This window comes from Shewanella indica (assembly GCF_002836975.1).
GTDB lineage: Bacteria > Pseudomonadota > Gammaproteobacteria > Enterobacterales > Shewanellaceae > Shewanella > Shewanella indica.
On the sequence record NZ_NIJK01000004.1, the window covers coordinates 1 to 56,826 of the forward strand.

Here is a 56,826-nt window from a genome sequence, read left to right on the forward strand (position 1 = left end):
CAGTACAGTTGAGATAGCAGCAGTCAGAGTGGTTTTACCATGGTCAACGTGACCAATGGTGCCCACGTTAACGTGGGGCTTACTACGTTCAAATTTAGCTTTAGACATGGTATTGCCTCAATCTAAGATTTTCTGGTGGTGAAACCATATATAGTGAAAAAGTCCGATGCAAATGAATGTCATCGAACAGATTATAAAGGTAAAAGTAGAATTTAAGAGAGGCTGGTGCTGATAGGCAGATTCGAACTGCCGACCTCATCCTTACCAAGGATGCGCTCTACCACCTGAGCCATATCAGCATGCAAATTTGGAGCGGGCAGCGGGAATCGAACCCGCGTTATCAGCTTGGAAGGCTGGAGTAATACCATTATACGATGCCCGCGCAACCTACTTAAGGCTACCTACTTACCTTGAAAATGGTGGAGGGAGAAGGATTCGAACCTTCGAAGGCGGAGCCGTCAGATTTACAGTCTGATCCCTTTGGCCACTCGGGAACCCCTCCAATAAAATTGGTGCCGGCACCAAGAGTCGAACTCGGGACCTACTGATTACAAGTCAGTTGCTCTACCAACTGAGCTATGCCGGCACTTCATTTCNATAAAATTGGTGCCGGCACCAAGAGTCGAACTCGGGACCTACTGATTACAAGTCAGTTGCTCTACCAACTGAGCTATGCCGGCACTTCATTTCGGTAGCGGATATTAGGTAAATGTTGGGTCGAGTGCAATAGTAAATTGGTTTTTTTTCGCAAAAAAGCCCTGAATGGTGTTTTTTTACGCTGGCACTGCGTAGCGATTAGACTTCCCCCTAACCCTTTGTACACGGGATAAACAATTCGGTCTGGCATAGGGATTTTTTATTGTTCACGAATAATTCATGGTGTACTGTGCCTTGCCTGAGCAGAGGAAATCAGATGACAACAGCCAACTCAATTCAACAGGCATTGTATATGCCTTTTCACCGCCAGCAATGGGCCGAACTTCGTGAGTCTGTGCCTTTGACCTTGAGCGAAACCGAATTGAAGAAGCTGCGGGGGATTAACGAAAAAGTTTCCCTCACAGAAGTTACCGACATCTATCTGCCCCTCAGCCGTCTGCTTAACTTGATCGTTGGCGCCAAGCAGCAAAGAGGTTTGGTGTTAAATGAGTTTTTGGGGCAAACCCCAGCGAAGAGCCCATACATTATCAGTATTGCCGGCAGTGTCGCCGTAGGGAAAAGCACTACAGCCCGTATCCTGCAGGCACTGTTGAGCCATTGGCCCGAACACCCTAAAGTCGATCTGATTACCACTGATGGTTTTCTCTACCCGCTGGCCGAGCTGAAACAAAAAGGGTTGTTGCAGCGTAAGGGCTTTCCGGAAAGCTATGACATGAAGCTATTGGTGGAGTTTATCGCCGCCATTAAGTCAGGCGCCGAGTTGGTCGAGGCTCCGCTATATTCCCACATCAGTTACGACCGGCTTCCCAAAGTGCAGCAGGTCAGACAGCCGGACATTTTGATCCTGGAAGGCTTGAATGTACTGCAGACAGAGCTGGATTCTCCTGTGAGTATCAAGCGGCCTTTTGTCTCTGATTTCGTAGACTTCTCTATCTATGTAGATGCCGATGAATCACTGCTGAAACATTGGTATATAGATAGGTTCCTGCAGTTCCGGCATACGGCGTTTGCCAATGAGCGCTCCTATTTTCACCACTACGCCAAGCTGAGCGATGCCGAAGCTGAACATATAGCCGCCAATATCTGGGACACCATCAACGGCCCGAACCTGAATCTGAATATTGAGCCCACCCGCGAGCGGGCACATCTTATTCTGAAAAAGGGTCAGGACCACTTGATGGATCAAGTGCTGCTGCGAAAATAATCAAGCGCCGCGTAAACTGATTTCCCCACCAACAAAATGCTGTGTGCCTGTATCTGTTTGCAGGATAACACCGCCTTGCTCATCCACTCCAAGGTAGTGGCCGTTAATCTGTTGCTCACCCAGTAGCAGTTTGACCTGTTGACCGGCAAAGATATCGGCACTCTGCCACCTGCTGCTGAATGCTGCCAATCCTTGAGTTTCAAACAGCTTGAGATCTTTCAATAACTGTTGGTGAAGCTTGATAGCCAACTCAGTCTTATTCGGCATAGATTCAAGCCCACTGAGATCGCTCCAGGGTTGATCCAGTTGTTCACCCAGTTCAGCAGGCATAGCCATATTCAAGCCTATCCCGATCACCAGATCGCATTCACTGTCGGCAGTCCCGGTCATTTCAATCAGTACACCTGCAAGTTTACGCCCATCGAGATAAATATCGTTGGGCCACTTCACTCCCAAACCGGCAATACCGAAAGACTCCAACACACTAACCAGTGAACAGGCAACCACCAGACTTAAGCCCATCGCCTGGGAAAGACCTTGAGAGAACTGCCAGTACATAGAGAAATAGAGGTGACTGCCGTAGGGCGACAACCACTGGCGTCCTCTACGTCCTCGTCCAGCCGATTGATACTCGGCAATACAGAGATCGCCATTACTCAATTCATCGACATGGTTGAGCAGAAAGGTGTTGGTACCAGCCAACTCATCAAAGTAAAAACAGCGGTTATCTATAGCGGAGAGTAAGCGCGGCTTGTCGATAAGATGCAAACTTCTAGCTAACTTATAACCTTTACCTTTCACGCTGAAGATATCGATCCCAAAGGCGGCCAAGGCGCTAATATGCTTGCTGACGGCGGTACGGCTGATACCGAGCTGTTCGGCCAGTATCTCGCCGGAGACAAACTCACCCTGCTGCAACAGCTGTAATATTTCCCGCTTGCGCTTCCACTGTTCGCTCATCGTCAGAGACTCCTCTCTCCTGTTGCCGCAAAAATTCGCGGCTCGGGTAGTAATTCAACACCGAAAAGCGCTTGCACTTGCCGGATAATTTCCCGCGCCAAATTGGCCACATCTTCACCGCTGGCGCCGCCTTTATTCACCAGAACCAAGGCTTGCTTATCATGAACTGCGGCTGCTCCCATCTGGAAACCTTTCAAACCTGCCTTATCGATAAGCCAGCCTGCGGCCAGCTTAACCCTTCCATCTTGCTGAGCATAACCCACCAGATCAGGAAAGCGTTCGGCCAACTTAAGATAGTCGGCAGCAGTAACCACAGGATTCTTGAAAAAGCTACCGGCATTGCCAAGCACTGCAGGATCCGGCAGTTTTTCCTGACGAACCTGACATACCTGCTCAAAAATCATAGGCGCGGTCACCTCTGTCTCTTCAGCAAGTGATTGCAACGGCCCATAACTCAGTTTGGGCTGCCAATCTTTAGGCAGTTTCAAACCGACAGAGGTGATCACAGCCCTGCCCTTGAGTTCACTTTTGAAAATTGACTCTCGATAGCCAAAACCACAATCAGCAGCCTCAAGACAAGTTAGCGCACCGGTTTGCAGATCCAGATACTCAACCCAGTCACATACCTGGCACAGTTCAACCCCATAGGCACCTATGTTTTGAATAGGCGCTGCGCCAACTGTCCCCGGGATCAGAGCCATATTCTCAAGTCCCGGCATCCCCAGCTTAAGTGTTTCGCAAACCAAATCGTGCCAGTTTTCACCGGCGGCAACCTTTAAATAGAAATGTGTTTGGTCCTCACTGACCTCGATTCCCTTGGTAACGACTTGAATCACGCTCCCTTGATAATCCTCAAGCAATAATAGATTACTGCCGCCACCGAGGATCAGCATTGGGACATCATCATCCTTGTGCTGCATACAAGCCCGGACAAGCTCAACGGTAGAGCTCACTCTGATGAGTTCCCGACAATAACAATCGATTCCAAATGTGTTCAAGGATTTAAGGGAGTGGACTAGGGCTGGCATCTAAAGCTTTCACTGCAAATAAAAACAGCATTGTAACGGGATTAACCGACTATTTCAGCCTTCAGCGGTTAAACATACTCAAACAAGTCAATCGTCTACCCAATAGGACTGATATCGCACTTTAGCGTTCAACAGGAAATTGATTAGGGGGGCTATGATGTAGCGACCATAGTGGTAAAAAGCTTCCGGTGTTATGACAGGCAATTGCAGATTAACTTTACCGGGAATGTGTCTGAATCACTATGCTCCAAGCAAGACAGTCAAACAACAAGAGAGCGTTGTTTGACTGCCATGAAAGGGTTAACCGCCGAAACCGACATCCTTGATATCGACCCGGGTCACTTCACCATACTTGGCTGCTATCGGGGCTATCTTGTCGCCGCTGCCAATCAGCACCATCTGCAACTTATCCTTGGGGAAGTAGTTGTCGACCAACTGCTTGGTCTGCGCCAGAGTCAGTCCATCCACCCGTTGCTGGAATTGATTGATATAGGACTCATCAAAACCGTACAGGTACATGTCTGACAGCAGACCTGCCAACTGGCCACTGGTTTCAAATTTGGGCGGGAACTGGCCTTTGACGTAGGCCTTGGCCGAATCCAGAGTCTGCTGATCTATCCCTTTCTGCCACAGGCGACTGTAGGTCTTGAGTGCCAAGTCAATGGCTTCCTCTGTCGTAGCCGACTTGGTGAAAGTACTGATCATAAACACCCCTGAGTCACGATAGGGGACGAAACCCGAGCGCGCGCCATAGGTTAAACCGGCATTCACCCTCAGCTCATCGTTGAGCCAGGAGGTAAAACGGCCACCGAGTATGGTGTTGACCACAGTCAGGCCCACATAATCAGGGTTATCCTGAGTCACACCCAGGCCACCTATGGTGAAGGTGGTCTCTATCGCGTCCGACTTATCCACCAGCAAGACTCGGCTGGCAGACAGAGTCGGCAGCCCCTGCTTGAGGTCGACGGCACGCAGCGATTCGCTGTTGCTCCATTGACCGAATGCCGCCTGCAGCTTGGCCTTCATCTGCGCCGGGTCGAAATCACCCACCACGCTGATAGCGGTATTGGCCGGTTGATAGTAGCCCTTGTGGAAGGCTCTCAGCTGGTTGACCGTCAACTGGGACACAGACTCACTGGTTCCCGAAGTGGCATTGCCATAAGGATGCTGACCGAAAACCAACTTGTTGAAGTAGCGCCCAATCACGGACTTGGGACTCTCTTTCTCCTGCGCCAGCTCGGCGACTCTGCGACTCTTGAGTTTATCAAACTCGCTGGTCTCAAAGTCGGGACGGGTCAGCACATCGGCAAACAATCCCAGCATGGTATCGACATCTTTGGCCATAAAATCGGCACTGAGGTAACTGCCCTCACGGCCGGCATCAGCATTCAGACTGGCACCGAGAAAGTCCACCTCCTGCTCTATGCTGGCCTTGGTGCGACCGGCGGCGCCGAGCAACAAGCCCTGAGCCGTGACCGCTGCCACACCGGCTGTGGTGTCATTGACGCTGCCGACTTTCACCACGGCGTTCAGGGTGATCAGCGGCACCTCTTTCTGCGGCATCAGCATCAGCGTCAGGCCGTTATCCAGAGTGACTCTTTCATATGTTGGCAGTACAAAGTGGCCGGTATCCTGGCTCACCTTCACCTGGGTAGACTGACAACCTGAAACCATCAAGGCTGCGGCAATGGCCACGGTGCCCAGAGAGGCCTTGAGAGAAAAAACCTTGCTCATTGATCCGCCTCCTCTTGTGCAGCCAGTACCCCCACAGTGCGGTTGGCACGGCGCAGGTATGTTTCTGCCACCCTTTGAATGTCGGCCACTGTGACCTGGTTATAGGCATCCGGCGCCTGGAACAGCTTGTCGAAACTACCGAAATAAAGTTCGTAGGTACCCAGGGTATTGGCCTTGCCATTGATGGTTTCCATACTGCGATAGAAATCCATCAGCTTGATATTTTTTGCTTTTTCCAACTCTTCAACCTTAATGCCGTCACGGGCAATACGGTTGACCTCTTCGATCAATGCCTGCTCCAGAGTGGTGGCGCTGACACCTGGGGCCGCCACCCCAAGGATGTACAACAGGTTGGGGTCAAAAGACATAGGCATATAAGTCTCGGCGGCAATCGCCAACTGCTTGTCCACCAAAGCCTTGTAGAGGCGCGAGCTGTTACCTTCACTCAGAATCGAGGTCAGCAGATCCAGCGCGTAATAGTCTTTATTGGTGGTGGCCGGTACGTGGTAGGCCAGCATGATATTGGGCGTGCTGACAGACTCTTTCTTGACGAAGACCCGTCGTTCCCCTTTTTGCAGCGGCTCGACTGTCTTCACCGCCTTGGGTGGCTCTTGCGCCGGGATAGGGCCAAAGTAACGCTGGGCCAGACGCTTGACCTCGGCCAGCTTAACGTCACCGGCAATCACCACCACCGCATTGTTGGGGGCATAGTAGGTCTTGTGATACTGCACCAGATCTTCCAAGGTCCAGGCCGCAATATCAGATTCATGGCCAATCACAGACCAGCTATAGGGATGCGCCCTGAAGGCCACACCTTTTACCTCTTCCTGCAGGGTACGCCAGTTGGAGTTTTCCAGCCCTGTGGTACGCTCGGAGGCAACTACGCCGCGCTCACTCTCTACCATCTCGGCATTGATATCCAGCGCCGCAATCCGATCGGCTTCCAGATCAAAAATGGTTTCCAGAGCATTGGAAGGGAACCAGTCGGTATAAACGGTCACATTTTCAGTAGTGTAGGCGTTATTGGCGCCACCGGCCGCTTCCATGGTGCGGTCAAACATCTTGGGGCCGTATTTCTTGGAGCCATTGAACATCATATGCTCGAAGAAGTGGGAGATCCCTGTGATCCCGGGCACCTCGTTGCGTGAACCCACCTTCCAAAACAGATACATGTTGGCATTGGGAATGGATGAGTCTTCCAATACCATGATTTTCATGCCGTTATTCAGGGTAAAACTCTGAATATCTTCGGCCGTGGTCGCCTGTGTTGTCGCCGCCCCAAGAAGGCTGGCTGACATCAGCAGGGCGGTCAGCGTACGCTTCATTGGGTCGCTCCTTGGCTGATTGCTGATTTCAAAAGATCCAATATCGGGTAAAAAAGCACTGTAAATCAAGTAACAAGTGATACGGAATTGTCAGATTTTGTAAGCAAAATGCTTTATCCCGTACGGTTTATTTGCCGCTTAAGCTGGAGAGTGCCAGTGTGGTCAACGCCTCTACCCCCTTCTTGAACGCTGCTTCATCGGCATAGAAATAGGGAGAGTGATTGCTGGCCGCCGTTGCCGGGTCAGTCCCCTCAGGAGTTACCCCAAGAAAGAAGAAAACCCCCGGGGTTTCTTGCGCGTAGAAAGCAAAGTCCTCAGCCCCTGTGATAAGCCCGGGTTCAACCAGCCTCCCCTTGCCCGCCACTTGCTCCAGCAAAGGCCTGACTTCGGTCACCAATTCAGGACTGTTCACCGACACAGGATAATCCTGGGCTATCTCCGTTTTCGCTTCAGTGCCGTTGGCTTACGCTATCATTTTGGCGGCCTTGCTCAGTGTTGTTTAATATTGGCCCGACCCGGCTAGAGGTTTTGATAGTAAATTGAGCGTCAGCCACTATTGAAAGTCTAATTAAACAACAAGCTAACTTGGAGGCTGAAGTACAGATCCAGCTTAAGGCTCTATTTTCTTCAGTTTCAGCTTCTTCATCTTGGGCTCGTCGATTTTACGCTCTTTGGCCGCAGCCTCTTTGGCTTGCTGCAGGTATTTCTGTTCCCGCTGCGCCCTCTCATCAAACTGTTTACTGGCTTTTAACCTTTGCTCCTCCTGCCAATCTCCGGATTGCTGGCGTTTGAGCACTTTCTGTTCCCGCTCGGCGGTTTCCTTGGCGGCGGCTCTGGCCTTTTCCAGCTGTTCCTGCTCCAGACGCCGGGCATCTTCACTGGCCCGTTCACTCAGTTGAGTCAAATCAGCCGCACTCACGCCAAAGGCCAGCAGCCAGCTCAATAACAGTATTAATCTCGCCATCATTCACTCCTGCTTAAAGAGAACAAAAATCCATCTTCCAAGGACTATCACACATTTTTTCACCAGTTTGACCGATAATGAAGGTTTTTAGCAACAAAACGAAATTTTGATTGAGCCAAAGAGTAGATCTGTTTAGTTTTAAAACTAACGGATTGAAATGCTGTTCCACATAACCGGTTACCCAGCCAATAAGCGATAGGGTGCAAGACAAGTCACCACATAGTCGGGAGTAATGGCTTCCTTCCTGTAGGTCGAAGAGCCGAATATGCGGAGTAGTGTAACCATAACAAAGGGAAGTGGTTCTCAACGGAGAACGACAAGGGAGCATCCTGGATGATCCGATGGACACAACTGTTACAGAGCCTGGTGGCCGACACAAAACTCGGGCCCCAGTTGCAACTCTGGCGCAGCGAGCCTCACTCGACACCTCTGGCCTTATTCATGGGGTGTAAAATTTTTGCCGCCAATCAGGCAGCATTGGATTACTTCGCCTGTGTTCACCAGGAAATTCTCGATGCCACTCTCTATGACTTTGCTCCCAGACTGCAATTAGGCGGTCAGAGCAGCATAGAGTTGGCAAAAAAACTCATGCAAGCCGCAGCGGCCAGCTCTCAAGTACAGGAGTGGTTACACCTCAATCGCCACGGTAAAGAGCTGCCAACCCGCCTCTACCTGGAACCAGTCAGAATAGACAGTAATAAGATGATCTTGGTGCGGTTCGAAGCCTTGGATCGTCGCCTCAGTCCCAGAGGTGAAGCTCAGGATGTATTCGGCCTGCTGCCCCGCAGTGTATTGGCCGGTATTCTCGAAGAAAGTGCCGAAGCCGTTGTCATCAGTGATACCTCGGGCAAAATCCTTGCGGTCAATCGGGCCCTCTGTCGTCTTTGCGGCTTTAGTCAGGCGCAGTTAATAGGTCAGCAGTTGCAGATCCTCGAAACCGCAAACGATCCCAAGCAGAGAGAATGCCGTGCTGCGCTGGCACAGCGGGACTTCTGGCAGGGAGAGGTCAGCCATACCCGGGCCGATGGCAGTCACTTCCCCGCCTGGCAGAGCAGTCGCAGATTGCAGACTGAATCCGGTTGTTATCTGGTCACCATCTTCAGCGATATCAGCGAACGTAAACAGCTGGAATCACGCCTGACAGAACAAGCCATGTTTGACATGCTGACAGGGCTTCCCAATCGCCGTCATATGAAGCGCAAGCTGCGCCAGGTTCTCAGTGCCAGTCTAGAGGCCATCAACCAAGGAAAGCCAACCACAGGAGCCTTGATGTTTCTCGACCTCAACGGCTTTAAACATGTCAACGACAGTTTCGGTCATTCTATGGGGGACAGAATACTGCAACTGGTCGCCGCCAGGCTGGAAGCCGGCTGTATAGAGAGAGCCGATATCGCCCGTATGGGCGGCGATGAATTTACTCTGGTGTTGCAAGATTGCCGCGACAGGGAAGATATCTACCGTTTTGCACAACAGATATTGGCTCTATTCGAGACGCCGTTTGAGTTGGAAGGACAAAAGTTTTACCTGGGTACCAGTATAGGTATCAGTCTTTTTGGCAACCGAGAGATAGACCCTTCCGAACTGCTGAGCCAAGCCGACACCGCCATGTACAGTGCCAAACGCAGCGCCAGTCATATCAATTTCTATGACAGCTCTATGAGTGAAGCCGCCGAACACAAACTTAAACTGCTCGGCGATCTGCGTCACGCCTTGGGGCTGGGACAACTGAGCCTGTTTTATCAACCCATAGTCAGGCTCAAAGATAACCATATGGCCGGTGCCGAAGCGCTGCTGCGCTGGCACAAGAGTCCTCATGAACTGCTGGAAGCGTCCGATTTCGTACCCTTGCTTGAAGAAACCGGTCTAATAGTCACTGTTGGCAACTGGGTCGTAGAGCAAGCCTGCCGACAACTGGCAGTTTGGCGGCAACAGGACAACGACTTTATTATTTCAGTCAATGTATCACCGCTGCAACTGGAGCACCTGGACTTTTACCAACAAGTAAAATCGACGCTGCAACATCATCAGCTTCCCGCAGAAGCCTTGATTTTGGAGATCACCGAATCGGCATTGCTGGGTCACCCACGTCAGGCCAAACAAACGCTCAAACAGCTCAGGGCACTGGGCGTCAAAATTGTCCTTGATGATTTCGGTACCGGACTATCATCATTGAGTCGTTTGGGCAATCTGCCACTGGATGGACTAAAAATTGCCGGTGAATTTGCCGAGCAATTGCAACATCAGAAAGGCAAACGTTTGTGTCAGGCCATAGTGCAGCTGTCACAGGCGCTTGAACTCAAATTTGTTGCTGAAGGAATAGAAACTGAATATCAAAATGATATGGTACGACAGATGGGGGATGGACTGGCCCAGGGGTTCTTTTTCGGTTACCCCTTGCATCCGGAACAGTTTACCTTGGCGCATTTTGATCTATAAGAGCTCAATACCAAAGAGGGTGAACAGGACTGTCGGCAACAGAGTTACTCCGCTACCACTCCCCTGCAAAAGCGGTAAGCCGACAGTCCCACTCCATCATCAGAGATGATGCAGGCTCATTAAAACCGGATTCACTTAAAAATGTCGTGATCCACACGGAATTTTCGCGACCGCTTACTCAATACCGCTCCCGCACTTTGGCCGGCATCCGCCGTAACCTCTGCTCCACCAGCTCAGCCAGTAATACATGCATAGGCGCCACATCCAGCCCAGGCTCCAACTGAGAAAGGGCCACAGCTGCAGCCTCAAGTGTCGATAAGCTATCACTGCGATTAGCCTTGCGGATGCGATACGCTGTCGGTGCCATCAGTGGTAAATACCTTTGGGGCAACGCCTGTAACCAAGGATTAAGCCGATACATTTTCAAGGTTTTGCGCCAGGTGCCGTCCAGCAGGATAAGCCTTACAGCTTCTGATGAGTCATCTGTCTGCAACAGCTGACTGTTCTCTGAGGGATAGAGCAAGAAAGTCGGCATGTTATCTCTTGCCAGTTCGGCTCTCAACTCGGCAAAATCCGCCTCGGTTTCTCCCACTATCACCCGGACGTCCGGCACGGCCAACTGCAACAAACGCACACTATTTTTTGCATGCTCGACCTCCGAAGGATGTTGCAGCACCAGTAACTGGCTACTAGGGTATATAGCAGACACTGCAGCACAAACACAGGCCGTTTCTGGGTACCCACATTGTTCACAGTAACAGCGCGACATACCTAATAACTTTCCTTAATCAGCACTTGATCTCTTCAACGCCATCTTGCCATTTATCGTCAGGCTAATAGTCGATCATCTGCCAAGACGGCAACTCAGTAATACCAATATTAACACATGCCCCAGGTTAAATTCGGCTCTGAGTCCAATGCCAAAATGAAACGGTTAATGAGAGTTCCCTGTATGACAACAATGCTTTATAGATAGAACAACTCTGTCCTCATCGCCTTTGCTTCCAGTTATGACTAACAGCTCTTGTCGAAAATCCGACCTCAAAAACAATGGTAAAAGATATAAAAAAGCCCCGCTCAAATAGCAGGGCAAACCAGTTAGCATATAAATAAGAAGGGAGAAACCCGCAGAGCCCTTGAGCTCTAACCAAAGATCGCCAGCAAGATTAAGCCCACTTGATGACAGCGGCATGACACTGATGCGGGATTTTTATGACAAGCTCAATCCTGCTGTGCTTGCAGGTACTGACGCAAGGCATCTCCCGGAATCGAGGTTTCCGAGGCAACCGCCAAAGCCGCCCACTGAGCGGCTTCCTTCATGGCCTGCTCCACTGCCATTCCCGATACCAAACCATGGATAAGCCCGGCGGCAAAGGCATCACCGGCACCCGTGGTATCCACCACTGTCGCCGGCACAGCCGCTATCAGCGTCTCACCATTCTCCTGGTATAACACTGCGCCCTGCTCACCTTGAGTCACAATAAAGTATTTAAGTGCATCACCGGCTATCTGACGCCCAAACTGCCAGGGGCTAAGCTCACTGCGCCCTTGCATATCGGTTACCGAAGACAGCAATACATGGCAGGGTCTTGGCCTGTCATCTTTGGCCAATTGTGCCACCACCAGAGTGTGTTCCAGCGCGGTTCGCGCCCAACTGACCGCTCCTTCGGCAGAGGAGTTGATATATAGCGCATCCCACTGCGACCACTTGGGCGGCGCCGGCAATTCAAATATCGGCCGCTGCGGCCGAATAATGGTGCGCTCGCCATCCGGGGTCATCACCAACAACATTTCACAGGTATTGTCTGCTCGCCGCTGCACCCTGCGACAATCCAGCCCTTGAGTACTGGCTTCGGCCAGCAACCAATCGCCCATCTCATCCCGTCCAACCTGGCTGACCAGAGCCACATTATGGCCGGCCCATTCCAGTCCTATGCCTGTGTTGGCACCACCGCCCCCCAAGCGTTGGCCACCATCCTGATAATGGAATCGACCTCCGGTGCGCAAGGGTTTATCCAGCAATAAGATTCGGTCACAGTTAAGATTGGCAACGAGCAAAATATTGGCCATAGAAATAGTCCACAGAAACGAATGACCCATCTTACCCCAGGGCAAACACTAAATGCAGCGCAGCCAACAACAAAGGCCCTAAGAGGTGATATTGCCAAACGGCTAAAAACACCGTTTAACTCAGCAAAAACTGCCGTTTAAGCAAGTTTTTATTTACATTTATTCAAAGTTAAAACAGACTATTAAACATCCAGACTTTGGTGAAATTTTCTTTCCAAGACAACAAAATAAACTCACTTTACCCAAGCGCTACAGACTCCTATATTCGCGGAAAATTTCACCATTAAGACCTTTTTAAACTGAACTTCGTTTAAAAGGTCATTTTTCTATTTGGAGTCTGAGTTGTCTCAACCTCATGCCACCGCTCACAACAACAGTGCCTGGGTACCTGTTGCGGGTTTGACCCTGTTTGCTCTGGCTTCCGGCTATCATATGAGTCTGCTGCCGCTGGCATTGGACGGTTTTGGCTTAGCGACAGATCTGGCGGCTTGGCTGGCGAGTATTTTCTATTTCGGCCTGTTGCTCGGGGCAACTTGTATTTCACCTGTAGTGGCACGCCTGGGACACAGAGGCGCCTTCATCCTATTTCTATTACTGCTGGCGGCGACAGTGGCTGGCATGCCCTTGGTGGTTAATGGTCAGTTTTGGCTGGCGGCGCGCTTTATTGCCGGGATTGCCGTGGCCGGCATCTTCGTAGTGGTGGAGTCCTGGTTGTTGATAGCCGACACAGCCAAGCAAAGAGCCAAGCGTTTGGGCTTCTACACAGGCTCACTCTATGGTGGGAACGCCCTGGGACAACTGGGTGTGGGACAGTTGGGTGTTGATGGTGCCATGCCGCATATTTTGGTGGCGATAGTACTGGTGTTGGCCGTATTGCCGCCACTGCTGGCCAAGCGCTGCCAGCCACAAAAAATACAGCATCAGAAGATTAGCTTCAAAGAAGTCAGGCATGTGAGTCGCCCTGCCATCATGGGCTGTCTGGTTGCAGGTTTGGTATTGGGCCCCATCTATGGCTTGATGCCTGTATTTCTCAGCGAGCAAACAGGTGACCACCAGCTGACGGGCAAACTGATGGCCATAGTGATCCTGGGAGCCATGTTGGTGCAACCCCTGGTCAGTTGGTTGTCTCCAAGATTCAGCAAGACTCTCTTGATGGCGTTTTTCTGTTTGTTGGGCGCCGCCGGGGTTATGGGTATTTTGCTGAGTCACAGCACTTTGGTGATGGGCTTCAACCTGTTGCTACTGGGGGCTGCCGCCTTCGCCCTTTACCCTATCGCTATTACGCTGGCCTGTGACAGCCTCGATAGCAGCAAGATAGTGGCGGCAACCGAACTTATGCTGCTCAGTTACTCTGTGGGCTCGGTTATCGGGCCTCTGGTAGCCAACAGCTTCCAGCAACAACAGGGTCTGCTCATGTATCTAGGCTTGTGTCTGACCACAACCTGCATCTATATGCTGATATCCAGTGTACGGCCAACCCGCGGCCGGATGCCGGCACTGCGCCCATGATCCCAATCCCCGAAGTGAGTGTCAGCCATTCAAGCTGACACTCACTTGGAATGCCCCTCAGAACTTCTGAGTCATTTACGCTCTATGGACGCCGCTTGGCTTGTCACCATAACAACTGAACTCCAGCACAGCAGGCAGCACCTCGCGGCCATTGGACAGTCCTAAATGATACACAGCCTCTACCTTATTGATGTCGCGCTCCAGCCTCGACAAGTCCAGCGCCATCTTGGGTTGGATCACCATGGCACTCCCTAGTGCCACCGCCTGTTGTAATTGCTGTTGTGCCTGGTTATACACCTGATGACGCCTCAACAAAGCCTCCGCAACCTTGGGATAACGCCGATAAGCTTTTTGTGCCAACCATTTAAATTTAAAGGCTGACTTACTGTAATCTGCAGCCTGAGTCAGGATAACCAGTTGTTTTTGATAGCCGTCGGCTCTGGCTTGCTCTAGCGGGATAGGAGCCGCAATGCCACCATCAAGATAAGGCACGCCATTAATGGCAACGGGTTTGGAAATAAAAGGCAGACTGCTGGAGGCGATCAGTATCTGCAACAGCTGCTCGTGGCTGTCAAAGTCACTCATACCAAAGAAGTCGGTTTCACCGGAAAGGCAGTTGAAAGCGCCTATTTTGAATTCGGCTCCTGAAGACAGGAAAGTCTCAAAATCGAACGGCAACAACTCATGAGCCATGCGTCTGTAGGTGAAATCAGTGTTGACATAGTTGCCCGTCTTCAACAAGTGCATCATGCCCATGTAGCGTTTATCTGCAAGATAACGCTGCTGAATTAACAGATTACGCCCCTTCTGCCTGGACAGATACGAAGCCGGGTAGATGGCACCAGCGGAAACACCCACCTGATAATCAAACATAACTCCGGCTTCCAGAAAAGCATCCAGCACCCCAGCGGTATAAATGGCGCGCAAGCCGCCTCCTTCCAGCACCAAAGCCGTGCCTTGCTGTTGCCTAAACGCTATGACCATGATGATTTCCCCCAATACAGCCAATAGCGCAGCATAGCCAAGCATGACCCACAGGGAAAGCTACTCTTACAAAACCTGTACTTTAGCAGTAAGAGAATTGCCCTGAACTACTTAAGCTTATACTGATTTTTCATTAAGAAATCCGCCAAAAACATTCTAGTTGATGATCAGTTTATCCTTGGTAAACCTTGGTGGCACCGGGTTTGGCTATATTTGGATAAATCACAACATTGCGGATATCAGGCGAACCGGCATTATCAGGCAACTGATTAAAAAGTAATTTATCTACCGTGGCAGGAAGCCATGCTGTATTGGCGGACAGGAGTGAAAAGAATGGATGCTAACAATCAAGGGGAAATCTGCTTACTACCGCAGTTGGCCAACAAGCACAAACTCAAACTCTATCGCTGTTGCCTGGAAGAATTTCGACAGTTGGGCTACTGGGACAAATATGTGCAGCAAGTGCAAGACGAAGTTAACAGGCTCCAGGCCTTGGCGGAAGAGTAAACTGCACAGCACCAGGCAATAGGGCGATACAGTTCAAATTTAAATTGAAACATTCCGGAACAAGCTGCAATAGCAACGTAAAATTTCACCTTGGGTGATTTAGCCACTCAAAGACGCAAAGCCAACTTCAATTTGGCCAAGGATGCCGAAATATTTAAGGGAAAAAGATGAAACGCTTTGTTTTTTATTTTATTTTTGGTTATGCCTGTTATCTGAGTTGGGTTAAGCTCAGTGGTAATGAACCGCAACAGCTGACCGAAATTCACCAGGACACCCTAAGCAACAGTATCCGCGAAACGGCTCAAACCTCGCCGCGCTATGCCAGTAAGCCTGTAGAGATGGACACTGGTTTCCACTGCGATGGGCGCCGATATTGCAGCCAGATGACCTCCAGGGCCGAAGCCGAATACTTCAACCGTTACTGCCCCAACACCAAGATGGACGGCGACAATGATGGCCGTCCCTGTGAAAACGACAGTCGCTGGTGAGTCACGCTATTTCTCAAGCAGCGGCTATAGTTCACTCACAACCAGACAACTGCCAACAGTTGCGGCCATGTTTCTTGCCTTGATAGAGCGCTTTATCAGCCAAGGCTATCATACTGGAAAGCTCATCGTCATATCCTACCTCGACTGCGCCTATCGTCAGAGTTAGAGAAAGACAGATCCCCGAGGACAATTCAAAAGGTTGGTTCCGCAAACTGTCAAGGATAGATTCAGCACGAATAGTCACCTGCGCCGGATCATCCAACAGCAACATCATTAAGAACTCTTCCCCACCGTAACGAAACAGATTTTCCCGGCTATTCAACTGTTTCAACAACCTCTCAACCAATTGTTGCAACACCTGATCGCCGACACTATGACCATACTTGTCGTTGACGGATTTAAAATGATCCAGATCCAACATCAAGAGATAAAGCACACCACCATAGGCCTGAGTTGCACGCTTCATCTGCAGAAAGACTCTGGGAAGCAGATGCCGCATAGCCAAACCTGTCAGGGGATCTTTAATGCTCTGTAAAATAATCAGCTCTGTCTTGAAGTGACTGAGCAAGCTCATCAATTTATCTTGCTGTTGATCAAAACCATCCAAAATCTCAGCCTGGATGCAGCCGCGGCTCAATACCACGGTTTTGGCATAATTCTGTAATTCCCGGTAACAGCTTTCCAGCTGTCTAAAACTATCGGCATCGACTGTAAGTAACTGTGCCTTGTTGGTCAGCAACCACTCCCCCAACTGACCATCACAGGCTAAAGTATCCGCCTGAATGACTTCGGGGGTCACTCCACCGAGTATCACATAACGATACAGACGCCGGGTCCAATTTAGATGCCCTAGAATAACAGCCTCCAAACCATGAATAAGACCACAAGCATCGGGATTCAATTTAAGCATCCTGAAAAGCCTCATCAATTCTGTTGAGCTTAGCTTGGCAAAAATTGCTGAAATTAATATTAAACATGAAACATCAATTAAAACATATGTATCAAATAGTTAAGGAAGAAACATGCTCATTGTCACATCAAAATCCAGCCCAGGTCTAAGCATCAACACTTAAGTGACAAGCACAGCTTGGTGTTACTGATACAAAAAAGTTTCATCCGTGAGCGGATTTGGTGACCAAACACACGATATCTCAAGGTTTAAAAATCTGGCCGAGGTCCATGTGCGGTGAAACATGCGCCCAGAGCCGCTATCGCCTCACGAATTTTAGGAGCTTGCCCCTCACGCCCAGCGGTCAAGGCATAGACGCTGTACCCCGGCAGTTGCCAGTCAGGCAACAAAGTTAACAGTAAACCCTGCTGCAAAAACTGCCGCACTTCAGGCTCCGGCAAGGCCGCATAACCCAAACCATCCAGAGTAAAGCGGATCAGACTCTGCATATTGTTGACGGCCAGGCGCCCTGGCGCCAGAGACAGCTGCTCACCACTGACGGTATGACTCAACATACTGTCTTGCACCATACTCCCCTTATGACACAGACGCTCCCAGTCCTGCAGTTCACCGGGATAGCTTGGCATTGAGTTCCCTCGCCGACGCAGAAAGTCCGGTGCCACGCACAAGAGCATCTGCCAATCGGCCAGATGATGCGCCACCAGCGCCGAATCGGCCAAAGGTCCGATACAAATGGCCAGATCTATGCCACTCCCCACCAGATCCACAGTTTCATCCTGCAGCTGCAGCGACAATTGAATGCCGGGATGCGCTTCCAACAGACGCCTTAGCGGCTCACTGAGAAGCCCTCCACCAAAGCCCACAGGGGCGGCTATCCGCAACTCACCGGCCGGACCGTCCTTCAAACGACTCAACTGTAGTTCTGTCTCATCGGCAAGAGCAATCATCTGCACGCAGCTCTGGTAAAAGAGTTTGCCAGCCTCGGTAGGCGTCAACGCCCTGGTGCTGCGGTTAAGTAGCCCAAGCCCAAGTTGCTGCTCCAGCTTGAATATCTGCTGGCTAACGGCAGATGTACTCATGCATAACTGCCTGGCGGCGGCATTCATGGTGCCCTTCTCAACTGTAGTGGCAAATACCAGCATCGCCTTGACCATCTGCCTATTCATCTTTCAGCCCCATTAAACAGCAAAAAATCTCAGTTTCGGCAGTCGCTATAAAGCAATCCTTAACTGTGTTTTCAGAAAAATGCGCTTGAGAGGATTGTATCATCGGCGTAAATTCTCGCCATTGAAAATCATTCTCATTTACATAGTTTGCATTTATCATTCAGGAGTCCAAAACCTATGCCTTTATGTCGAATCAGCCCACTGGCCAGCGCCATTGCCGCACTCTTACTCATACCTGCGGCTCAGGCCGATGAAGCGCCCCAAGACATGGAAGTCATAGTGGTCACAGCCTCCGGCTACGAGCAACAACTCAAGGATGCTCCCGCCTCTATCAGCGTGCTTACCCGAGAACAGCTGGATAGCCGTTTCTACCGCGATATTACCGATGCCATGCTGGATGTGCCCGGCGTCGTGGTTACCGGCGGCAGCGATCGCCGTGACATTAGCCTAAGGGGTATGGGAAGCCAATACACACTGATCCTGGTGGACGGCATGCGCCAATCATCCCGGGAGACTCGTACCAATAGCGATGGTCCGGGAGTCGAAGGCGCCTGGACTCCGCCATTGTCGGCAATAGATAGAATCGAAGTGGTGCGCGGCCCTATGTCATCCCTGTATGGTTCTGATGCCATAGGCGGGGTGATCAATATCATCACCCGCAAGGTTCCGGAAAACTGGCAAGGCGAACTCAGGCTGGACAGCACAGTTCAGGAACGCAGCGAATCCGGCAATATCTATCAGGGTAACTTCTTTGTCAGCGGGGCCCTGATCCCGGACTGGCTAGGTCTACAACTCTATGGACAATACACCAAGCGAGAAGAAGACCAGATCACCGGCGGTTACCGCGGCCGAGATGCCAACAATCTCAGCGCCCGTTTCTCGCTGACTCCGAGTGACGACCACGACATCATCTTGGAGGTCAGCAGTGCCATTCAAGAATTGGACAGCACTCTTGGCAAAACAGTCGCCCCTCTCGCTCCCGGCAAACCCTGCGGCCGTTTTGGCTGCCCGGCGTCCTCCACCACAGAATATGAAAGCCGCAAGTATTCCTTGGCACACACGGGCCGCTGGGAAATAGGTACGAGTAACACCTGGGTCAAATATGAAGAGTTTGAAAACAAAAGCCGGGCAATGACCATCAAAAACACTGATGCCCAGACCAGTCTGATCACCGGCTTTGGAGATAGTCATACCACCACCTTTGGAGCTGCCTTCAATTACCAGGATCTCAGTGATAAAACAGGTAATCAGGTAGGTGACCGTAGCGACATCAGCAGACGCCAATGGTCGGTATTTGCCGAAAACGAATGGCGCATGAGCGACACCTTTGCCCTGACGGCCGGTTTACGCATGGATGATGACGAAAACTTTGGCGAGCACTTCAGCCCCCGTATCTATGGAGTCTGGAACCTGACTGACAGCACAACGCTCAAAGGTGGTGTTTCCACCGGCTTCAGGGCGCCAAGCCTGAGACAAACAGTGCCGGATTGGGGCCAGGTCAGCCGCGGTGGCAATATGTACGGTAACCCGGATCTAAAACCCGAGACCTCAATCAACTACGAGCTGGGGCTGCACACCGGCTTCGGCGAGAATATCACCACGGCCATGACAGTCTTCTATAACGAGTTTGAAGACAAAATTACCCGAGTACCCTGCCCCGAGAGTCAGTGTACCGATGGTCCGAACCGGTTTGGCTCGGATCCCACCACTTATGTGAATGTGGATGAGGCGGTAACCCAAGGGTTCGAGTTGGATTTCAGCTATGACATCAATGATGACATCCAACTTTCGGCCAACTACACCTACACAGACTCAGAGCAAAAAACGGGTCGCTATCAGGGCAGCCCCCTGAATAAACTGCCCAAGCACTTGCTGCAAACCTCCCTTAACTGGCAAATCAACGACAGTTGGGGCAGTTGGGCCAGGGTGCACTACCGAGGTGAAGAAAGCCAGCCAACTACGGGCCCCTCTTCATCAACTCTGGTAGCCCCCTCTTACACACTGCTGGATATAGGTGCCAACCTGCAACTGATGGAAAACCTCAAACTCAGCGCCGGTATCTATAATCTACTGGACAAAGAGATTACCCAGGAAGAATACGGCTATATCGAAGACGGCCGTCGCTATTGGATGGGAATGACCTGGAGTTTCTAACGAAGGAAATCTTATGCCGTTTTTATAAGCCGGAACAGTTCTGGGATAGACTGGCGCCATTCAACTCTCTCACTCCAAAGACCGCGCGCTGCCGCGGTCTTTTATTAGCTGTTGCAAAAACATCATGACAGCGTTTACTGTGTCCACGCCAACTTCCCAAGGTTAAGGAAAACAATGAAACTGATACTGATCATTATCGCGTTTGTGGCCTTCTTTATTGCCCTGAAAAAGTGGCAACGAGCCCAGGCGGTAAAAAGTGGCGACCCGGATGCCATGGCCAATGAAGGCTTGAGACTGATTGGCAGAAATAGCGTCGATGAAGGCATAGCGCTGCTGGAACAGGCCGCCAATAAAGATCATCCCGCCGCCGCCCAAATGCTCTATGAGTTCTATACCCGTCCCGAGCTGGAGATGGTCCCCAATGATGCCGACAAGGCGATGCACTGGGCCGCTAAGGCCTCGTCATTGGACAATGAATTTGCCAAGCTCCATGACCTGATGCTGGAGCTGAACCAACACCCTGCTTTTGGTGACAATATTCAGCTGCTGGAGCAAAACTTACTCCCCAGAGCCGAAGCCGGTGATATTGAGAGCCAAAGCCAACTGGGACGGGTCTATGCCCGTAACCCGATACTCGATAAAGATGGCAGCAAGGCGATAAAATGGCTCGAGTTGGCCGCTGCCAAAGATGATCCCGAGGCCTGCTTTCATCTGGGAAAATTACTGCAGGAACCCAGACAAGGTGAAGCCGATATGCAGCAAGCGAGATTCTGGCTCACCAAGGGGCACCAGCTCGGTGAAACGGCCAGCGGCGGTCATCTGGCGGAAATGATGTTGCAAGGCCAAGGTGGCCCGGTGGATAAACGCCAGGCCGAACGACTCTTGATTGAGCAGGCAAAAGACAGCAGTTACTCGCAACTGACATTAGGGCAGCGCTACCTGAACGGTGACCAATTACCCCAAGATCTGCACAAGGCCAGAGAATGGTTGGAAAAGGCCGCAGCCGATGAAGAAAACAGCGTGGCTGCCACTATTTGGGCCGGCTTCCTACTCGAACACTCCCACGACAGTCAGGATCATCTGCGTGCCAAGGCAATACTTGAACCCCTGGCGCAAGCTTGGGATCTGGGTGCCCACTTTCAGCTCGGCAAACTCTATCAACAAGGGCTGGGCATCAATCGCCAACTGCCGCTGGCACTGATGCATTTCGAGTTTGCCGCCATGGCTGAAGAAGCCGAGTATATCGCCGCCAAAGAGACTCTGACGGCGCGTCTGAGCCAATCGGAAAAGCAGCAAGCCCAAGCTCTCAAACAGGAATATTTGACCCTGCACCCCATAGATAACCTGGCCCAGGCCAGATTGGACCTGCTCAAGGGCCAAGCTCTACTGTATGCGGATGAGCAAGAATACCAGGAGCTGCAACAAGCGCTGCACTGGCTGGAAAAGGCCGCCTTCGGCGGAGAAACTCTGGCCTATGAAGAGCTGTATGAAACCTGCCTCAAGCTGGATAAACGGGTAGATGCCGCCGTATGGCTGTATCTGGAACTGGCAGAACATAACCAGTTTGGTTTTCAGGGGAATCTAGTGCTGCAGCAACAGGAACTGCTGCAAAGCTTTACCGAGGCCGAAACTGCCTGGTATGAGCAGCGTCTCGAAGAGATTCAGGCGCAACTGCCGCAAAACAACCCCGCGGCCGCTTAAAGCCTGTTTATATGTTAAACCTTGAAGATACAGACCCAGGCCAAGGCTTGGGTCTGTTGTTTCTGAGAAGATTGGCAAAATCGCTAACCCAAAGGTTCAACCTTTATTCTTGATGGTCCAGTAGGCCGCGTTGACACCATCTTCACGAAATTCAATATCCACCGGGTACTCACGCTCACAACCTTCTACTATCCAGCGTTCATGCCAGTAGCGCTCACCGACTTCGCCTTTGGGCATCGCCAGCACAAAGGCAAAAAACTGCTCCGGCACCTCGCAGCCGCGGCGAGCCACTTCGGCGGCCACGCCCGGCATAGCATCCTTGAGCAGAGTTTCATTAGCTAAAGTGCCTTGCTGAACTATCTCCTCAGAGAAGTATTCCCCTCCGGCAGCGGCTACCGGCAGTGACACCAGCAAGCCACACAAGATCCCAATCCATTTCATCTGCTTTCCTCCCTGATAGTTTCAGTATCAATATTAGCCCGTCATCCCGCCACAGGCTCAACCAGCCTAGTAGAAGATGGGTCTGCTTTAGGTCGCCGGAGTGTGAACAAAGCTGTAGTTTCATGTAAAACAATGCCTTAAGCTTTAATGTCTTTGGATTTATGCACCGAGGCTAAATAACGTTAAGGAATCCATAACAGCGGCCTTCCCTATCCGCTACTACTCTCAGCTTGCCAGACCTCAGAGGCTTGGCTAGACTGCCGCATCGGCGACGATTGTTGGCAATATCTCTATTCTATAAACCGGGCGATGTAATGAAAGCAAAGCAGTATCAGGGCTTTACCCTAATTGAACTTGTAGTGGTGATTATTATCCTCGGGATCCTGGCAGTAGTGGCCGCGCCCAAGTTTCTCAATCTGCGCGACGACGCCACAGAGCAAGTGTTCAGGGGCCAGTATGCCGCCTTTGAATCTGCGGTGAAACTCTATCACAGTGGCTATTTGGCCAAGGGAGAACAGGGCGCCATCGACAATCTGGCCAGCTTTGGTGATGGCAGTGTTGATTCCAGTGTCAACGGCTGGCCCTATGCCACCGCTGGCAAAGACACCCATATTTTCGACGCCTGCGAACAGTTGTGGCATGGCCTCACAGATACCGACCTCAGCATAGCCTATGTAGAAGATGCCAATCTGCCTACAACCACTGTCGACGTGGCCTATACCTATAAACAAACGCCCAATACCTGTATCTACCGCTCAGTGTATTTTATCCAGCAAAATGAAGAGACACTGATCATGGAATATCTGCCGGATACTGGTGAAGTCTCGGTTCGCAAAACCTTTTGGAGTCAGCCTTAAAGCCTGGCTGTTTCCCCCGGACTCTGATCGAAGTAACGCTTGAACTCCCGGCTGAATTGAGCCGGGCTTTCATAGCCCACTTCCAGTGCCACTTCCTTCACCTTGAGGCGCTGTCTTTGCAGTAGCTCTTTGGCCTTATTAAGGCGGATCTTCTTCAAGTACTGAATGGGCGATGAGGCCGTAACCTCCTTGAAACAGCGATGAAATGCCGAGGGACTCATGTTAACCAACTCGGCCAACTGCTCTACCTCCACACTTTCACGATAGTTCTGATGCAGATATTTGAGCGCCTTCTCTACCCGGGATAAACGGGTATGACTGAGCGCCAGCGCATATAAAGGCGCCGCATTGTCGGAAGCCAATACCCGAAACAGCAACTCTTGCACCATGGCCTTACCCAAGACCTCGGCTTCCAACGGCGACTGCAGAGCCAGCAGCAAACGCTCGACACAGCAGAGCATGTCTTCACTGTTGGCGGCAACAAAGAAGCCGCTCTGACGAGCATCATCGAGATCCTTGGGCACCTTATGGTGTTGATCCATCATGCGGATCAACTGGTTCAGTTGCTGCAGATCTATATCCACCATGAGTACCAATACCGGTTCTTCCTCGGAAGCAAAGGTTTCACACTCCACCGGCATAGGTACTGTCATCACCAAGGTGTTCTGCGGATCATAGTCATAGATCTTATCTTCGAGATAGACACGTTTACGCCCCTGGCCGACTATCATGATCCCTTGGGAATAACACATGGGGCCACGGCTGCCATAGGCCGAACTGCGAAACAGATGCACCCCTGGCAGGCTGGTGCTGTTGACCCCTTCATCCACCGCCAGGGCCGCCATTAAGGCTGCAATATCACTCATAACACTCTCCAATCATCAGGGTTTGGATACTAGCACCATCACAGAAAAAAGCATCAAAATAGCCAAATTCAAGCCACTATCAACCAAACTAGGCAGGAATAGGCATAAATGTTCCAGCAATGTGTATTTCAATCCAAGCTGAGAGGACTAAGATGGCAACCATAGTTTTCGGCTGTAGAAGAGAGAAATATCATGCTCAATTTCGACTATCGCAACCCTACCCACATAGTATTTGGTAAAGACAGACTGGCAGAATTGGATCAACTGATACCGGCCAATGCCAGAGTGCTGGTGACTTACGGCGGTGGCAGTGTCAAACGCTTCGGCACCCTGGACAAGGTCATAACCGCGCTGGGCGACCGCGTTGTGTTTGAATTCGGTGGCATTGAAGCCAACCCCAAATATGACACCCTGGCCAGGGCTGCCGAACTGGCGCGGCGCGAATCCATCGACTTTCTGTTGGCCGTTGGTGGCGGTTCAGTGATGGACGGCACCAAGTTTATTGCCCTGGCGGCAAAATTCGATGGCGACAGCAGCAGCTTGCTGCATCACGGTTTCAACCCGGTTCCTGTCACAGAGGTACTGCCTGTCGCTACAGTGGCGACACTGCCGGCTACAGGCTCAGAAATGAATGCTTTTGCAGTGGTCAGCCATCAGGGTGGCAAGTTTCCCGTGACTCATCCGCAGAGTTTCCCGGTATTCTCTGTGCTGGATCCCAGCCTGACCTTCAGTTTGCCGAAGATCCAGGTCGCCAACGGCGTAGTCGACTCTTTCGTGCACGTGGTCGAGCAATACGTCACCTTCCCCGTGGATGCCAGAGTTCAGGACAGAATGGCCGAGGGCATACTGAAGACCCTGATTGAAGTAGGCCCTGTCACTGTGGCCGAGCCGGAGAACTATGATGCCCGCGCCAACCTGGTGTGGAGTGCCACCTCGGCGCTCAACGGCATGATAGGCAGCGGCGTACCGGCAGACTGGACCACTCATATGATAGGCCACGAGCTGACCGCCATGTTCGGCATAGATCATGCGCAAACGCTGGCCGTAGTCCTGCCCTCTGTATGGCGGGTGCGCAAGGAACAGAAACGCGCCAAGCTGCTGCAATATGCCGAGCGGGTTTGGGATATCACTTCGGGTGATGAAGACAGCCGTATCGAGCAAGCTATTGCAGCCACTCAGGCCTTCTTTGAACAGGTTGGCCTCAAGACTCGCCTGCGCGACTATGATGTGCCGCAAGAGCGTATCGCCGACGTTGTTGCCGCACTGGAAGCTCACGGCATGACTGCCTTGTCTGAAACCGGCGATCTTGGTCTGGACAGCAGCCGTGAAATCCTTGAGCTTGCCTGGTAATTCGACCGACCGATAAGACTGAACTTTGAGTCAGTGAATTAACCCACTCAGCTAAATCAAAAATCAGCAAAAGGTGCGAGAAATACCGAGGTTATCCAGGTACAAAACGTCTGGATAATACTTTAAACGCCCGTCAAGAAAGCAGAATGCCGTTCACTTGGGGTGAACGGCATTCATTAGCAATCAAAACAACACACTAAATAAGTTATGTTATACGTCCATACAAGCCTTAAGCTTGTTCATGGCGTTTTTCTCCAACTGGCGGATCCGCTCGGCAGACACCTGATAGGTATCGGCCAATTCCTGCAGTGTGGTCTTTTCATCGTCCAACCAACGGGCCCGCAGAATATGCTGGCTGCGCTCATCCAAGGTCTTGATGGCAGACAACAGCTTGTTCTGGGCGTTGGATTCCCAGTTGTCATTTTCTACCTGGGCGGCCAAGTCGGAAGAATGATCTTCCAGATAAAGCGCCGGGGCAAAGTCATGATCATCATCGTGATCATTGGTCAGGTCGAAGGCCGGATCCTGCGCCGCCATACGCGACTCCATCTCGGTCACATCCTGTTTGGATACACCAAGATTCTCCGCCACCATAGTGACCTCTTCATCGCTGAACCAACCCAGACGTTTCTTGGCCTTACGCAGGTTGAAGAATAACTTACGCTGTGCCTTGGTGGTGGCGACTTTGACTATGCGCCAGTTCTTCAGCACATATTCATGAATTTCAGCCTTGATCCAGTGCACGGCAAAAGACACCAAACGCACACCCACATCAGGGTCGAAACGCTTGACCGCCTTCATCAGGCCTATGTTGCCTTCCTGGATCAGGTCTGCCTGTGGCAGACCATAACCCGCATAGCCGCGGGCAATATGCACCACAAAACGTAAGTGCGACATAATCAGTTGCTTAGCCGCCTGCAGATCACCGGTTTCCTGCAAACGCTTCGCCAGCTCATACTCCTGCTCGGCGTCCAGCATGGTCATGCTGTTTACCGAATGGATATAGGCCTCGAGACTGCTGCTCCCCTGGGGAACCATCAGTGCCATTGATTGCGTTTGATCAGTCATTCACGCTCCTGTTTCTTACTGCTTTGATGCTCATTTCGGGTCGAAAAAAACGCTGATGAGCCGATGCACTATCGGTCAATTGACATATATTGTCAACGCCGTATCCAACATCCGGGATTATTTTTACCCCGAAAATAGGACAATGCAAGTGAAGATAAGTTCATTTTTACCTCAATGAGGCTCTATGGCTCGCAGGTGTTGACGCACCGACAGGAAAGACCCCAACCAACCTAAAAATGAGGCCAGTGCCATCATTTGCAGCAGCTCAACAAAGGTCAGAGACTGCATCTCGAGTTGGCTGCCATATAGGCCCAAAAGCGAGGCCAGCGCCCCATCCAGATACCAGACCAAGAGGTTGATTATCACCCAGGCGAGCATGCCGCCGATAACACCATACCAGATGCCGGTATAGAGAAATGGCCGCTGAATAAAGGCTTCGGTGGCCCCGACCAGCTTCATGACCTCAATTTCACTGCGCCGATTCATGATAGCCAGGCGAATAGTGTTGCCTATGACCAGCACCACTGCCAGGATAAGCAGCGCCGCCAACGCCAGCACGGTACGTTCCAGCAAGCGCACCAGCGCCTGTAAGCGCTCCAGCCACTCGATATCCAGACGGCCAAAGCTCACTTCAGGCTCACGCTCCAGCTTAGTCAAAAGCTCTCTGGCGCCTGCGGGGCTGGAATACTTTTCAGTGGGGATCACGCTGATCACCGCCGGCAAAGGGTTGCTTTCCAGATAGGAAAGCGCCTCGCCGAAACCTGACAGCTGTTGAAACTCCGCCAGTGCCTCGTCACGATTGATATAGTCGACCGTGTCGATTTCCGGGTAGACCTTAATCCGCGCCAGCAGGCTCTGAATACTCTGCTCTGAGCGGTTCCCCTCAATAAACAAGGAGATCTGTGCCGCACTGTTCCAGGATTGGGTAATGGTTTCGGCATTTTTTACCAGCACCTGCAAGGCGGCCGGCAAACTCAGACTGACGCCCAGTACAGCCATGGTCATCAGCGATGAGATAGGGTTACGCCACAACTCACCCATGCTGGCCATGGCATGCTGTATATGGCGGATAAAAAACATCACTATCCGGCCGGAAAGCGGGAGTTTACTGCGGGTCAATGAAGGCTGGGCAGACATAGCTTATTCCTTAGCGCTCATGGGGCTGGTCCCCAGTTCTTCACCACCTATCATCCGTCCCTGCTTCAGGGTCAGGGTGCGGTACTTCATTCTGGCGATAAGACCGAGATCATGGGTGGCAATCAACACGCTGGTGCCCGCATCATTGAAGGTTTCAAACAGCCTGAGAATATCCATGGACAGCTTGGGGTCCAGGTTACCCGTAGGCTCATCGGCCAACAATAGAGGGGGTTTGTTGACTATCGCCCTGGCAATGCCTACCCGCTGCTGCTCACCGCCCGAAAGCATGATGGGATTATGGCGCTCTTTACCATAGAGCCCCACCATATCCAGAGCACCGGCGACCCGCTTGCGGATCTCCCCCAGGGTAAAACCTTCGATAACCAAGGGCAGCGCCACATTGTCAAACACGCTGCGGTCCATCAATAGATGGTGGCTTTGGAAGATCATCCCGATATCGCGGCGCAGATAAGGCACATGGCCGCGCTTGATACCGGCGATATCATGACCGTTGATCCATACCCGGCCGGCACTGGCGCGCTCGATAACAGTGATCAATTTGAGCAAGGTACTCTTACCGGCTCCGGAATGTCCGGTAAGAAAGGCCATTTCGCCCCGCTGAAGATGAAAACTCACATCAGACAGTGCCTTTTGGCCCCCGGCGTAAATTTTGCTGACCTGCTCAAATCGAATCATATATCAGTTATCCGCCTTCTCCTGACTGAACAGGGCTTCGATAAAGTCTTTGGCATTGAAGGTACGCAGATCGTCTATCTGCTCTCCCACGCCTATGTAACGAATAGGAATACCAAATTTATCGGCAATGGCAAAGATAACTCCGCCTTTGGCTGTGCCATCCAGCTTACTGATACTGATACCGGTAACCCCGACCGCTTCCTGGAACAGTTGCGCCTGACTGATGGCATTCTGGCCCGTACAGGCATCCAGGGTCAGCATCACTTCATGGGGAGCGTCCGGATCCAGTTTCTTCATCACCCGAACCACTTTCTTCAGCTCGTCCATCAGATGGCTCTTGTTCTGCAAGCGACCTGCGGTATCGGCAATCAACACATCAACATTTCTGGCCTTGGCAGCCTGCAGGGCATCAAACAACACAGAAGCGCTATCAGCACCTGTATGCTGGGCAATCACAGGAATATCATTGCGCTGGCCCCAAACCTGCAACTGCTCAACTGCAGCGGCGCGGAAAGTATCACCGGCAGCCAGCATGACAGACTTGCCTTCGCGCTGATACTGTTTGGCCAACTTGCCTATCGTAGTAGTCTTGCCAACGCCGTTGACACCCACCATTAAAATAACGAAAGGCCCGGCAGCATTGTCCGGCACCAGAGGCGCACTCACAGGCTCCAGCGTCGCCAGCATCTCCTGCTGCAGCAATTCATATAAGGCTTCGGCATCCTTGAGCTGCTTGCGTGAAGCATGATCTGTCAGGCTGGAGATCAACCGACTGGTGGTTTCTACCCCAACGTCGGCAATAAGCAGTTGCTCTTCCAGCTCTTCAAACAGGTCATCATCAATCTTTTTACCACGAAACAGGCCGATAAAACCGCTACCGATATTTTCGCTGGTGCGCATCAGCCCCCGCTTGAGGCGGGCAAAGAAGCCCTCTTTAGCAGGTTTTGCCTGTGGCTCAGGTTGAGCTTGTTCCTCGGCAACCTGTTCAGCTTGTGCTTTTTCAGCGGCCAAACGTTCAGCTTCTGCCTGCTCGGCCTGGGCCTTTTCAGCGGCCAGACGCTCAGCTTCGGCTTGCTCTGCCTGGGCCTTTTCAGCGGCAATACGCTCGGCTTCTGCCTGCTCGGCTTGGGCCTTTTCAGCCGCCAGACGTTCGGCTTCGGCCTGCTCGGCCTGGGCCTTTTCAGCGGCCAGACGCTCGGCTTCTGCCTGCTCGGCCTGGGCCTTTTCAGCCGCCAGACGCTCAGCTTCGGCCTGCTCGGCCTGGGCCTTTTCAGCCGCCAGACGCTCGGCTTCGGCCTGCTCGGCCTGGGCCTTTTCAGCCGCCAGACGTTCGGCTTCGGCTTGTTCGGCCTGCGCTTTTTCAACCGCAATACGCTCGGCTTCGGCCTGCTCTGCCTGTGCCTTTTCAGCAGCAATACGCTCGGCTTCTGCCTGTTCTGCCTGCGCTTTTTCAGCCGCCAGACGCTCGGCTTCGGCTTGTTCGGCCTGCGCTTTTTCAACCGCAATACGCTCGGCTTCGGCTTGCTCGGCTTGCGCTTTTTCAGCAGCCAGACGCTCAGCTTCGGCTTGTTCGGCCTGGGCTTTTTCAGCGGCCAGACGCTCGGCTTCTGCCTGCTCGGCCTGAGCCTTTTCAACCGCAATACGCTCGGCTTCTGCCTGCTCGGCCTGCGCTTTTTCAGCCGCCAGACGCTCAGCTTCGGCTTGTTCGGCCTGGGCTTTTTCAGCAGCTAAACGTTCGGCCTCTGCCGCGGCTTCTGCAGCCTGTTGTTCGGCGAGTTTGGCCGCCTGTTCGGCTTCGTCGTTGCGTTTGTCTTTACGAAACCAGGAAAAAAAACCTTTCTTTGCCATCAGTGCTACCAGTGCTCAACATCGTGGGGGATCTTCAGGAGCCGGGCTCCCGCTTGAGGTCGCAACTATTTCCCTGGAGCAGCGGGGCCTGTTACTGGCATTCCCGAGCGATAAAGGGCTTTAGCTTCATCTCACCTTTTCGGCTGAGTTTGTTATAAAATAGCGACGCTTTTAAGGTGGCATAGTCTACCACTTTCTTTCTTCAGGCAAAATCACGGGGGCAAGATGGCCAAAAATAGACCGGGCAGCGGTCAGGTTCGTATTATCGCAGGCCAATGGCGCTCGAGAAAATTACCCATCCAGGATCTGGAAGGCCTGAGGCCAACCACAGACAGGGTGCGGGAAACCCTTTTTAACTGGCTGGCAGGTGAACTCAGTGGCAGCTCGGTATTGGACTGTTTCGGTGGCAGTGGCGCTCTGGCATTGGAAGCCCTGTCCCGCTATGCCGCTTTTGCCAGAGTCTATGAACTGCAAAAAACTGCGGCTCAGCAACTGCAGCAGAATCTGCAAACCCTAAAATGCGATAGTGCCGAGGTCATTAACGGCGATGTATTGGCCGGTTTGGCGCGCCCTGCCGATCGCCGTTTCGATATCGTGTTTATCGATCCCCCTTTTCGCAAGGGGCTGGCCGAGCAAACCCTAACCCTGCTGGCCCGGCATCAATGGCTCAACCCAGGCGCCCTTATCTATCTCGAAGTGGAATCTGAATTGCAGCAGTTGCCGATACCGGCTGACTGGGAGGCATTGAAAGAGAAGCAGGCCGGCCAGGTCAGCTACCGCCTGTATCGCGTCCCGGAAGGAGCAGAGTCATGAAAGCCGTATTAGTGTTGGGAAAACTGGCGACCCTATTAGCCTGGGTGTTGATGTTTTTCAACCTGTTCAGCCCGTTTGAAGGCAATATCGGCGTGATACTCACCATACTTCTCGGGGTAACCGCCATGATGCATGGGCTGCAGGTGCTGATATTCCACACGATATTTTGTCAGTTGTTGCCGCTCAAGGCTAAAGACTATCTCAACGCCTTTCTATTCGGGGTGTTTGCCTTGCTGGATTACCGCCAGCGAGCGCTGAGTAAACTAGCTACAGAAACCTCGGCAAATAATCAGGATTGAGGCGGCAAAGGCGCCTCTTTACCCTTGGTCAATATTTCCAGAATTTGCTGCAAATGCTGGCTAAGGGCTTCAGCCTCGGCTGCCGCAAATCTTTGCTTGAGGGATGCATCAAGTTGAGTCGCCAGCTCAGCCTTCACAGCAGAGAGAGCCGGTTGGTTCTCTTCAACCTGTAACTTGGCAACGCTGAGAGCCAACAACTTGAGCTCAGGCAACAACTCTATTTGCTTCAATGGTGCCAATAAACCTGGGTCGTCATCACTGAGTTGTTGATCCAAAGTCACCAGCAGTTGGTCGACCCGCGCCAAAGTCTGCTCCCCACGCTGATACAGAGGGGTTATGGCAACCTCATTGGCAAAATCAGTGAGTTGATAAAGCGTCACGCTCAGAGTCAGCACGATTAAGAACAGCGGCAGTGACAACCCGAACACCAGACCGACCCAAAAGTTATTGATACCGGATAAAAAGGCTCGCATTGCTCCTCCGCTGTCGGCAACAAGGCCATCCAATGGATGGCCCGGGTTCACAGGAATTTGATTGCCAAGGGATACTTATATTCCACGCCTTCACTGGCCTTGACCGCTGCGACTATGGTCACCACCACATCAAAAATTGCCAGCACGGCCACCAGCACCAAACCTATGCCAACAAAGATCAGGATCAGGCTGATGATGGTGTAAATGATCATACTGATTTTGAAGTTCAGGCAATTACGGCCGCAAACATCGACAAATTCAAACTCTTCCCGTTTCATCAACCAAACGATCAACGGCCCCAAGATAGTGCCCAAAGGGATCAGGTAACCGGCAAAACTCGCCAGGTGCACCAACATTCCCATGTCTCTTTCCTGCTTTTCCATGTTGTTTCCTAACTTTTTTCAGTTCAAAGCCAAACTATCCGGGCCATAGAGGCGCATCTGCCAGTCTTCTATGCTGCCCCGCTCCAGTCGGCGCTGCAAGCTGCCTACCCAGCTGGCCGCCAAACCTTCACAGCTGAGCAGCCTGTCATAGGCGGCCGCATCAAATTCGGGGCGAAAATACAGCGTCATCGCCTCGGCAACACTGATATCGGTACGCCTTTGTTTCAATATCAGAGCATCCTGACAGCTTATGATGCCAGGCTTAAGCACCCGATAGAACCAACCTGACATACCCGTTTGCTGCATGGCAAGGGCAAAGTCCCGCTGGCCATATTGGTGATTGAGCTTAAAGCAGGGGGAACGCGGTTGGGTGACCTGCAGCTCAACTTCGCCAAAGCTGAGGATATCGCCGATATGAATATCCGCCTCGGTCAAGCCAACACTGCTGATGTTTTCTCCCATGGCCGGTGCATCCTGCCCCGCGGTTATCAGCCCCATGCGCCGGTAATGGCCATAGTGCTCGCGAGGAAAATGATGCAGCACCCTATCCGGGCCACCATGATGTTTGGGATCCGCCTGGGCATCACCCGCAACCCTGTCGCCAAAGACCTCCAGTGTCGCCATCCGAGACTTGTTATCTATCCCGCTTGCCAGCTTGTCCCTGAATGTCAGTTTATCACCGGCATACAGCCCAGAAATCTTGTCAATCAAACACTTGGTCACGTTACGTCTCCCTTAGAGTGCCAAAGCCAAATCATACTCCAAGCTTACGGGACAGATCACGGACATTTCCATACAAAGCGACGCTATTGTATGGCCGTGGCGCCGAGGACAATGCCTGGGATTTCTTATATATTCAGGAGAAGTAGTATGAAAGCATTCAGATTCAGCGCCCTGGCCCTCGCTGGGGCTGCAGTAAGCAGTGCCGCCTTGGCAGATAACACTGACGTTTATATCCGTAATGGCCAGATTTACAGCCATGAAAACAGTTTCTTTGTCTCTGCCGGTGCCTATCAGGGCAGCGAACTCTATCAAGGCGTCGATTCCAAGCTGCGTCCCTTTGGCAACCTGGGTTATAACGGCAAGGACTTCAACGCCTCACTGGCCAATATCAACTACCGCTTCTTCGGTAATGATAAAGATTTGTTCAACCTGAGTGTGTATCTGGGTAGTCCTGGTATTGCCTTGAAAGACTCAGACGCTGCAGCGCTTGGCGGCATCAATGAACGTAAGCTGAGTGGCGATCTGGGTATCAATCTGGATACCCAACTGGGATTCGGTACTCTGTCCACCTCGGTACAACATGACGTAACCAACAGATACAACGGCTTTATCGGCCAGGTCCGTTACGCCGTACCACTAAACCTGGGCTGGGGCACTGTCGTTCCCTACGCCGGCGTCAGCTACTTGAGCCGTGATTTTACCCAATACTACTTCGGAGTCAGCAAGGCTGAAGCCAATAAGCAGCATAAGGACTACCAACCGGGCAAAGCCTTCACCTATAACGCAGGTTACAAGCTGATTGTGCCTCTGAGTGAACATCTCGAACTCAGCCAAAGCAGCAACTTCAACTACCTGGATTCCGCCATTGCCGATTCGCCGATTGTCGATGGCAAACAGCAGTGGAACGCCAACCTGGCACTGACTTATTACTTTTGAATTTGAGATCATTGGATGAAATCGCTTAAAAACCTCTTGATTACCATAGGCTTATCTATAGTAGTCAGTGGCTGTGCGACCCATTATGACACCCAGAAATTTTCCTGGGATCTCGACAAAGACTTTACGAGAACTCAGGTGGACTCAAATACTTGGTGGAATAACTACGTTAACAACCATAACGACAAATACATAATGGCGGCACTCTGTCAGAAACACCGCTACTCCCAGTACTGCAAAGGTTAATTTATAGCGACCTATAACTTGGATTTTGGGCTGGTTATATTTTCAATACTGTCAACCGCATTACTGGATGTTCGTGGGTAAAGGGGTGACCAAGTCCCCCTTTATGCCAATTGAGCTGTCACTTATGTAACCGGAGTGATAATTTTGCTTTATCTAAACCCGCATGCTTACCGGCAGGAAATGGCAAACACTCGCATAACACTCGTGGAAGACGATAATAAGATCAGTGACCTTCTGACAGATTATCTCAGGAACCAACATTTCGATGTTGAACGAATAGATGAAGGCAGTCGCGCAGGACAACTTATCCTCGAACGTCAACCTGAACTGGTGATCCTGGATCTTATGTTGCCGGGGAGTGATGGTCTGAGTATTTGCCGTGAAATCCGCGCCCAATACCAAGGCAAGATACTGATCCTGACCGCCAGTGAGGACGACATGGATCAAGTGGCCGCACTGGAGATGGGCGCCGATGATTTTGTCAGTAAACCAATCCAACCCAGGGTACTCCTGGCCAGGATCCGCATGTTGCTAAGACGTCAGGAAAATGTGCCAACGGAAAGCAATCGCGAACGCCAGTTCGGAGAACTCTACCTGGATAATGCCCGCAAGTTTTGCGCCATCAGTCAGCTAGAAGTCAACCTCACCACTGCCGAATTTGACCTGCTATGGCTGCTGAGCTCACATCCGGATGAAATACTGTCGCGGGAGTATCTGGTCAAGGAAACCCGCGGCATAGAGTACGACGGAATAGACCGCAGCATAGATAACAAGGTAGTGATTTTAAGGAAGAAATTAGGTGACAACCCCAGCTTGCCGCGCAAGATAATCACGGTAAGAGGCAAGGGTTATCTATTTGTACCGGATAGGTGGTAATGAAACGGCTGTTTATCTTCTCCTACCTGGTGCTGGTGTTTCTGTTTTTCACCTGCTTCATTTTTGTCTTTCAACTGGACTTCTTTTCCTCCGATGAGTGGGAAGCCGACTATCAGGATCGCTCCTATATGTCTCTGAGCCAGTTGTTATCGGATATCTCGACGGCCGAGGGCGTTGCCAGTGCCGAGGCCTCGCTTGAACAGGTGCTCGGCAACCTGCACAAACAGCTGAGGGTCATCTCGCTGGACTCGGATGAGCTGTCGGCTGACGAAAAACAGCGCCTGAGAGAAAACCAGCGTTATATCAAAGATGTGGAAGAGGATATCTCCTACATCATGTTCCAGGGCTCAGACAAGGTGTATGCCATCAGCCGCGATGAGTCCGCGCCCTTCTGGCAGGAATACTACTTCAAAGAATCCATTGCTTTCTGGGTATTGTTTCCAGTACTGGCTTTTATCAACTTTGTGCTGCTCTACCTATTAGCCCGGCGCCTACGCCGCTTGGAGCGGGTCCACAGCGCCTTTGCCAATGGTGATTTCAAAGTTAGAGCCAAAACAGGTGTGTGGCACAAAGTGGGGCACCTGAACCAATCCTTCAATCAAATGGCTGACAAGATAGCCAAACTCATCGATAGCAACAAACAACTCACCAATGCCGTAGCCCACGAAGTGCGTACACCTATATTCAGGATCCGTTGCAATCTGGATATGCTGGACGATTCAGGCGTTCGCCCGGAGCAAATGCCCTATCTGGAAGGCATACATCAGGATCTGGATGAACTCGGCACCATGGTGGACGAATTGTTGCATTACGCCAAGATGGAGCGACGCCAGGCGCCATTACAATTGAGCTACCAATCATTGGATACCGCACTGCGGGAGTTGATCGCCCATCTGCAGTTTGAAACCGACATCGCCCTTGAACTCACCACGGCAGAACCACTAACGGCCATGATAGACCTGCGCCTCTGGCACAGGGCCGTCAGTAATATCATCCGCAACGGCTACCGTTATGCCCACCAAAAAGTCAGCATAAGAATTAGCGGCGACACAGATAGGATCTGGCTGCATATTGCCAACGATGGCCCAGGGATCCGGGATGAAGACAAGCAGCGCATTTTTGATCCCTTTGTTCGCATCGACAAATCACGGGATCGCGGCAGCGGCGGTCACGGCTTGGGACTGACCATCAGCGCCCAAATCATTCGCCAGCACGGTGGAGACATTGCCATCAGCGACAACCAAGACGGTGGCCCAAGCTTCGATATCTGGTTACCTAAACCGACAACAAGCTGCCAAAACAGATAAAAAAAGCCCCGTTAAGAAACGGGGCACCAGCAAATCAGTGGGGAATCAGCGAGTGAATCACCGCGCCATAAAGAAGACTCGCAATCGAGACTAAACCCATCACATGACAAGCTTGTGACTCTAATAAGACATTGGTATGAAAATAAAAAATGCCCGCGGCAGCGGTCAACTGCAACGGGCCAAGGGTGAAACCTTAATTGAAACTAAAGCTTAGTGATGCGCACACTGTTGCTCCTGATGCCAGGCATTAAAACGGCTCTGGGCCATGACCAGCAGCAGCACCATAGACAGGCTGCCCATCACCAAAGTCACTGCAAATGGCGCACTGAGGTCAGTTTGCTGCACCAAACCGGCCAGCAAAGAAGCGCCACTCATCTGAATGAAACCAAGCAAGGCCGCCGCAGTACCGGCGCGCTCGCCAAAGGCCGCCAACGCCATACTGGTTGCAGGCCCCAGCAGAAAGGCAAAGCCGACACACAGCAACATCATGGGCAACATAAAGCTCATGGCGGCAGCCATACCTTGCTGAGGACCATAGATCTGCAGCACAGGTTGTATCGCGGCAGAAGCCAGCAACAACCAGAGCGAAAACACAACGGTCGTGCGATTTCCAAGGCGTTTGGTGACCACTGGCGCGGCAAAACAGGCAATAATATTCACCAAGGCATTGAGGCCAAACAGGCCACTGAATGCCAGTTCTGACATACCCAGATGTTCAATCAGCCACACAGGAGCGTAAGACACATAGCTCAATATTGAGGCCATACCCGCCATGCAGCAGAAGGCATAAAACAGGAAGTGGCGTTCAGCCAATACAGGCTGATAGCGGCCCCAACGGTACAGCGGCCCACTGCTGACGGTATTCTGCGGCCGGGTTTCTGGAAAACGCAGGCTCACCAGCAGCAGGATCACCAAGCCGTAAACAGCCATCAGTCCAAAGGTAGAGCGCCAACCGAATTGCATCGCCATCACGCCGCCAAGCGTTGGTGCCAATGCTGGGATGACGCAAATCGCACCGTTGAGATAGCTGTAGATGCGGGTACTTTCAGCCGGTGTATAACAGTCACGCACCGCGCTAAATACCACAATAGAGGTTGAGCAGGCCGCCAACCCCTGCAATACCCTGGCAATCTGTAGCCATTCGAACTCCATGGCAACCACAGCCAACAGTGCACTGAGCACATAGAGAGCAATCCCCCCCAATGCCACAGGCCTACGGCCAAATCTGTCTGCCAAGGGGCCTATGAGGATCTGCCCCACCCCCATGGCGAACAGAAAAAGCACCAGAGTCGACTGGACTTCGCCGGCACTGACGCCATATTCAATCGCCATAGTCGGCAAAGAGGGCAAGTAGATATCGATAGCCAGCGGGCTTAACAGCACCATGGCCATCAGCATAGGCAGGAGGTTTTTTGCCATAGGTTGTCGTTCAATCCTGAGTGAAAACTGAGATGGGGCACATTCTAATGAACTGGTGGTATGAAAAGAAATGATATAATCTCACAACATAATTTCCTCTGAGGAATATCAGGGTGAATCTGGATAACCTGGCCCGTATCGACCTCAACCTCTTGGTCATGTTGCAGGTGCTGCTGGAAGAGCGCAGCGTGACCCGCGCCGCCAATCGACTGCACCTGAGTCAATCTGCATTGAGCAAGAGCCTCAACCGCCTGCGCGAAATGTTGGGCGATCCTCTGTTTCAGCGCACCGCCCACGGCCTCAAACCAACGGCTCACGCCGAACAGTTAGCGCAACATCTGCCTATCGCCTTACAGAGTCTGCATCAACTGACCCAACCTCCCGTGTTTACCCCGGCCAGCAGCAACCGGCAGTTTTCCCTCACCATGGTAGAAAGCGCCTATGAAACCCTGCTGCCCAGTTTTATCGGTCGCTTGCTCAGCAACGCCCCCAATGTCAGACTCGACTCCTACGTCTGGACCGAAAAATCGATGCAGGCACTGCAACAGGGGCAGATAGATTTGGGAATTTCGGGAAGGGATCTGCAGCCCAGCTCCAGTTTTCACTTCAGCCAGTTGCCGGAAGGGATCCTGTATCAAACTCTGTTTCAGGATCATCAAGTGTGTCTGGTGCGTGAAGGACACCCGGCGCTGCAAGCTCAAAAGAACAAGGTCTGGGATCTGGCGGCCTACCTGGCGCTACCCCATGTACAGGTGCGTTGCGAGGGTAATGATTGGTGGGCGCTGGATTATTTTCTGGCGGACCTCGGTCATCATCGCCGCCTCAGTGCCACAGTGCCCGACTTCTACGGTGCTGCCAGTATTTGCGCTCACAGTGACTTGGTATTTACCCTACCCTCCAGTTTTGCACTGCACGCCTGCAAGCTTTACTCGCTGCAGCAATTGCCACTGCCGATAGACTTTATGCCCATGGCTTATGTGCTGCTCTGGCATGAGCGCAATAACGACGATCCTGGCCACCGCTGGATGCGGCAGCTGATAGGTGACAGCATGAGCAGTAAAAAGACCGCCTGAGCAGCGGTCTTGGATTAAATGTGATTAGAGCACGAAGGTCGCAACCTTGGCATTGAGATCGGTCGCACGCACCTTGAGCGCCTTGGCGTGTTCAAGGTCGTCCATGGCGGTGGCGGTGATCTCATCGGTAACATCCTTGATGGCCGTGGTGTTTTGGGTAATCTCCCCTGTTACCTGAGTCTGCTCTTCCGCCGCCGTGGCTATCTGCCCGGCCATATCCGATATCTGCGCCACTGCAACGGCTATCTCTTCCAGCGCCTTACTGGCCTCTTCGGCATCACCGACACTGCGGCCTGCCATCTGGCGGCTGTTTTCCATGGAGGCTACCGCCCTGGCGGTGGTTTGCTGCAATGCTTCTATAGTGTCGTGGATTTCGGAGGCTGAATCCTGAGTTCGTTGGGATAGAACCCTCACTTCATCAGCCACTACGGCAAAGCCGCGCCCTTGTTCGCCGGCGCGGGCAGCCTCGATGGCGGCGTTCAACGCCAACAGATTGGTCTGGTCGGCCACTCCTTGAATTGCGGTGAGAATAGCGCTGATAGCCTGGGCATGACGATTGAGCTCATTGATCACTTCGGTGGTTTGGCCTACTTCCTCGGCCAATGAATGTGTCGAGTCTCGGGTCTGCAGTACCAGACTCTTACCCTGCTGCGAGCTGCAGGAAGATTGCTGCGCTGCAGTAGCAGTCAACTCGGCGTTGGCGGCAATCTCCTGAGTGGCACTGGCCATCTCGGTAACTGCGGTAGCCACCATGGTTACTTCCTGCTGCTGCCTTTGCAGCTCAACAACCGAGCTCTGGGTGGTGTTCAACCCCCGTTCGGCATCCAGATCCAATTCGGCCGCCAACTGACGTATATGGCTTATCAGCTGATGCTGGGCCGAAACAAAGCGGTTGAAGTTGTCGGCCAGCTCGGCCACTTCATCATTACTGTCGACAGTGATCCTTTGGGTCAGATCGCCATTGCCGTCGGCAATCCGTGCCAGCGCCTGGGATACCCGCCCAAGCGGGGCCAACAAGAGTCCAAGAAACCAAGAGATAGCCGCCGTGCTCACCAGCAGCACCAGCGCCGCCAAACCAACCTGGGTCCAAAGCAATTTGCCAAGCGGTGCTTCAAGCGTTGCCTTATCCAGCAGCAGCAAGAGCTGCCAGTCAGTATCCGGGATGGCGGTTGCCCAAACAAGTTTGTCCCGACCATCGGCATCAAAATACAGGGATTGCATCTGCGCCGTTTTTTGAATGTTGGCCAGAATGCTCGCACCGAGATCATCATCAATTTCGGCAACCGGACGCATCGCCTTGCTGCCATCCTTATAAGCGATTACGGTACCGTCGTTATGCATCATGATGGCAAAACCCGCAGCCGGGATAGCCATGCTGTTGACCTCGGCCACCAGAGTATCAATTGCCAAGTCACCACCTATCACCCCTTTGGCGGTTGGCTGCGCCAAAGAGACCACCTGAATACCATAACCGCTGTCGATATAGGGTTTGGTGATAATGGCCCGGCCTTTGGCCATGGCATCCTGGTACCAAGGGCGACTGCGGGGGTCGTAATGGCTGTTGTCCACGCTGGGATCGGCATCCTGCATTTTGCCGTCACTGCCACCGAAGTAGACAGACTCCAGCTTGCCGGCCGCTCTGGCCTGCTGCAGTGCAGGCACAAAGTCATCACTTATGTATTCCCGCAAGGATGAAACCACGTTGGTGCGAATCGCCAACCACTCGGTGACACGCTGTGCCTGCATCTCACCAATACGCTTTAACTCTTGCTGACTAGCTTGCAGCAGTTGTGTTTTCTGAGTGCTGTAGCTTTGCCAGGAAAGCAGAGCCACTACCAGGGTCAGTGCCAGTACCACACACACCAGCAACTTGTGTTTCAATGAGCGGAGTTTCATCATTAGCAGGGTCCGATATTTGGGAAAAGCCCACAGCCATAGGCACAGTAAGATTTTGCGAGATAATTACATATTCTGTCGCTGCAGTTGAGAGTTAGTTCACAATCATTTGAAAAACCAACCTAAACTGCAACAAAAACCATTTTTCAAGTACTAAATCACAGTTGATGAATAAATATTTATTCGGGGAACTCCTACCTCTTAACGCTTTCTTAATAAAGCGGTATTAAACATGATAAATAATGAAGTAGATTTAAACCTGACCTGAGCCAAGCAAGTCCGGAGGAAGAAAAATGTATCGACAGTTTGCGCAGAATCTGCCACTCAATCCCAGAACCTTGACGGGAGCCCTGCTGAGTCTCTGCGCTTTTAGCCTGGTCCTCTTGCTTATGCCCCTAGTGTTGATCTTGGCAGCAACCACACTCCTGTGTCTGGGCCTGTTTGGCCGCAACTACTTAAAGCGTCAATTGGCCAGTATCCAGCAATGTCGCCACAAAGGCAGACAAAGAGATCTCTATGACTTGGAGCCCAACTTGTGCCGGGATTCTGGATTGGGTTCAAGAGGTCGAATCCTAGAACACGAACCGGATTAATCGGCGAGTAGTTCCTGCGCCCGTTTCAGGGCACGCCGCTCATCCACCGACTGGCTCAGTTGCAATACGCTCTCCACCTGTTGTTGCAGTGACTGCCACAAGGGGCCTATCACCTCCAGTTCACGCTCGTCGGCACGCTCTCGTGCCAGTCGCAACCAAGCAACGGCCTCCACTACGTCTATGCGTCCTAGGCAACCATCGGTCAAGGCTATCGCCAATTCAATCATGGCGGTCACACTGTGACCATAGCGAATAACCTGCCTTAAGTAACTCTCTGCCTGGGACAGATCTGAACCAAATGCAGCATCATCATTAAGCATATGCTGCGCCCGCGCCAACATAGCATCCAGCTGTCCCTGCTCTGCCGCCTCGGCGAGCCATTGTTCACTGGCACTCAGGTCGGCTTCACAGCCTTCGCCTCGGGCCAACATCAGGGCAAGGTGGTATTGAGCGTGAGGATCCCCGGCTCTGGCCGCCCGGGTGATGTGTTCAAAGGCTTGTTGCAGTTCGCCGCGTTGATAACAGAGCACCCCGAGATTGGCCATAGCCTCAGATTGCTCGTTGGCGGCGGCAGCACTGAGGAAACGTTCGGCCTCGGCTTCATCTTTAGCCAGCTCACCACTACCCACCAGATAGAAGTAGCCCAGGAGTGCCATGGCATCGGTCACGCCGGCTTCTGCTGCTTGACGAATCGCCCGCTGCCCGGAGGCGATATCGACATCGCCGCGATAGCCATGAATTAGGGCGACACCGTGTTCAAACAATGCCTTGGGCTCGCGTGCTGCCGCCTCGGCAAACCAGTGTGCCGCCTTGGCCAGCATGCGCGCCGAATCACCGGCAAGCGGCTCATCAGCCTTATCTTGCAGGGCCTGCTCCTGGCCCCGGGCAATCAGAGCACGATTCTTGAGCGCCATCCCCAACAGATATTGCGCCTCGGCATCATCTTCCATCACGGCCCGATAGCAGAGCTCACGTCCGGCCTGCAGATCAAAATCATCGAAGCGGTATTCAGGTGCTTCCCGGCCCTTCAGCCTGGGATAGGCCAGTTCCATCAGTTTCAGCAGATCGCCGATGGCCTTTTTGGCCAGTTGCAGCAGTTGTGTTTCCGTGAGGTGAAATTTTTCCGGATGAGCACCGCGGTTGCCATCAGCCCGCAGCCGATGCAGCGCCCGGGTGATGCGCACATCGATCAACCTCTGGCGATTGAGCTGTTCGATACGATCATAAAGGTTGGGGCTGTCAAAACTGAGCTTGGCCGGTGCAGCCAACAGCTCAGTCAATCTGTGGGCAAAGCTGCGAACATGCAGCAGTGCCTGGGTTGGCACATCCTGCACGTAGCGCTTGGCAGTCCGGTACTCCCGGGCCAAGTCTTCCGACACACTGGCAATAAAGGCAACATCATCCAGCACAGTCTGACCTCACAAGGCCGCAGGAGCGGCCAGCAGAGAGTTGATTATCAACCCTTACGGGCAACCCGATAAAGGCGGAATAAGGCCACATTGACGAACAAACCAATGAAAGCCACCAAGGTATCCACCACCAACTGCAGTGGCGTACCACCTGCCTGCCCCAGTTGCGACAGCACACTCCCTATAATAAGCAGCGGAAAGTAGCTCAAAAGCACCAAGATTGTCTTGCCGGTGAGACCGCTACTGAACTCAAAACTGGCCTTGATGGCCTGCAGCGGGGTCAGACGCTCGACCACCACCATAAAGTTAACAAAAGCCAGGCGGGCAAACAGATACAGACTAATCCCCATCCCCAGGATCCATACCGGCCCAATGGCTGCCAGGATCATGGTCGGTGCAGCAATCGCCATGCCGGAGAACACCCCGGCCAACATCAACCCCGGCACAAATGCCAGACTGGACTTTAATACCTGGCCCGTACTGGGCTGCATTCCTTCGGTACGCAGTTCCATAAATAGTGTCAAGGCCGCAATAAGCACAGAGAAGATCACCATCAAGGCGATCACAGCCAGCATATGAGGGGTACCGAATTGTGGGTTTTCAGGATCGGCGCTTTGCAACTCGGTACCGAGCCACATTTGAATACCCACCTGCAGTAGCAGCAAGGGAACGGTCAGCATTGCCAGCTGAACGATATGATTACGGAAGAAGTTATAAGCTTCGGTCAGGATGGCAGACAGAGACATGCAGCTTTCCCAAAAAGGTTGTAATTAAAGGATCAAGATAGACGCCAAGGATACCCAAATTCCCACGCCAATGCACAAATGAAATACAGCAAAACGACCGCCTGTCACGCAAAAGCCGTGCATCAACGCCTGAGATAAGACTAGAATATGGCCCCAGAACACCTTTTATATGCATAGGAAAGCAGAAATGAAAGCTTATATCACAGCAGCCGTAATCATGGGCTCACTGATGGCGGCCCCAGCGCAGGCCGGTTGGTTTGACAAGCTCACCAGCAACCCCCAAACACAAGCCGATACGGCCACCAATAGCCAGACCGCCACTCAAAACAGTGAGCTGGTCGGCACTGTGATGTCACAGCTGGGCCTGACTCAAACCCAGGCCGAAGGTGGCCTTGGCAGCCTGCTCGGACTAGCCAAGACGTCATTGGGACAAGAATCTTTCTCTCCCATTGCCGACAGTATTCCCGGTATTGACGGCTTGCTGGCCGCAGCGCCCAAACTGGATGGCAACTCAGGGATGACAGGCCTATTGTCCAAAGCCGGCGACCTGGGTAACTCCTTGCAGGGCAGCGCCATGGTCTATGATGCCTTCGCCAAGCTGGGGATTTCCAAAGAGCTGGCCGCGCCCATGATAGATATAGTCAAAAACTACCTGCAAAGCAGCGGCGGTGAAGGCACAGCCGATCTCTTGACTAAAGGGCTGGGCTCACTGCTGTAAAGCGGCCCGCACTATCAGTGGGAACCTGCAGCCACTGATGACGTCTAAAAAGTGTGGCCGCTCGGTTTAAGCGCGCATCGGTAAGGCTGGATTTTACCCGGCGCCAAGCCGCAAACCGCGTGGCCCGACATGTTTAGAGCCTATACTGAACCAACTGACAGAGAAGCCTATGATCGCCAAGCTCAAGCAGTTTTTGAATGCCCATCAACAGAGTCAGTCCCCGCAGGAACAACAGAAACAACTGGAACTGGCAGCTGCCAGCATGTTGTTGGAAGTGGTTTATGCCGATGAGGAGATGTCCGGCACCGAATCGCAGCTGTTACCCGAACTCCTGGAACAAACGCTGGGTTTAGCCGCCGAAGCAGCGGCCGAGCTGATAATTGAGGCGAAGCAGACCCGTCACGATGCCACCTCACTGTTTGAATTCACCTCGGCCATCAATGATAGCTTTACGCTTGAGCAGAAGCAGCAGCTGATCCTGGCGATGTGGCGTGTGGCCTATGCCGACGGCGAACTGTGCCGCTACGAAGACCAGATCATTCGCCGCTGTGCCGACCTGCTGTATCTCAAACACTCTGAGCTTATCCAGCTGCGCAACCAGGCCATGACTGGCAACTCAGACTGAACCAGCCCTTTATTGCATGCTTTTATTGCATGCTTTTATTGCATGCTTTTATTGCATAGGGATCACCGGCGGCAATTGGCGTTTCTGCCACTGCCGCTGCAGTGTCAACAACACAGCCAACACACACAGCAAACCCAGGGCGTAAGCCATGGCGCTGCCGAGTGCAAACGCCAGTAACACACAAAGCGCGCAGCTTAGCAGTACCAAAGGCAGGTAGCGTTTGCTCAGCAAGCGAATGGCTGCCAGCATGGACAAAAGATAAATCACCACAAATACCCCGTTGCTCCAGGCAATCAACTGCTCAAGCTGTTGGCCTGAAATATAGGTCAGCACTATCACCAGCCCCATCACACCAAGCACAGCCGACAAAGCCCTGACCGGCACCTGATAACTGTTACGCTCACGGAACCAGGCTGGCAATATTCCCTCGGTACTGAAGCTCCAAAGCAGCCGCGATACACTGGCGGCATAGACGTTCACTGCCGCCAGACCACTGGCAATACCCAGCACACCTATCACCTGAGCGCCGTATCCGCCAAGCAGGGTATCAAATGCCCCTATCATAGCGACCTTGGTATCCACCTCCACCAGCAATAACAACAAGGTACAAACCAGATAAACCGCGCCGACCAAAATCACCCCTATCACCATAGCGGGGATCAAGTCCCGATCCGGGCGCTGGAAATCATTGGCCAAGTGGGTCATGGCCTCCACACCGAGGAAGCTCCAGAAGGCGATGCCTATTGCCAGCATCACACCGTCATAGTCGGGAGTGGAATGAGCGGTCAAAGACAGCAACTCACCGGCCTTGGCACCACCGGCGCCGAACATCATCACCACCACGGCCACAATCCCCAGTGTCAGGGCAAATTGCGCCTTGGCAGAAACCTGAATTCCCCTGAGATTGAGCAGCCAGAGCCCGAGCAGAACCAAGAGTTCGCAGCCCACCTGCACCCAACCGGATACGGGGATCAGGGCGTTAACGAATTGGAAAGTCATCAAAATGGCGGCGGGCGCACCGATAGGCACAGCCATCAAAAAACTCAGGCCTATGGTGCGACCCAAGGTACGGCCAAAGGCTCGTTCAACAAAATAGGCGGGGCCGGCAGCGTGAGGGAAACGGCTGGCCAGACGGGCAAACACCAAGGTCACCGGAATAATGGCCAGGGTCAACAGAGCCCAAGCCAGTAAGGCGCCACTACCGGCCTTATCGACTGTCATCTGCGGCAAAATAAACACCCCGGTACCCAACAATGTGGTGGCCATTAAGCCGGCACCCTGCCAGCGTCCGATTGTTCCTGTAACTTGATTCATCTGCTAAATTATCAGTATCTTGAATGGCGCCAGTATAGTCGTTCTCCGGCAGAATTTCTGTCATTCGTTTCCGTCAAATACGGCTTTTAAGCCGACGAAATGACGGCAAATCAGCAAAAAACACACAAAACGTCAGGTAGCATGGATAAGTTCGATAAAGCAATCATTAATGCGCTTAAAAAAAACGCCCGTCGAAGCATTTCAGATGTGGCAGCCGAAGTGTCGCTGTCCCGCAGTGCCGTCTCAGACAGGATCAAGAAGCTCGAGCAAAACGGTGTGATCCGTGGTTACCAATTGCTGCTCAGTGAATCCCAAAAAGAAGCCGTCAGTGCCTACTTTGAAATTCAACACAAATGCCCCCGTTGCAGCGATGTAGTACATGTGTTTCATGCGATTCCGGAGGTCGTCACCTGTCACGGGATCTCCGGTGACATGGACCTGCTGGTATTCGTCAAGACTCCCTCGATGCGGCGATTGCACGAGATCCGCGAATATATAGACACTCATACCGAGATAGTGAAGATTAAAACCCATGTGGTAATGAGCGAGTGGATTAATAACCAGTGAATTAAAACCAAGAAAAGCCACCCGCGTGCTCATTAGGTGGCGAGTCCCGTGGAGGATCGGGAAATGCGTCAAAGGCGCAATAACAAAGTGGCTTCCTGCCCAATCACTTCCTTGTCAGCAACGTAATAACGTTGCTTCAGGATGCGGCGGTGCTTGTTCTTGACTGCAAAGCCGCCGCATTCCTTAACCTCTTATCAGTGGCAGTCTTTACAACCCGCTGCCGGGTCTTTTTCTTCGTGAGCTGTGTGACAGTCAGTACAGCTGAGCACGCCATCATGTTTCTTGTGCGCCTCACCTTCGAGCGACTTCATATCACCGTGACAGGAAGCACATTGCTCGTTTTCAAAGGCATAATCGGCAGAAGGCGAACCATCTTTATGGCAGGCTTCGCAGCCGGACATTTCCGTGTGAGAATCAGCTATTGGGGCTGCCAGCAGTGAACCGGAGAAACCCAGAGCCATCATCAAAAGCATTTTTTTCAACATCACATTTTCCTTTTTATGGGGGTTAAGCAATCGTCATTTGTCCTGTGTACAGGATGAAGTGGCGCAGCAAAATGACCCCCAACAGACTCAGGGTTGCTGTCGCTGCCACATAAGACCATTTACGCTTGGCCGTGGCGGTCATAAACAGATTCATTGCCAGTGGGATAGAGAGACCACAACCCAGGATACCGAGCCAGAACACCCAACCCCAGAAACCTTCCCCGATGGCATTGAAGGCCGCAACTTTGCTTTGGCCACCGGTGAGCACCAGCCCGACAAAGAAAGTGAAGATCACCGCAATTTCCACCAGGATAAGAGGGATCTCTATCTTGTGAATAAAGTGCACTTCTTTGCCGTCGGGGTTGCCCTTGAGCAGCACACCACCAAGTAGAGACGCCGCCGCACCGGAAGAGAGACCGGAGATCAGGAACAGCAACGGCAGTACCGGATTCTTCAGCATGGGGTAACCGGGCAGAGCCGACAGCAGGAAGCCGGTATAAGCCCCCAACGCCAGAGACAAGATCACCAATAAACCTGTTAAGCTGGGTTCATGTTTGGCCAAAAATCCGGTCACTTTGAGCACCACGGGGAAGCGTTGCTCACACCAGTCATCTATCGGTTGACGGAACACCATGGCAATCCAGGCGAACATAAACACCATATAGACCATGAGGATCATCACCCCGATGGACATCACCGAAGTGGGGTTATAGAACACCAAAATCTTCCAGAAATGGAACGGCTTGGTCAGGTCGATAACCAAGATCCCCAAACCTGCCATCACAGTGAGTGGGGCGACCAAACAAGCAGCCTGGACAAAGCCGGAGCGCCAGGCATCCTGTTGCAGGCAACGGTGTTTCAACAATACGGCAAAGAACATGGCGCCCGCCGAAACCCCGGCGAAGAACAGATAAAACGCAATGGGCCAGTGCCAAACCAAAGTATCAAAATGAAAAGGACTCATAGCTTAATCTCCCCCTGTTTGGCCACTATCTTGAACAGCTTGGGCCGGGTGCCGAGATCAACCTTGGATCTCTGGGTTGGGTTGGCCCGAATCATCTGCACCACTTCTGAACTCGGATCTTTCAGGTTACCGAATACCAAAGCCTTGGTTGGACAGGCTTCTACACAGGCCGGCTGTTTGCCCTGCTTGAGTTGAGTCTCACGGCAGAAATCACATTTGTCGGCCGCTTTGGTAACAGGGTTAATAAAGCGCACCTGATAGGGGCAAGCGGCAATACAGTATTGGCAACCAACACACTTCCAGGCGTCGACGGTCACAATGCCGGTTTTCTTGTCCTTGAACGCCGCACCAGTTGGACAAACGTTGACACAAGGCGCGTCTTCACAGTGCTGACAAGACTTACGGCTAAAATGGTAAAACTGGTTCGGGTATTCACCATATGGGCCAGTGCGAATAATCTCCAACCGCGAGACCCCTTCAGGTACCTGGTTCACTTCCCGGCAGGCATCACTACAGGCGTTACAGCCAATACACTTGGTTTCATCATGGAGCAGGGCATAGTTGATGCCAGAGTCATGATCGGCGCTGGCAACCGCCTCATTGCCACTCAATGGATAGAGAGAGGCACCGGCCATCAGGGCACAGCCCCCTTTTAAAAAACGTCTTCTGGAATTTTCCATTACTCTTACCCCTTAGTTGACCGTATGACAGTCACGGCACAGCTTGCTGTGCTGTGTGCCAGTTGCTTGCTTCATTGGATCGTCCAACGGGTGCAGCTTGTGGCAGGCGGCGCAGCTCAACTTGTCGGCGTGAACATTGTGGGTCCACTCTTTCTCAGCCAATTTCTGTGGCTGGTGACACTTGAGACAAGTGGCATTCTGGGTTGCTGGGGCAATCCCTTCCTGAGGAGTAAAAACTCTTAAATCATTGGGCTTTCTTGGATGTTTTCCTTTTTCCCCATGACAGGTGCTACAACTCATATTGAGCTGATCCTGACCATGGTGTCCCTGCATTAAGCCATTGCGTTTGTGACACTTCACACAGGGATCACTGTTGATTTTCAACGCGGTCTCGGCATAGGCAATGCCGCTTACCCCTAACAAACAGGTCATAGAGGCCGCGCCTAATATTGCACGCCATCGAATACTGGACATCTCGGGTCCTCACTTTCAATTGGATATACAGGGACTCAAAGGTAGCGGCCTAAACCGCCACCCGTTATTGCAGCCTAAGCTGTCAACATCTGCTCAAGGTGCTGTGCATCCAGGGGATTGGAGCGTTTCATATCGATGAGGCGAACGTTGAGCTTTTCAAGTAGGCTCTTTGAGTTGGCGCTTTCAGCATCACTGAAATCTGAAATTACCATTTTTATTTCTGAAGAATTCTGATCTATCAATACATAGTCCAGGCGCGAGTGACTCGCGGTCGCATGTGGGTCAATATCAACCACTGACTCCAACGCCACATTGCTACAAACTTCGTATCGACCATTGGTTAAAGACTTCAGAGATTTAAAAAAATCTAAACTCTGCTTGTCAAAGAACCTATTTTTGAGCTTTATCTCTTCGGCATTCTTTTCATCTGACTTAAAGAACTTGATACATGTCATTACAAACACCACCAGCACGAATGGCACTGCAATAAAAAGCACGAAGTAGATAAAGGCATAACTTAGAATAACTGAAGTATCCATATAACCCTCCAAACATCATTTTTAGTTTTAATACGCTTATTGCGCAGTTGAATTATTACTATCTACAGCAATATTAATTTTGATCGTCATCAAATAACCGTTGAGGAAAAGATTGAAAGATCAAAACATAAGACACTGACTACATTGCTATTTTCTAGAAAACGTTCTGCTAAAAATAAGAAATGAAATTTAGATAAAGCGATATTTGAAAATACATTATTTCACTATATGAAATACACACAGTTAATGAGAATCTCTCTCACAAACCTCCTTGGGTTAGTCAAAAAAACAGCATTTAGTGATCTAGAATACAGAATCGAAAATAGCTTCGGATAAAATTATTCTTTCTGAAAAAACAGGTTAATATAGATGCTGAAGGTACCACTAAAGGAGTATTGCAGATGAACCATATTGACTTTGAAAAGCTGGATATTTTGAGCCTTTCCATCCTTGTTAGCTTATATGAAAACAAATCTGCAACACACGTTTCAAAGCTTTTGAATGTACCAGCCCCTAAAATAAGCCGTTGTTTAAAAACTGCCAGATCTATTTTTGGTAACGAACTATTTCTAAGAAAAAAGTATGGCCTTATTCCCAATGAATTTGCGGCTAAGGTTTACCCTATTGCCAAAGAAATAGTGAACAGTGCCAAAGGCTTCAATCAGCTTGGCAATCCAGCTATGGCAGGCAATAAAAACTTTGAACTTGTCACGCCGGGTCTTATCTCTTACGCCTATCCCAAGGCCTTGATGCAGGCCATTAAACAACAGAACAAACAGCTGCATATCAATTTGAATTCCTGGAGCTGTAACTCATTGCAAGGGCTCATAGATGGCAACATCAGTGCAGGACTTTGCAGTTGTCACTACCCACAAGAACTGCAATCTATAGGCAGCAAATTACAGATTGAAGCCCTGAGAAAACTAGATAGCCTCTACCTTATCTGCAACAAGAATCATCCGCTGCTCTCCCGCGAGCTAACGTTGGAAACCATCGCCGAGTATCCTTACATCAACACAGATTTGAGCATAGGCCCCAACACTCTAAGCCCATTTGAAGATTACTGCCGGATCAACAATCTGGATTTGAATGTCGAAATGACTATCACCGGCATCTCCTCCCTGAGTGCCTATCTGGAAGCCTCACAGGCGGTGGCTTTGGTGCCCTACAAGGCGGTATTCGATCTGTTGGGCGAAGAACCTCTGCTACACCTTTGCAAGCTGTCGGAAATGGAAACCACTCGCCTATTCAATGTCACTGAGCCGCTGACACTGACACTGCTTAGTCCCAGCGGCCAACAAGACCCAGATCTGGAATGGATACGTTCACAGTTGCGTTTGGTGAGCGGGACCTTACTGTAGGCTTGTGATAACAATCTAAATAGGATCTCAGCCCGCTTTTTACGACTTGAAGTATACAGACAGATTTGCCCAAGAGTTCATACAATAGCGCTGCCAAAAGCGGTACACTAATGCGCATTCGATACTGGGTAAGCCGTCTATGCAAATCAATTCTCACGCCGAACTCAATCTCCTTTGGGGTTCCCTCATACTTGAAGAACTGGCACGCCTTGGGGCTCAGCATGTGTGCATGGCACCGGGCTCGCGCTCAACGCCTCTGACACTGGCAGCCGCCCGCCAGGACAAACTGAAACAACATCTGCACTTTGATGAGCGAGGATTGGGCTTTATGGCACTCGGACTCGCCAAAGCCAGTCGAGCTCCGGTGGCCATTATCACCACCTCGGGAACAGCCGTGGCCAATTTGTATCCGGCCATAGTCGAGGCCTGGTTAACTCAAGTCCCCTTGATCGTGCTTTCCGGTGACAGACCGCCGGAGCTGATAGCTTGCGGCGCCAACCAAGCCATACTCCAACCGGCAATATTCGGCCAATATGCCAAGCAGTTGAACCTGCCGACACCGGATCTGGCCATAACCCCTCAGGCACTGCTGACTCAGATTGATGAAGCCGTGGCCAACCAGAGCATGCCGGTCCACATCAATTGCATGTATCGTGAGCCGCTGTACCCAAGCAGCCTGGATGCCCCCAGAAGTCAGGCCATAGAGCACTACCTGCAACCTCTGGCGAGCTGGCAACAGGCAAGTACACCCTATAACCAATATGCCACCAAAGGCCTGGGACAAGTCCCCAGTTGGGATACCATGGCGCGTTTTGTTCACGGCAAGGGGGTTATCATCGCCGGCACTCTGGACAGTGCCGATAATCCGCAAAAGTTGGTCGAACTGGCCAGCAAACTCGGTTGGCCGCTACTGACAGATGCCCAGTCTCAGCTGCGCCAACATCCTGCCGCGATAGGCAATGTCGACCAACTACTGCTCAACCCCAAGGGCCGAGCCCTGCTGCAACAGGCCGACCGGGTACTGGTATTTGGTGGACGCCTGCTGTCGAAACGCTTAATAAGTTATCTTGAACAGCAGAACTGGCACCAATATTGGCAAGTATTGCCGCAGCAGATGCGCCTGGATCCCAGCCATAAACCCAAGCAGCTCTGGCTGGCAGAGCTGCAGCAGATAGCCGCGCTTGAGTGGCCGCGCTCGTCCTCCGCCAATTGGGCGCTGGAGCTCACCGCCCAGAATGAGGCGCTCAATGAGCTCTTTGTACGCCAAATAGATAACGGCGAGTTTGGTGAGGCCCAGGTGATCAGGGCCATAGCGGCAACCCGCACCGGCGAACAACAGCTGTTTATCGGTAATAGCTTGCCGGTGCGGCTTTATGATATGTTCGCTCCCATCAGTTGCTGCGCCGCCATCACCTACACCAACCGCGGTGCTTCGGGGATAGATGGCCTGCTGGCCAGTGCTTGCGGCGTCGCCAACCACAAGGGTCAGGCCACCACCTTGGTGCTCGGCGATCTATCGGCGCTGCACGACCTCAACTCTCTGGCGCTGGCACGCCAGGCTCAGGGGCCGTTGGTGATAGTGATACTCAACAATGATGGCGGCAATATCTTCAATATCCTGCCGGTGCCGGACGAGCAAGTAAGGGCTCACTATTACCGATTAAGCCACGGGCTGGAGTTTGGCTATGGCGCGGCCATGTTTGGCCTGCCCTACAATAGGGTGGAAGACTTCCAGGGCTTTATGGATGCCTACAGTGAAGCGCTCAACTATAACGGCGCCTCGGTCATCGAGGTTTGCGTCAGCCAAACCCAGGCCAGCGACCAGATAGCCAGCATAGGCCAATGGGTAAAACAAAGCTGATGTTAGCCATAACGACTCAAGGGTCAGCAAGCCAGCCGCCTTTAGTGCTACTGCACGGTTTTCTCGGCAGCAGCTATGATTGGCACGAGTTGCTGCCGCACCTGAGTCAGGACTACTACTGTATTGCGGTTGATCTTCCGGGCCATGGCCGCAGCTGTGATATCCAAATCGAAAGCCCAGGCTTCAGTGACTGTGTTGCCTTGCTGCGTCATACACTGCTCAAGGCAGGGATCCCACGCTTTCACTTAGTGGGATACTCGCTTGGTGGTCGTATCGCGCTGCATCTGGCTCAAACCTGGCCCGAGGCGCTGCTGAGCCTGCATCTTGAGTCCTGTCACCCGGGCCTGTTATCCAATGATGAACGCCGGCAGAGGGCGATGGCCGATAAGCAGTGGGCCGAACGTTTTAACACTATGCCGATTGAACAAGTGCTGGCCCTCTGGTATCAGCAAGCGGTATTTGCCGACCTATCAAGCGCCGAGCGAGAAGGTTTAATTGAGAAACGCTGCCATCAGCAGCCGCTTGGCCTAATCAACTGTTACCAGGCCACTTCACTAGCACTGCAACAGGATCTGCGCCAGGTGCCGGCCCAGCTTGCTTGCCCAAGCCACTACTACCTCGGGGAGCTGGATGGCAAATTTAGCGCTCTCGCCAAGGCCTGGCAGCCACAAGCCGGATTCAAGCTGCATACCATTGCCGATGCGGGCCATAATAGCCATCAGGCCCAACCCGGCGCTTTTGCCACGGCGCTCAAAGGCGCCCTGAACGCGATTTCAAGGGGTGAATGATGCATCCAGACTCACTGTCACTGGCCCGCTATAGGCTGCCGCTGGAAACCTCACTACCTGTGGGTAAGCAAAGAATCGAGCAGAGATCCGGGCTGATTATCAAGGCCTGTTGCGGCGATGAAGAGCATTTTGTAGAAGTCGCTCCTCTGAGCGGCCTGGATGCCAACGGCGAGCCACTGCAGGGGTTCAGCCGTGAATCACTGGCGGAGGTGACAGAAGCAGCCTTGGCGCTGATGCAAGCACTGGCAGCCAAAGAGCTTAAGTTGAGTCAGGCGGCCGATGCCTGTCAGCATCCCTCGCTCGCCTGGGGGCTAAGTCTGCTCGATGCCAAACTAAAAGGACAACTGCCACAGCGTTGGCCGGCCTTTGAAACCATTCCACTCATCTATCACAGGGAAGAAGAGCCACTGGCGCTGCTGCAACAAAGGCTGGCGGCGCTTCCCGATACGGTTCTCAGAGCCAAGATCAAGGTCGCCCAGACCAGCATGGAGCAAGAGCTCAGACTGATCCATGGCGTATTGGCCGCCAAACCTCATCTCAAACTCAGGCTGGATGCCAATCAGGGCTTTGAGTATCAACAAGCTGTGGATTTTTGCGCTTGTCTGCCCAAGGCCAGCATTGAATATATTGAGGAACCCTGCCGCCGCGCCGACGATAACCCGGCCCTATTCAAGGCCACAGGGATCCGCTATGCCCTGGATGAAAGCCTGCTGCAACGTGAGTTTGTACCTGACTACAATGACTTCGCGAGCGGTCTGACCGCGCTGGTGCTTAAACCCATGTTGCTCGGCAGCTTAACCAGACTGCAAACCCTGATCGAACAGGCCGAAGCGGCCGGTGTGCGCGCCCTGTTGAGCTCCAGCCTGGAATCTTCTCTGGGAATTGCCGATCTGGAGGCAGTCAGTGCCCTCATGACCCCCAACGAAGCCCCCGGACTGGATACTCTGGCGCCTTTCGGACGCGATATTATTGTCAGCCAAGGGCAAAAACCCTGTCTGGACTTTGCCGAGCTGGAATTATTGGGTCAGTGGCCCTGTCTTTAACCGCCAAGCTCTGACAGCCTCTGCAACCTCCAATTTCAGTAACAGGAGAGCACATGACCTACTCGCCCCTTCACCTCAGTTGCCAACAAACGCCGGATGCCATCGCCTTGGTAGAGGGCGGTATCTGCCATAGCTATCAGGCAGTAAGTCGGCAGGTGTTGGCGCTCGGCGCCGAGCTTCGAGCCTTGGGGTTGCAGCGCGGGGATAAACTGGCCTGTGTGGCCGCCAACTGCCGCGAGCTAATGTTGCTGTATTGGGCTTGTTTGGATCTGGGGCTACTCTTTTGCCCGCTGTCACCCAAGTTTCCGGATAGTCAGCTCCAGGAGCTGCTTGAACGTTTTAATATCCGCTTTATCTGGTGTCCGGATAACGCCCGGAATGAGCTTTGGCAAACGCGGGATATCACCCGAGTGCAGGCGGATTTTGCCACCTTAGATTCGACCCGCTTAGATTTGAACAGTCCCTCTACCGAGATAGCCACCGTCTCGGCCAATACACCGCTCAATATTATTCTTACCTCGGGCTCCAGTGGCAGCCCCAAGGCCGCAGTCCACTGCCTTAACAACCATATCGCCAACGCCAATGGCAGTCGGCAGTTGCTCCATTTGGCAAGTGGTGATGCCTGGTTACTCTCGCTACCGCTGTTCCATATTGGTGGTCTGGCCATTCTCAATCGCTGCGCCCTAGCCGCCGCGGCCGTGGTGCTGCCGGATAATGAGCTGACTATGGCAGCGCAGTTAAAGCGCGATGCCATCACTCATCTCTCATTGGTGGCCACCCAGTTGCAACGCCTGTTGGACGACAGCCCAGAAAGCCTTATGGGGGTAAAGTGCCTACTACTCGGCGGCGGCGCCATAGGCCAAGGCCTGCTGGACAGGCTATCCCCCTTGAAAGTGAAAGCCTTTACCAGTTACGGCATGACAGAGATGGGCTCGCAGATCACCACGGGAATCGCCCGCAGTGATGGCAGCAGTGGCCGCCTATTACCCGGGCGTGAACTCAAAATAGAACAGGGAGTTATCTGGGTCAGGGGCGAGACCCTGTTTATGGGTTATCTGCAGCCGGATGGCAGCATAGTTAAAGAGACCCAAGACGGTTGGTTCTGCACCAAGGACAAAGGCTGCTGGAGCCAGGATGGGCTACTGCATATTCAGGGGCGGGTCGACAATATGTTTATCTGCGGCGGCGAGAATATTCAACCGGAAGAGGTGGAAGCGGCGCTGAAACGGCACCCGGCCATCCTGGATGCCATTGTCTTTGGTGAAGATAACCCTGAGTTTGGTTTACTACCGGCCGCCATTTTGCGTTATCGAGGCTCACAGGCGCCGAGCGAAGCCGAGTTGACCGCCTTCCTGGCAGACAAGCTGGCCCGTTTTAAACGCCCGAGGCACTATTATCCTTGGCCGCAACAGGTTGCCGAGGGGCTTAAGGTGCAGCGTAAACAGGTTATTACCGCTATCTGTTCAGCCAAGAAGTCTTAAAAGTTCATTCTGTAAAAAGCGTTTGCAAAAGTCAGCTTCACTCAATGGATGCGAAAAGTAAAATCCCTGTCCCAGATTGCAACCGAGATTTTGCAATAACTTGAGCTGGGCAGCCGTTTCAATACCTTCAATAACTAACTGCATATCCAATGAATCCGAGAGCGCTATCACACTGGATATCGCCGCCTTACATCTGGGCTCGGTATCCAAACCTTCCACAAAGCAGGCATCCAGTTTCATCTGTGAAAAAGGCAGGTCACACAGACGAGCTAAAGATGAATATGCGGCACCGAAATCATCAATTGCCAGTTCACAACCCAACATACGTAAACGAATCAGATTCTCCATATTGAGGGCTGGCGCCAATATAAGTCCAGACTCTGTAATCTCTATGGTGACCAGCTTAGGTGGAAGCTTATAATCCCGAATCAATTTGGAAATTTGATATACAAGCTCAGTGGAGTTTAATTGGGAAATGTCAAGGTTGTAGGCAAGCGATAAGCGATAGTTCTGTTCCAACAATCGCTTTTGCAATTTGATCCCCTGATGGAATAACTGAAGAAACATCTCGTCCAGCAGGCCATAACGAATGACAGGGCGGGATTCCACTTTGCTTATATCTTAACCAAATAACAACTCTGAGCGAAATGTAGGACTCCAACCAGCACGGCGGC

General features: G+C 52.1%; 54 protein-coding genes, 5 tRNA genes and 2 pseudogenes. 24 read left to right on the forward strand and 37 right to left on the reverse strand.

What is annotated here, in order from left to right:
* The 6 genes from CX650_RS00685 to CX650_RS00710 form a co-directional block, all read right to left on the reverse strand.
* A partial coding sequence (locus CX650_RS00685; protein ID WP_157822971.1) for a GTP-binding protein occupies positions 1-108 on the reverse strand: 108 nt, incomplete at its 3' end.
* 115 nt (positions 109-223) lie between these two features.
* Positions 224-299, reverse strand: a tRNA-Thr gene (locus CX650_RS00690).
* A gap of 9 nt (positions 300-308) precedes the next feature.
* Positions 309-382, reverse strand: a tRNA-Gly gene (locus CX650_RS00695).
* A gap of 35 nt (positions 383-417) precedes the next feature.
* Positions 418-502 (reverse strand) — tRNA-Tyr (locus tag CX650_RS00700).
* 8 nt (positions 503-510) lie between these two features.
* Positions 511-586, reverse strand: a tRNA-Thr gene (locus CX650_RS00705).
* Between the two features lie 18 nt (positions 587-604).
* Positions 605-680, reverse strand: a tRNA-Thr gene (locus CX650_RS00710).
* A gap of 233 nt (positions 681-913) precedes the next feature.
* Here CX650_RS00710 and coaA point away from each other — a divergent pair.
* Positions 914-1,861: a type I pantothenate kinase gene (coaA, locus tag CX650_RS00715; protein WP_101094742.1), complete on the forward strand. Its 948-nt coding sequence runs from the start codon at positions 914-916 to the stop codon at positions 1,859-1,861.
* On the opposite strand, the gene birA is transcribed toward coaA, so the two are convergent.
* From birA to CX650_RS00745, 6 genes and pseudogenes are all read right to left on the reverse strand, one after another.
* Positions 1,862-2,821, reverse strand: coding sequence for a bifunctional biotin--[acetyl-CoA-carboxylase] ligase/biotin operon repressor BirA (gene birA, locus CX650_RS00720; RefSeq protein WP_071476143.1), 960 nt, complete (start codon positions 2,819-2,821; stop codon positions 1,862-1,864).
* A 2-nt stretch (positions 2,822-2,823) separates the two neighbouring features.
* Positions 2,824-3,849, reverse strand: a complete 1,026-nt coding sequence (gene murB, locus CX650_RS00725; RefSeq protein ID WP_101094743.1) for a UDP-N-acetylmuramate dehydrogenase — start codon at positions 3,847-3,849, stop codon at positions 2,824-2,826.
* Between the two features lie 300 nt (positions 3,850-4,149).
* The gene (locus CX650_RS00730; protein ID WP_101094744.1) at positions 4,150-5,583 is read right to left on the reverse strand and encodes a M16 family metallopeptidase; all 1,434 of its coding nucleotides are present in this window, start codon (positions 5,581-5,583) and stop codon (positions 4,150-4,152) included.
* On the reverse strand, positions 5,580-6,908 hold the full coding sequence (locus CX650_RS00735) for a M16 family metallopeptidase (RefSeq protein WP_039036029.1): 1,329 nt from the start codon (positions 6,906-6,908) through the stop codon (positions 5,580-5,582). The genes CX650_RS00730 and CX650_RS00735 overlap by 4 nt, the downstream gene beginning before the upstream one ends.
* A 127-nt stretch (positions 6,909-7,035) precedes the next feature.
* Positions 7,036-7,365 (reverse strand): annotated as a pseudogene (locus CX650_RS00740) (M20/M25/M40 family metallo-hydrolase); the annotation flags it as partial.
* Between the two features lie 153 nt (positions 7,366-7,518).
* On the reverse strand, positions 7,519-7,872 hold the full coding sequence (locus CX650_RS00745) for a hypothetical protein (protein WP_101094745.1): 354 nt from the start codon (positions 7,870-7,872) through the stop codon (positions 7,519-7,521).
* A 333-nt stretch (positions 7,873-8,205) separates the two neighbouring features.
* Between CX650_RS00745 and CX650_RS00750 the strand changes: the two genes are divergently transcribed.
* Positions 8,206-10,308: a putative bifunctional diguanylate cyclase/phosphodiesterase gene (locus CX650_RS00750; protein ID WP_101094746.1), complete on the forward strand. Its 2,103-nt coding sequence runs from the start codon at positions 8,206-8,208 to the stop codon at positions 10,306-10,308.
* Between the two features lie 178 nt (positions 10,309-10,486).
* Here CX650_RS00750 and CX650_RS00755 read toward each other — a convergent pair whose 3' ends face one another.
* Together CX650_RS00755 and CX650_RS00760 are read right to left on the reverse strand one after the other, a co-directional pair.
* The gene (locus CX650_RS00755) at positions 10,487-11,077 is read right to left on the reverse strand and encodes a tRNA-uridine aminocarboxypropyltransferase (RefSeq protein ID WP_039036027.1); all 591 of its coding nucleotides are present in this window, start codon (positions 11,075-11,077) and stop codon (positions 10,487-10,489) included.
* A 452-nt stretch (positions 11,078-11,529) separates the two neighbouring features.
* A complete protein-coding gene (locus CX650_RS00760; RefSeq protein ID WP_101094747.1) occupies positions 11,530-12,378 on the reverse strand; it encodes a PfkB family carbohydrate kinase in 849 nt (282 codons plus the stop codon).
* A gap of 342 nt (positions 12,379-12,720) precedes the next feature.
* Between CX650_RS00760 and CX650_RS00765 the strand changes: the two genes are divergently transcribed.
* Positions 12,721-13,887, forward strand: a complete 1,167-nt coding sequence (locus tag CX650_RS00765; RefSeq protein WP_101094748.1) for an MFS transporter — start codon at positions 12,721-12,723, stop codon at positions 13,885-13,887.
* Positions 13,888-13,962: 75 nt separating this feature from the next.
* Here CX650_RS00765 and CX650_RS00770 read toward each other — a convergent pair whose 3' ends face one another.
* Complete coding sequence (locus CX650_RS00770) at positions 13,963-14,871, reverse strand: patatin-like phospholipase family protein (RefSeq protein ID WP_101094775.1); 909 nt, start codon at positions 14,869-14,871, stop codon at positions 13,963-13,965.
* Between the two features lie 333 nt (positions 14,872-15,204).
* Here CX650_RS00770 and CX650_RS19965 point away from each other — a divergent pair, with 333 nt between their 5' ends.
* Together CX650_RS19965 and CX650_RS00775 are read left to right on the forward strand one after the other, a co-directional pair.
* Positions 15,205-15,378 (forward strand): hypothetical protein, encoded by a 174-nt coding sequence (locus CX650_RS19965; protein ID WP_157822972.1) that lies wholly within the window; start codon positions 15,205-15,207, stop codon positions 15,376-15,378.
* 344 nt (positions 15,379-15,722) lie between these two features.
* A pseudogene (locus CX650_RS00775) lies at positions 15,723-15,866 on the forward strand (excalibur calcium-binding domain-containing protein); the annotation flags it as partial.
* A 31-nt stretch (positions 15,867-15,897) separates the two neighbouring features.
* Here the strand turns inward: CX650_RS00775 and CX650_RS00780 are convergent.
* Together CX650_RS00780 and CX650_RS00785 are read right to left on the reverse strand one after the other, a co-directional pair.
* Positions 15,898-16,776, reverse strand: a complete 879-nt coding sequence (locus CX650_RS00780; protein WP_157822973.1) for a sensor domain-containing diguanylate cyclase — start codon at positions 16,774-16,776, stop codon at positions 15,898-15,900.
* A 248-nt stretch (positions 16,777-17,024) separates the two neighbouring features.
* Positions 17,025-17,942 (reverse strand): LysR family transcriptional regulator, encoded by a 918-nt coding sequence (locus CX650_RS00785; protein WP_101094750.1) that lies wholly within the window; start codon positions 17,940-17,942, stop codon positions 17,025-17,027.
* A gap of 177 nt (positions 17,943-18,119) precedes the next feature.
* Between CX650_RS00785 and CX650_RS00790 the strand changes: the two genes are divergently transcribed.
* The gene (locus CX650_RS00790; protein WP_101094751.1) at positions 18,120-20,096 is read left to right on the forward strand and encodes a ligand-gated channel protein; all 1,977 of its coding nucleotides are present in this window, start codon (positions 18,120-18,122) and stop codon (positions 20,094-20,096) included.
* 174 nt (positions 20,097-20,270) lie between these two features.
* Entirely contained in the window at positions 20,271-21,797 is a 1,527-nt protein-coding gene (locus tag CX650_RS00795; RefSeq protein ID WP_101094752.1) for a tetratricopeptide repeat protein, read from the forward strand.
* A 96-nt stretch (positions 21,798-21,893) separates the two neighbouring features.
* Here CX650_RS00795 and CX650_RS00800 read toward each other — a convergent pair whose 3' ends face one another.
* A complete protein-coding gene (locus tag CX650_RS00800; protein ID WP_200888005.1) occupies positions 21,894-22,238 on the reverse strand; it encodes a hypothetical protein in 345 nt (114 codons plus the stop codon).
* 314 nt (positions 22,239-22,552) lie between these two features.
* Here CX650_RS00800 and CX650_RS20510 point away from each other — a divergent pair, with 314 nt between their 5' ends.
* Positions 22,553-23,095, forward strand: a complete 543-nt coding sequence (locus CX650_RS20510) for a type II secretion system protein (RefSeq protein WP_101094753.1) — start codon at positions 22,553-22,555, stop codon at positions 23,093-23,095.
* Here the strand turns inward: CX650_RS20510 and CX650_RS00810 are convergent.
* Positions 23,092-23,961 (reverse strand): AraC family transcriptional regulator, encoded by an 870-nt coding sequence (locus tag CX650_RS00810; RefSeq protein ID WP_101094754.1) that lies wholly within the window; start codon positions 23,959-23,961, stop codon positions 23,092-23,094. The two genes, CX650_RS20510 and CX650_RS00810, sit on opposite strands and share 4 nt — an antisense overlap.
* Before the next feature lie 192 nt (positions 23,962-24,153).
* Between CX650_RS00810 and CX650_RS00815 the strand changes: the two genes are divergently transcribed.
* A complete protein-coding gene (locus CX650_RS00815; RefSeq protein WP_101094755.1) occupies positions 24,154-25,311 on the forward strand; it encodes an iron-containing alcohol dehydrogenase in 1,158 nt (385 codons plus the stop codon).
* Positions 25,312-25,521: 210 nt separating this feature from the next.
* Here CX650_RS00815 and rpoH read toward each other — a convergent pair whose 3' ends face one another.
* The 4 genes from rpoH to ftsY all read right to left on the reverse strand — a co-directional run bounded on the left by rpoH (position 25,522) and on the right by ftsY (position 30,060).
* Positions 25,522-26,379 (reverse strand): RNA polymerase sigma factor RpoH, encoded by an 858-nt coding sequence (gene rpoH, locus CX650_RS00820; protein ID WP_028780766.1) that lies wholly within the window; start codon positions 26,377-26,379, stop codon positions 25,522-25,524.
* Positions 26,380-26,550: 171 nt separating this feature from the next.
* Positions 26,551-27,516, reverse strand: coding sequence for a permease-like cell division protein FtsX (gene ftsX / locus CX650_RS00825; protein WP_101094756.1), 966 nt, complete (start codon positions 27,514-27,516; stop codon positions 26,551-26,553).
* 3 nt (positions 27,517-27,519) lie between these two features.
* A complete protein-coding gene (gene ftsE, locus CX650_RS00830) occupies positions 27,520-28,212 on the reverse strand; it encodes a cell division ATP-binding protein FtsE (RefSeq protein WP_025012145.1) in 693 nt (230 codons plus the stop codon).
* Between the two features lie 3 nt (positions 28,213-28,215).
* Positions 28,216-30,060 carry a signal recognition particle-docking protein FtsY gene (gene ftsY, locus CX650_RS00835; protein WP_101094757.1) on the reverse strand — a complete coding sequence of 615 codons (1,845 nt, stop codon included), beginning with the start codon at positions 30,058-30,060 and terminating at the stop codon, positions 28,216-28,218.
* A 225-nt stretch (positions 30,061-30,285) separates the two neighbouring features.
* Here ftsY and rsmD point away from each other — a divergent pair, with 225 nt between their 5' ends.
* Together rsmD and CX650_RS00845 are read left to right on the forward strand one after the other, a co-directional pair.
* A complete protein-coding gene (rsmD, locus tag CX650_RS00840) occupies positions 30,286-30,873 on the forward strand; it encodes a 16S rRNA (guanine(966)-N(2))-methyltransferase RsmD (RefSeq protein ID WP_101094758.1) in 588 nt (195 codons plus the stop codon).
* A complete protein-coding gene (locus CX650_RS00845; RefSeq protein ID WP_039035739.1) occupies positions 30,870-31,172 on the forward strand; it encodes a DUF1145 domain-containing protein in 303 nt (100 codons plus the stop codon). Before rsmD ends, CX650_RS00845 begins: the two co-directional genes overlap by 4 nt.
* Here CX650_RS00845 and CX650_RS00850 read toward each other — a convergent pair.
* From CX650_RS00850 to CX650_RS00860, 3 genes are read right to left on the reverse strand one after another with little or no spacing between them, the layout of a single operon-like run.
* On the reverse strand, positions 31,163-31,645 hold the full coding sequence (locus CX650_RS00850) for a hypothetical protein (RefSeq protein WP_157822974.1): 483 nt from the start codon (positions 31,643-31,645) through the stop codon (positions 31,163-31,165). The two genes, CX650_RS00845 and CX650_RS00850, sit on opposite strands and share 10 nt — an antisense overlap.
* Before the next feature lie 47 nt (positions 31,646-31,692).
* On the reverse strand, positions 31,693-32,028 hold the full coding sequence (locus CX650_RS00855) for a DUF4870 domain-containing protein (protein ID WP_039035737.1): 336 nt from the start codon (positions 32,026-32,028) through the stop codon (positions 31,693-31,695).
* An 18-nt stretch (positions 32,029-32,046) separates the two neighbouring features.
* Positions 32,047-32,751 carry an MOSC domain-containing protein gene (locus CX650_RS00860; protein WP_101094760.1) on the reverse strand — a complete coding sequence of 235 codons (705 nt, stop codon included), beginning with the start codon at positions 32,749-32,751 and terminating at the stop codon, positions 32,047-32,049.
* A 147-nt stretch (positions 32,752-32,898) separates the two neighbouring features.
* Here CX650_RS00860 and CX650_RS00865 point away from each other — a divergent pair, with 147 nt between their 5' ends.
* The 3 genes from CX650_RS00865 (at position 32,899) to CX650_RS00875 (ending at position 36,116) form a co-directional block, all read left to right on the forward strand.
* Positions 32,899-33,687 (forward strand): MipA/OmpV family protein, encoded by a 789-nt coding sequence (locus CX650_RS00865; RefSeq protein WP_101094761.1) that lies wholly within the window; start codon positions 32,899-32,901, stop codon positions 33,685-33,687.
* Positions 33,688-34,113: 426 nt separating this feature from the next.
* Positions 34,114-34,809 (forward strand): response regulator, encoded by a 696-nt coding sequence (locus CX650_RS00870; RefSeq protein ID WP_101094762.1) that lies wholly within the window; start codon positions 34,114-34,116, stop codon positions 34,807-34,809.
* Complete coding sequence (locus CX650_RS00875) at positions 34,809-36,116, forward strand: ATP-binding protein (RefSeq protein WP_101094763.1); 1,308 nt, start codon at positions 34,809-34,811, stop codon at positions 36,114-36,116. The genes CX650_RS00870 and CX650_RS00875 overlap by 1 nt, the downstream gene beginning before the upstream one ends.
* A gap of 210 nt (positions 36,117-36,326) precedes the next feature.
* On the opposite strand, the gene CX650_RS00880 is transcribed toward CX650_RS00875, so the two are convergent.
* Complete coding sequence (locus CX650_RS00880) at positions 36,327-37,535, reverse strand: multidrug effflux MFS transporter (RefSeq protein WP_101094764.1); 1,209 nt, start codon at positions 37,533-37,535, stop codon at positions 36,327-36,329.
* 113 nt (positions 37,536-37,648) lie between these two features.
* Here CX650_RS00880 and CX650_RS00885 point away from each other — a divergent pair, with 113 nt between their 5' ends.
* Positions 37,649-38,608, forward strand: coding sequence for a LysR family transcriptional regulator (locus tag CX650_RS00885; RefSeq protein WP_101094765.1), 960 nt, complete (start codon positions 37,649-37,651; stop codon positions 38,606-38,608).
* A 24-nt stretch (positions 38,609-38,632) separates the two neighbouring features.
* Here CX650_RS00885 and CX650_RS00890 read toward each other — a convergent pair whose 3' ends face one another.
* Positions 38,633-40,504: a methyl-accepting chemotaxis protein gene (locus tag CX650_RS00890; protein WP_101094776.1), complete on the reverse strand. Its 1,872-nt coding sequence runs from the start codon at positions 40,502-40,504 to the stop codon at positions 38,633-38,635.
* 293 nt (positions 40,505-40,797) lie between these two features.
* On the opposite strand from CX650_RS00890, the gene CX650_RS00895 reads away from it, so the two are divergent.
* Entirely contained in the window at positions 40,798-41,097 is a 300-nt protein-coding gene (locus CX650_RS00895) for a hypothetical protein (protein WP_039035732.1), read from the forward strand.
* Here the strand turns inward: CX650_RS00895 and CX650_RS00900 are convergent.
* Positions 41,094-42,506 (reverse strand): tetratricopeptide repeat protein, encoded by a 1,413-nt coding sequence (locus tag CX650_RS00900; RefSeq protein WP_101094766.1) that lies wholly within the window; start codon positions 42,504-42,506, stop codon positions 41,094-41,096. The two genes, CX650_RS00895 and CX650_RS00900, sit on opposite strands and share 4 nt — an antisense overlap.
* A gap of 47 nt (positions 42,507-42,553) precedes the next feature.
* Positions 42,554-43,252, reverse strand: a complete 699-nt coding sequence (locus CX650_RS00905; RefSeq protein ID WP_101094767.1) for a hypothetical protein — start codon at positions 43,250-43,252, stop codon at positions 42,554-42,556.
* A gap of 187 nt (positions 43,253-43,439) precedes the next feature.
* Here CX650_RS00905 and CX650_RS00910 point away from each other — a divergent pair, with 187 nt between their 5' ends.
* Both CX650_RS00910 and CX650_RS00915 read left to right on the forward strand, forming a co-directional pair.
* Positions 43,440-43,970 (forward strand): DUF2780 domain-containing protein, encoded by a 531-nt coding sequence (locus CX650_RS00910; RefSeq protein ID WP_101094768.1) that lies wholly within the window; start codon positions 43,440-43,442, stop codon positions 43,968-43,970.
* A 169-nt stretch (positions 43,971-44,139) separates the two neighbouring features.
* Positions 44,140-44,595 (forward strand): tellurite resistance TerB family protein, encoded by a 456-nt coding sequence (locus tag CX650_RS00915; protein ID WP_101094769.1) that lies wholly within the window; start codon positions 44,140-44,142, stop codon positions 44,593-44,595.
* Positions 44,596-44,643: 48 nt separating this feature from the next.
* Here CX650_RS00915 and yjeH read toward each other — a convergent pair whose 3' ends face one another.
* Complete coding sequence (yjeH, locus tag CX650_RS00920) at positions 44,644-45,909, reverse strand: L-methionine/branched-chain amino acid transporter (protein ID WP_101094770.1); 1,266 nt, start codon at positions 45,907-45,909, stop codon at positions 44,644-44,646.
* Between the two features lie 141 nt (positions 45,910-46,050).
* On the opposite strand from yjeH, the gene CX650_RS00925 reads away from it, so the two are divergent.
* Positions 46,051-46,476 (forward strand): Lrp/AsnC family transcriptional regulator, encoded by a 426-nt coding sequence (locus tag CX650_RS00925; RefSeq protein ID WP_028780007.1) that lies wholly within the window; start codon positions 46,051-46,053, stop codon positions 46,474-46,476.
* A gap of 194 nt (positions 46,477-46,670) precedes the next feature.
* Here CX650_RS00925 and CX650_RS00930 read toward each other — a convergent pair whose 3' ends face one another.
* From CX650_RS00930 to CX650_RS00950, 5 genes are all read right to left on the reverse strand, one after another.
* The gene (locus CX650_RS00930) at positions 46,671-46,961 is read right to left on the reverse strand and encodes a cytochrome c3 family protein (RefSeq protein WP_025010747.1); all 291 of its coding nucleotides are present in this window, start codon (positions 46,959-46,961) and stop codon (positions 46,671-46,673) included.
* Positions 46,962-46,983: 22 nt separating this feature from the next.
* Positions 46,984-47,925 carry a cytochrome c nitrite reductase subunit NrfD gene (gene nrfD, locus CX650_RS00935; protein ID WP_071475523.1) on the reverse strand — a complete coding sequence of 314 codons (942 nt, stop codon included), beginning with the start codon at positions 47,923-47,925 and terminating at the stop codon, positions 46,984-46,986.
* Entirely contained in the window at positions 47,922-48,605 is a 684-nt protein-coding gene (locus CX650_RS00940; protein WP_025010745.1) for a 4Fe-4S dicluster domain-containing protein, read from the reverse strand. The genes nrfD and CX650_RS00940 overlap by 4 nt, the downstream gene beginning before the upstream one ends.
* 12 nt (positions 48,606-48,617) lie before the next feature.
* Entirely contained in the window at positions 48,618-49,079 is a 462-nt protein-coding gene (locus CX650_RS00945) for a cytochrome c3 family protein (protein ID WP_039035724.1), read from the reverse strand.
* Positions 49,080-49,153: 74 nt separating this feature from the next.
* On the reverse strand, positions 49,154-49,618 hold the full coding sequence (locus tag CX650_RS00950) for a hypothetical protein (RefSeq protein WP_039035723.1): 465 nt from the start codon (positions 49,616-49,618) through the stop codon (positions 49,154-49,156).
* Positions 49,619-50,298: 680 nt separating this feature from the next.
* On the opposite strand from CX650_RS00950, the gene CX650_RS00955 reads away from it, so the two are divergent.
* The 5 genes from CX650_RS00955 (at position 50,299) to menE (ending at position 56,152) form a co-directional block, all read left to right on the forward strand.
* A complete protein-coding gene (locus CX650_RS00955; protein ID WP_157822975.1) occupies positions 50,299-50,979 on the forward strand; it encodes a LysR family transcriptional regulator substrate-binding protein in 681 nt (226 codons plus the stop codon).
* Between the two features lie 139 nt (positions 50,980-51,118).
* Positions 51,119-52,840 carry a 2-succinyl-5-enolpyruvyl-6-hydroxy-3-cyclohexene-1-carboxylic-acid synthase gene (menD, locus tag CX650_RS00960; RefSeq protein WP_101094771.1) on the forward strand — a complete coding sequence of 574 codons (1,722 nt, stop codon included), beginning with the start codon at positions 51,119-51,121 and terminating at the stop codon, positions 52,838-52,840.
* Entirely contained in the window at positions 52,822-53,628 is an 807-nt protein-coding gene (gene menH, locus CX650_RS00965) for a 2-succinyl-6-hydroxy-2,4-cyclohexadiene-1-carboxylate synthase (RefSeq protein WP_229800118.1), read from the forward strand. Before menD ends, menH begins: the two co-directional genes overlap by 19 nt.
* The gene (menC, locus tag CX650_RS00970) at positions 53,628-54,671 is read left to right on the forward strand and encodes an o-succinylbenzoate synthase (RefSeq protein ID WP_101094772.1); all 1,044 of its coding nucleotides are present in this window, start codon (positions 53,628-53,630) and stop codon (positions 54,669-54,671) included. The genes menH and menC overlap by 1 nt, the downstream gene beginning before the upstream one ends.
* A 53-nt stretch (positions 54,672-54,724) precedes the next feature.
* A complete protein-coding gene (gene menE, locus CX650_RS00975; protein WP_101094773.1) occupies positions 54,725-56,152 on the forward strand; it encodes an o-succinylbenzoate--CoA ligase in 1,428 nt (475 codons plus the stop codon).
* Here the strand turns inward: menE and CX650_RS00980 are convergent.
* Positions 56,135-56,761 carry an EAL domain-containing protein gene (locus CX650_RS00980; RefSeq protein ID WP_229800117.1) on the reverse strand — a complete coding sequence of 209 codons (627 nt, stop codon included), beginning with the start codon at positions 56,759-56,761 and terminating at the stop codon, positions 56,135-56,137. The two genes, menE and CX650_RS00980, sit on opposite strands and share 18 nt — an antisense overlap.
* Between the last annotated feature and the right edge of the window lie 65 nt (positions 56,762-56,826).

What these genes read in the sequence shown, in the direction of transcription:
- CX650_RS00880 (WP_101094764.1), bottom strand. Translation starts at nt 37,535, where the DNA reads ATGGCAAAAAACCTCCTGCCTATGCTGATGGCCATGGTGCTGTTAAGC.
- birA (WP_071476143.1), bottom strand. Translation starts at nt 2,821, where the DNA reads ATGAGCGAACAGTGGAAGCGCAAGCGGGAAATATTACAGCTGTTGCAG.
- CX650_RS00940 (WP_025010745.1), bottom strand. Translation starts at nt 48,605, where the DNA reads ATGGAAAATTCCAGAAGACGTTTTTTAAAAGGGGGCTGTGCCCTGATG.
- CX650_RS00785 (WP_101094750.1), bottom strand. Translation starts at nt 17,942, where the DNA reads ATGAATAGGCAGATGGTCAAGGCGATGCTGGTATTTGCCACTACAGTT.
- rsmD (WP_101094758.1), top strand. Translation starts at nt 30,286, where the DNA reads ATGGCCAAAAATAGACCGGGCAGCGGTCAGGTTCGTATTATCGCAGGC.
- CX650_RS00945 (WP_039035724.1), bottom strand. Translation starts at nt 49,079, where the DNA reads ATGTCCAGTATTCGATGGCGTGCAATATTAGGCGCGGCCTCTATGACC.
- CX650_RS00950 (WP_039035723.1), bottom strand. Translation starts at nt 49,618, where the DNA reads ATGGATACTTCAGTTATTCTAAGTTATGCCTTTATCTACTTCGTGCTT.
- ftsY (WP_101094757.1), bottom strand. Translation starts at nt 30,060, where the DNA reads ATGGCAAAGAAAGGTTTTTTTTCCTGGTTTCGTAAAGACAAACGCAAC.
- rpoH (WP_028780766.1), bottom strand. Translation starts at nt 26,379, where the DNA reads ATGACTGATCAAACGCAATCAATGGCACTGATGGTTCCCCAGGGGAGC.
- CX650_RS00890 (WP_101094776.1), bottom strand. Translation starts at nt 40,504, where the DNA reads ATGAAACTCCGCTCATTGAAACACAAGTTGCTGGTGTGTGTGGTACTG.
- CX650_RS00790 (WP_101094751.1), top strand. Translation starts at nt 18,120, where the DNA reads ATGCCTTTATGTCGAATCAGCCCACTGGCCAGCGCCATTGCCGCACTC.
- CX650_RS00800 (WP_200888005.1), bottom strand. Translation starts at nt 22,238, where the DNA reads ATGAAATGGATTGGGATCTTGTGTGGCTTGCTGGTGTCACTGCCGGTA.
- CX650_RS00870 (WP_101094762.1), top strand. Translation starts at nt 34,114, where the DNA reads ATGGCAAACACTCGCATAACACTCGTGGAAGACGATAATAAGATCAGT.
- CX650_RS00810 (WP_101094754.1), bottom strand. Translation starts at nt 23,961, where the DNA reads ATGAGTGATATTGCAGCCTTAATGGCGGCCCTGGCGGTGGATGAAGGG.
- CX650_RS00865 (WP_101094761.1), top strand. Translation starts at nt 32,899, where the DNA reads ATGAAAGCATTCAGATTCAGCGCCCTGGCCCTCGCTGGGGCTGCAGTA.
- CX650_RS00905 (WP_101094767.1), bottom strand. Translation starts at nt 43,252, where the DNA reads ATGTCTCTGTCTGCCATCCTGACCGAAGCTTATAACTTCTTCCGTAAT.
- CX650_RS00755 (WP_039036027.1), bottom strand. Translation starts at nt 11,077, where the DNA reads ATGTCGCGCTGTTACTGTGAACAATGTGGGTACCCAGAAACGGCCTGT.
- CX650_RS00910 (WP_101094768.1), top strand. Translation starts at nt 43,440, where the DNA reads ATGAAAGCTTATATCACAGCAGCCGTAATCATGGGCTCACTGATGGCG.
- nrfD (WP_071475523.1), bottom strand. Translation starts at nt 47,925, where the DNA reads ATGAGTCCTTTTCATTTTGATACTTTGGTTTGGCACTGGCCCATTGCG.
- menC (WP_101094772.1), top strand. Translation starts at nt 53,628, where the DNA reads ATGCATCCAGACTCACTGTCACTGGCCCGCTATAGGCTGCCGCTGGAA.
- CX650_RS00855 (WP_039035737.1), bottom strand. Translation starts at nt 32,028, where the DNA reads ATGGAAAAGCAGGAAAGAGACATGGGAATGTTGGTGCACCTGGCGAGT.
- CX650_RS00875 (WP_101094763.1), top strand. Translation starts at nt 34,809, where the DNA reads ATGAAACGGCTGTTTATCTTCTCCTACCTGGTGCTGGTGTTTCTGTTT.
- CX650_RS00930 (WP_025010747.1), bottom strand. Translation starts at nt 46,961, where the DNA reads ATGTTGAAAAAAATGCTTTTGATGATGGCTCTGGGTTTCTCCGGTTCA.
- CX650_RS00750 (WP_101094746.1), top strand. Translation starts at nt 8,206, where the DNA reads ATGATCCGATGGACACAACTGTTACAGAGCCTGGTGGCCGACACAAAA.
- CX650_RS00770 (WP_101094775.1), bottom strand. Translation starts at nt 14,871, where the DNA reads ATGGTCATAGCGTTTAGGCAACAGCAAGGCACGGCTTTGGTGCTGGAA.
- menE (WP_101094773.1), top strand. Translation starts at nt 54,725, where the DNA reads ATGACCTACTCGCCCCTTCACCTCAGTTGCCAACAAACGCCGGATGCC.
- CX650_RS00745 (WP_101094745.1), bottom strand. Translation starts at nt 7,872, where the DNA reads ATGGCGAGATTAATACTGTTATTGAGCTGGCTGCTGGCCTTTGGCGTG.
- CX650_RS00845 (WP_039035739.1), top strand. Translation starts at nt 30,870, where the DNA reads ATGAAAGCCGTATTAGTGTTGGGAAAACTGGCGACCCTATTAGCCTGG.
- CX650_RS00735 (WP_039036029.1), bottom strand. Translation starts at nt 6,908, where the DNA reads ATGAAGCGTACGCTGACCGCCCTGCTGATGTCAGCCAGCCTTCTTGGG.
- yjeH (WP_101094770.1), bottom strand. Translation starts at nt 45,909, where the DNA reads ATGAATCAAGTTACAGGAACAATCGGACGCTGGCAGGGTGCCGGCTTA.
- CX650_RS00795 (WP_101094752.1), top strand. Translation starts at nt 20,271, where the DNA reads ATGAAACTGATACTGATCATTATCGCGTTTGTGGCCTTCTTTATTGCC.
- CX650_RS00915 (WP_101094769.1), top strand. Translation starts at nt 44,140, where the DNA reads ATGATCGCCAAGCTCAAGCAGTTTTTGAATGCCCATCAACAGAGTCAG.
- CX650_RS00815 (WP_101094755.1), top strand. Translation starts at nt 24,154, where the DNA reads ATGCTCAATTTCGACTATCGCAACCCTACCCACATAGTATTTGGTAAA.
- CX650_RS00730 (WP_101094744.1), bottom strand. Translation starts at nt 5,583, where the DNA reads ATGAGCAAGGTTTTTTCTCTCAAGGCCTCTCTGGGCACCGTGGCCATT.
- ftsE (WP_025012145.1), bottom strand. Translation starts at nt 28,212, where the DNA reads ATGATTCGATTTGAGCAGGTCAGCAAAATTTACGCCGGGGGCCAAAAG.
- menD (WP_101094771.1), top strand. Translation starts at nt 51,119, where the DNA reads ATGCAAATCAATTCTCACGCCGAACTCAATCTCCTTTGGGGTTCCCTC.
- menH (WP_229800118.1), top strand. Translation starts at nt 52,822, where the DNA reads ATGGGTAAAACAAAGCTGATGTTAGCCATAACGACTCAAGGGTCAGCA.
- ftsX (WP_101094756.1), bottom strand. Translation starts at nt 27,516, where the DNA reads ATGTCTGCCCAGCCTTCATTGACCCGCAGTAAACTCCCGCTTTCCGGC.
- CX650_RS20510 (WP_101094753.1), top strand. Translation starts at nt 22,553, where the DNA reads ATGAAAGCAAAGCAGTATCAGGGCTTTACCCTAATTGAACTTGTAGTG.
- CX650_RS19965 (WP_157822972.1), top strand. Translation starts at nt 15,205, where the DNA reads ATGGATGCTAACAATCAAGGGGAAATCTGCTTACTACCGCAGTTGGCC.
- CX650_RS00850 (WP_157822974.1), bottom strand. Translation starts at nt 31,645, where the DNA reads ATGCGAGCCTTTTTATCCGGTATCAATAACTTTTGGGTCGGTCTGGTG.
- CX650_RS00895 (WP_039035732.1), top strand. Translation starts at nt 40,798, where the DNA reads ATGTATCGACAGTTTGCGCAGAATCTGCCACTCAATCCCAGAACCTTG.
- murB (WP_101094743.1), bottom strand. Translation starts at nt 3,849, where the DNA reads ATGCCAGCCCTAGTCCACTCCCTTAAATCCTTGAACACATTTGGAATC.
- CX650_RS00760 (WP_101094747.1), bottom strand. Translation starts at nt 12,378, where the DNA reads ATGGCCAATATTTTGCTCGTTGCCAATCTTAACTGTGACCGAATCTTA.
- CX650_RS00955 (WP_157822975.1), top strand. Translation starts at nt 50,299, where the DNA reads ATGGCAGGCAATAAAAACTTTGAACTTGTCACGCCGGGTCTTATCTCT.
- coaA (WP_101094742.1), top strand. Translation starts at nt 914, where the DNA reads ATGACAACAGCCAACTCAATTCAACAGGCATTGTATATGCCTTTTCAC.
- CX650_RS00925 (WP_028780007.1), top strand. Translation starts at nt 46,051, where the DNA reads ATGGATAAGTTCGATAAAGCAATCATTAATGCGCTTAAAAAAAACGCC.
- CX650_RS00780 (WP_157822973.1), bottom strand. Translation starts at nt 16,776, where the DNA reads ATGCTTAAATTGAATCCCGATGCTTGTGGTCTTATTCATGGTTTGGAG.